The sequence below is a fragment of the Verrucomicrobiota bacterium genome (assembly GCA_019247695.1).
Lineage (GTDB): Bacteria > Verrucomicrobiota > Verrucomicrobiia > Chthoniobacterales > JAFAMB01 > JAFBAP01.
Window position 1 is genome coordinate 1 of sequence record JAFBAP010000086.1, and the last position, 46,894, is coordinate 46,894.

44 protein-coding genes, 1 tRNA gene and 1 pseudogene are annotated in these 46,894 nt (G+C 60.2%); 23 read left to right on the plus strand and 23 right to left on the minus strand.

All coding sequences use genetic code 11. From position 1 onward, the window contains the following. Window positions 1-142: 142 nt before the first annotated feature. From nadC to JO015_09450, 3 genes are all read left to right on the plus strand, one after another. Window positions 143-970 carry a carboxylating nicotinate-nucleotide diphosphorylase gene (gene nadC / locus JO015_09440; protein MBV9999322.1) on the plus strand — a complete coding sequence of 276 codons (828 nt, stop codon included), beginning with the start codon at window positions 143-145 and terminating at the stop codon, window positions 968-970. Further along, window positions 967-1,827: a biotin--[acetyl-CoA-carboxylase] ligase gene (locus JO015_09445; GenBank protein ID MBV9999323.1), complete on the plus strand. Its 861-nt coding sequence runs from the start codon at window positions 967-969 to the stop codon at window positions 1,825-1,827. The genes nadC and JO015_09445 overlap by 4 nt, the downstream gene beginning before the upstream one ends. A gap of 89 nt (window positions 1,828-1,916) precedes the next feature. Further along, window positions 1,917-2,666: a HAMP domain-containing histidine kinase gene (locus JO015_09450; GenBank protein ID MBV9999324.1), complete on the plus strand. Its 750-nt coding sequence runs from the start codon at window positions 1,917-1,919 to the stop codon at window positions 2,664-2,666. A gap of 1 nt (window position 2,667) precedes the next feature. On the opposite strand, the gene polX is transcribed toward JO015_09450, so the two are convergent. From polX to JO015_09465, 3 genes are read right to left on the minus strand one after another with little or no spacing between them, the layout of a single operon-like run. Then, window positions 2,668-4,437, minus strand: a complete 1,770-nt coding sequence (gene polX, locus JO015_09455; GenBank protein MBV9999325.1) for a DNA polymerase/3'-5' exonuclease PolX — start codon at window positions 4,435-4,437, stop codon at window positions 2,668-2,670. A gap of 15 nt (window positions 4,438-4,452) precedes the next feature. Further along, on the minus strand, window positions 4,453-4,923 hold the full coding sequence (locus tag JO015_09460; protein MBV9999326.1) for a DUF192 domain-containing protein: 471 nt from the start codon (window positions 4,921-4,923) through the stop codon (window positions 4,453-4,455). Continuing rightward, window positions 4,889-6,043, minus strand: coding sequence for a 5-(carboxyamino)imidazole ribonucleotide synthase (locus tag JO015_09465; GenBank protein ID MBV9999327.1), 1,155 nt, complete (start codon window positions 6,041-6,043; stop codon window positions 4,889-4,891). The genes JO015_09460 and JO015_09465 overlap by 35 nt, the downstream gene beginning before the upstream one ends. A 31-nt stretch (window positions 6,044-6,074) precedes the next feature. Between JO015_09465 and JO015_09470 the strand changes: the two genes are divergently transcribed. Beyond that, entirely contained in the window at window positions 6,075-6,707 is a 633-nt protein-coding gene (locus tag JO015_09470) for a hypothetical protein (protein ID MBV9999328.1), read from the plus strand. A 26-nt stretch (window positions 6,708-6,733) separates the two neighbouring features. Continuing rightward, window positions 6,734-7,735 (plus strand): tRNA dihydrouridine synthase DusB, encoded by a 1,002-nt coding sequence (dusB, locus tag JO015_09475; protein MBV9999329.1) that lies wholly within the window; start codon window positions 6,734-6,736, stop codon window positions 7,733-7,735. A gap of 59 nt (window positions 7,736-7,794) precedes the next feature. Here dusB and JO015_09480 read toward each other — a convergent pair whose 3' ends face one another. Beyond that, window positions 7,795-9,204, minus strand: coding sequence for an MATE family efflux transporter (locus JO015_09480; protein MBV9999330.1), 1,410 nt, complete (start codon window positions 9,202-9,204; stop codon window positions 7,795-7,797). A gap of 124 nt (window positions 9,205-9,328) precedes the next feature. On the opposite strand from JO015_09480, the gene JO015_09485 reads away from it, so the two are divergent. The 3 genes from JO015_09485 to JO015_09495 are packed head-to-tail and all read left to right on the plus strand — an operon-like array spanning window position 9,329 to window position 12,119. After that, a complete protein-coding gene (locus JO015_09485) occupies window positions 9,329-9,694 on the plus strand; it encodes an iron-sulfur cluster assembly accessory protein (GenBank protein MBV9999331.1) in 366 nt (121 codons plus the stop codon). Continuing rightward, window positions 9,691-10,257, plus strand: coding sequence for a hypothetical protein (locus tag JO015_09490; GenBank protein ID MBV9999332.1), 567 nt, complete (start codon window positions 9,691-9,693; stop codon window positions 10,255-10,257). The genes JO015_09485 and JO015_09490 overlap by 4 nt, the downstream gene beginning before the upstream one ends. Window positions 10,258-10,307: 50 nt before the next feature. After that, window positions 10,308-12,119, plus strand: a complete 1,812-nt coding sequence (locus tag JO015_09495) for an Hsp70 family protein (protein ID MBV9999333.1) — start codon at window positions 10,308-10,310, stop codon at window positions 12,117-12,119. On the opposite strand, the gene JO015_09500 is transcribed toward JO015_09495, so the two are convergent. The 6 genes from JO015_09500 to JO015_09525 all read right to left on the minus strand — a co-directional run bounded on the left by JO015_09500 (window position 12,116) and on the right by JO015_09525 (window position 19,027). Further along, entirely contained in the window at window positions 12,116-13,369 is a 1,254-nt protein-coding gene (locus JO015_09500; GenBank protein ID MBV9999334.1) for a PAS domain-containing protein, read from the minus strand. The two genes, JO015_09495 and JO015_09500, sit on opposite strands and share 4 nt — an antisense overlap. Window positions 13,370-13,383: 14 nt before the next feature. After that, window positions 13,384-14,073 carry a response regulator transcription factor gene (locus tag JO015_09505; protein ID MBV9999335.1) on the minus strand — a complete coding sequence of 230 codons (690 nt, stop codon included), beginning with the start codon at window positions 14,071-14,073 and terminating at the stop codon, window positions 13,384-13,386. Between the two features lie 531 nt (window positions 14,074-14,604). Beyond that, on the minus strand, window positions 14,605-15,051 hold the full coding sequence (locus tag JO015_09510) for a chemotaxis protein CheX (protein ID MBV9999336.1): 447 nt from the start codon (window positions 15,049-15,051) through the stop codon (window positions 14,605-14,607). A gap of 4 nt (window positions 15,052-15,055) precedes the next feature. Then, a complete protein-coding gene (locus JO015_09515) occupies window positions 15,056-15,415 on the minus strand; it encodes a response regulator (GenBank protein MBV9999337.1) in 360 nt (119 codons plus the stop codon). Beyond that, window positions 15,415-18,456, minus strand: coding sequence for a HAMP domain-containing protein (locus JO015_09520; protein MBV9999338.1), 3,042 nt, complete (start codon window positions 18,454-18,456; stop codon window positions 15,415-15,417). Before JO015_09520 ends, JO015_09515 begins: the two co-directional genes overlap by 1 nt. 16 nt (window positions 18,457-18,472) lie before the next feature. Beyond that, complete coding sequence (locus JO015_09525; protein MBV9999339.1) at window positions 18,473-19,027, minus strand: ABC transporter substrate-binding protein; 555 nt, start codon at window positions 19,025-19,027, stop codon at window positions 18,473-18,475. 429 nt (window positions 19,028-19,456) lie between these two features. Here JO015_09525 and JO015_09530 point away from each other — a divergent pair. After that, window positions 19,457-19,531, plus strand: a tRNA-His gene (locus tag JO015_09530). A 330-nt stretch (window positions 19,532-19,861) separates the two neighbouring features. Here the strand turns inward: JO015_09530 and JO015_09535 are convergent. The 4 genes from JO015_09535 to JO015_09550 form a co-directional block, all read right to left on the minus strand. Continuing rightward, window positions 19,862-20,065: a hypothetical protein gene (locus tag JO015_09535; protein MBV9999340.1), complete on the minus strand. Its 204-nt coding sequence runs from the start codon at window positions 20,063-20,065 to the stop codon at window positions 19,862-19,864. Between the two features lie 175 nt (window positions 20,066-20,240). Then, entirely contained in the window at window positions 20,241-20,540 is a 300-nt protein-coding gene (locus JO015_09540) for a hypothetical protein (GenBank protein ID MBV9999341.1), read from the minus strand. A 396-nt stretch (window positions 20,541-20,936) separates the two neighbouring features. Further along, window positions 20,937-21,473 (minus strand): hypothetical protein, encoded by a 537-nt coding sequence (locus JO015_09545; protein MBV9999342.1) that lies wholly within the window; start codon window positions 21,471-21,473, stop codon window positions 20,937-20,939. Window positions 21,474-21,652: 179 nt separating this feature from the next. Beyond that, window positions 21,653-22,456: a nucleotidyltransferase gene (locus tag JO015_09550; protein MBV9999343.1), complete on the minus strand. Its 804-nt coding sequence runs from the start codon at window positions 22,454-22,456 to the stop codon at window positions 21,653-21,655. Window positions 22,457-22,494: 38 nt separating this feature from the next. Between JO015_09550 and JO015_09555 the strand changes: the two genes are divergently transcribed. Together JO015_09555 and JO015_09560 are read left to right on the plus strand one after the other, a co-directional pair. After that, the gene (locus JO015_09555; protein MBV9999344.1) at window positions 22,495-23,253 is read left to right on the plus strand and encodes a metallophosphoesterase; all 759 of its coding nucleotides are present in this window, start codon (window positions 22,495-22,497) and stop codon (window positions 23,251-23,253) included. 168 nt (window positions 23,254-23,421) lie between these two features. Next, window positions 23,422-23,667, plus strand: a complete 246-nt coding sequence (locus JO015_09560) for a GlsB/YeaQ/YmgE family stress response membrane protein (GenBank protein MBV9999345.1) — start codon at window positions 23,422-23,424, stop codon at window positions 23,665-23,667. Window positions 23,668-23,939: 272 nt separating this feature from the next. Here the strand turns inward: JO015_09560 and JO015_09565 are convergent, their stop codons facing one another. Next, window positions 23,940-24,242: a hypothetical protein gene (locus JO015_09565; GenBank protein ID MBV9999346.1), complete on the minus strand. Its 303-nt coding sequence runs from the start codon at window positions 24,240-24,242 to the stop codon at window positions 23,940-23,942. A gap of 187 nt (window positions 24,243-24,429) precedes the next feature. On the opposite strand from JO015_09565, the gene JO015_09570 reads away from it, so the two are divergent. Together JO015_09570 and JO015_09575 are read left to right on the plus strand one after the other, a co-directional pair. Beyond that, complete coding sequence (locus tag JO015_09570; protein MBV9999347.1) at window positions 24,430-24,693, plus strand: 50S ribosomal protein L28; 264 nt, start codon at window positions 24,430-24,432, stop codon at window positions 24,691-24,693. A gap of 5 nt (window positions 24,694-24,698) precedes the next feature. Then, window positions 24,699-25,655 (plus strand): GTP-binding protein, encoded by a 957-nt coding sequence (locus JO015_09575; GenBank protein MBV9999348.1) that lies wholly within the window; start codon window positions 24,699-24,701, stop codon window positions 25,653-25,655. Window positions 25,656-25,698: 43 nt separating this feature from the next. On the opposite strand, the gene rph is transcribed toward JO015_09575, so the two are convergent. Continuing rightward, window positions 25,699-26,496 (minus strand): ribonuclease PH, encoded by a 798-nt coding sequence (gene rph / locus JO015_09580; GenBank protein ID MBV9999349.1) that lies wholly within the window; start codon window positions 26,494-26,496, stop codon window positions 25,699-25,701. A 592-nt stretch (window positions 26,497-27,088) separates the two neighbouring features. Here rph and thrB point away from each other — a divergent pair. The 3 genes from thrB (at window position 27,089) to JO015_09595 (ending at window position 30,277) form a co-directional block, all read left to right on the plus strand. Further along, on the plus strand, window positions 27,089-27,940 hold the full coding sequence (thrB, locus tag JO015_09585; GenBank protein MBV9999350.1) for a homoserine kinase: 852 nt from the start codon (window positions 27,089-27,091) through the stop codon (window positions 27,938-27,940). Beyond that, window positions 27,941-29,173, plus strand: a complete 1,233-nt coding sequence (lpxK, locus tag JO015_09590; GenBank protein MBV9999351.1) for a tetraacyldisaccharide 4'-kinase — start codon at window positions 27,941-27,943, stop codon at window positions 29,171-29,173. Between the two features lie 69 nt (window positions 29,174-29,242). After that, window positions 29,243-30,277: a Gfo/Idh/MocA family oxidoreductase gene (locus JO015_09595; GenBank protein MBV9999352.1), complete on the plus strand. Its 1,035-nt coding sequence runs from the start codon at window positions 29,243-29,245 to the stop codon at window positions 30,275-30,277. Here the strand turns inward: JO015_09595 and JO015_09600 are convergent. Beyond that, window positions 30,270-31,580: a hypothetical protein gene (locus JO015_09600; protein MBV9999353.1), complete on the minus strand. Its 1,311-nt coding sequence runs from the start codon at window positions 31,578-31,580 to the stop codon at window positions 30,270-30,272. The two genes, JO015_09595 and JO015_09600, sit on opposite strands and share 8 nt — an antisense overlap. 41 nt (window positions 31,581-31,621) lie before the next feature. Further along, window positions 31,622-32,212 (minus strand): Holliday junction branch migration protein RuvA, encoded by a 591-nt coding sequence (ruvA, locus tag JO015_09605; protein ID MBV9999354.1) that lies wholly within the window; start codon window positions 32,210-32,212, stop codon window positions 31,622-31,624. A 19-nt stretch (window positions 32,213-32,231) separates the two neighbouring features. Between ruvA and JO015_09610 the strand changes: the two genes are divergently transcribed. From JO015_09610 to JO015_09625, 4 genes are all read left to right on the plus strand, one after another. Continuing rightward, entirely contained in the window at window positions 32,232-32,861 is a 630-nt protein-coding gene (locus JO015_09610) for a hypothetical protein (GenBank protein ID MBV9999355.1), read from the plus strand. 221 nt (window positions 32,862-33,082) lie between these two features. Then, window positions 33,083-34,306, plus strand: coding sequence for an outer membrane beta-barrel protein (locus JO015_09615; GenBank protein ID MBV9999356.1), 1,224 nt, complete (start codon window positions 33,083-33,085; stop codon window positions 34,304-34,306). A gap of 58 nt (window positions 34,307-34,364) precedes the next feature. Then, window positions 34,365-36,500 carry a polysaccharide biosynthesis tyrosine autokinase gene (locus JO015_09620; protein ID MBV9999357.1) on the plus strand — a complete coding sequence of 712 codons (2,136 nt, stop codon included), beginning with the start codon at window positions 34,365-34,367 and terminating at the stop codon, window positions 36,498-36,500. Between the two features lie 15 nt (window positions 36,501-36,515). Continuing rightward, window positions 36,516-37,091, plus strand: a complete 576-nt coding sequence (locus JO015_09625; GenBank protein MBV9999358.1) for a polysaccharide export protein — start codon at window positions 36,516-36,518, stop codon at window positions 37,089-37,091. 285 nt (window positions 37,092-37,376) lie between these two features. On the opposite strand, the gene pgsA is transcribed toward JO015_09625, so the two are convergent. After that, window positions 37,377-37,949, minus strand: a complete 573-nt coding sequence (gene pgsA / locus JO015_09630; protein ID MBV9999359.1) for a CDP-diacylglycerol--glycerol-3-phosphate 3-phosphatidyltransferase — start codon at window positions 37,947-37,949, stop codon at window positions 37,377-37,379. Further along, window positions 37,946-38,347, minus strand: coding sequence for a molybdenum cofactor biosynthesis protein MoaE (locus JO015_09635; GenBank protein MBV9999360.1), 402 nt, complete (start codon window positions 38,345-38,347; stop codon window positions 37,946-37,948). Before JO015_09635 ends, pgsA begins: the two co-directional genes overlap by 4 nt. A 180-nt stretch (window positions 38,348-38,527) precedes the next feature. Here JO015_09635 and gnd point away from each other — a divergent pair, with 180 nt between their 5' ends. From gnd to lysA, 3 genes are all read left to right on the plus strand, one after another. Beyond that, window positions 38,528-39,940, plus strand: coding sequence for a decarboxylating NADP(+)-dependent phosphogluconate dehydrogenase (gene gnd, locus JO015_09640; GenBank protein MBV9999361.1), 1,413 nt, complete (start codon window positions 38,528-38,530; stop codon window positions 39,938-39,940). A 76-nt stretch (window positions 39,941-40,016) separates the two neighbouring features. After that, complete coding sequence (locus JO015_09645) at window positions 40,017-40,913, plus strand: bifunctional 5,10-methylene-tetrahydrofolate dehydrogenase/5,10-methylene-tetrahydrofolate cyclohydrolase (GenBank protein ID MBV9999362.1); 897 nt, start codon at window positions 40,017-40,019, stop codon at window positions 40,911-40,913. A gap of 45 nt (window positions 40,914-40,958) precedes the next feature. After that, window positions 40,959-42,263 (plus strand): diaminopimelate decarboxylase, encoded by a 1,305-nt coding sequence (gene lysA, locus JO015_09650; GenBank protein MBV9999363.1) that lies wholly within the window; start codon window positions 40,959-40,961, stop codon window positions 42,261-42,263. A gap of 58 nt (window positions 42,264-42,321) precedes the next feature. On the opposite strand, the pseudogene JO015_09655 reads toward lysA, so the two are convergent. From JO015_09655 to metH, 3 genes and pseudogenes are all read right to left on the minus strand, one after another. Then, window positions 42,322-42,658: pseudogene (locus JO015_09655) on the minus strand (type II toxin-antitoxin system PemK/MazF family toxin). Further along, complete coding sequence (locus tag JO015_09660; GenBank protein MBV9999364.1) at window positions 42,643-42,885, minus strand: ribbon-helix-helix protein, CopG family; 243 nt, start codon at window positions 42,883-42,885, stop codon at window positions 42,643-42,645. Before JO015_09660 ends, JO015_09655 begins: the two are co-directional and overlap by 16 nt. Before the next feature lie 78 nt (window positions 42,886-42,963). Beyond that, on the minus strand, window positions 42,964-46,695 hold the full coding sequence (gene metH, locus JO015_09665) for a methionine synthase (protein ID MBV9999365.1): 3,732 nt from the start codon (window positions 46,693-46,695) through the stop codon (window positions 42,964-42,966). Window positions 46,696-46,894: the final 199 nt, after the last annotated feature.

Genomic DNA, 46,894 nt, shown 5'->3' on the forward strand with positions numbered 1-46,894 from the left:
TGCCGCTCCGAACTCCGACCTCCGACCTCCGAACTCCGAACTCCGAACTCCGAACTCCGAACTCCGAACTCCGAACTCCGAACTCCGAACTCCGAACTCCGAACTCGTTCGACACCCGGCGCCCGGCACTTTAGATTTTGGCGTGCAATCCGTGATCGAGTTGATCGATTTAGCCTTGACGGAAGATGTCGGGACCGGCGACCTGACCAGCCAGTACTTCATCCCGGCCGAACAGCGTTCCCGGGCCCGTATTTTCGCCAAAGAACCGTTGGTGGTGGCGGGGACGGAGGCGGCGCGCGCCGTTTTCGGCCGGCTGAGTGCCGAACTGCGCATTGATGTGATTCGGGCTGACGGGACGGCGGCCGAGGCAGGCGACACCATTTTGGAACTGGCGGGTTCGACCAGGGCAATTCTTACGGGTGAACGGCTCGCGCTGAACTTTCTCCAGAGACTTTCAGGGATCGCCACGCTGACAAGGACGTTCGTGCGCGCCGTGGAAGGTACCGGCGCCACGGTCCTGGATACCCGCAAGACGACTCCGGGATTGCGCGCGCTGGAAAAGGCGGCCGTGCGAGCCGGCGGGGGCAGGAATCACCGGATGGGCCTTTATGACGGGGTGATGGTTAAGGACAACCATCTCCTGGCCCATCCTGACCTGCCGGGCGTGCTGCGGGAGCTGCGGGAACAGCACCCGAAATTGCTGGTGGAGCTTGAGGCCGACACCGTCGAACAAGTCCGCCGGTTCGTAATCTGGCCCGAAGTTGACGTCATTTTACTGGACAACATGACCCCCGACCAGTTGCGAGCCTGCGTCGCCCTGAGACGTCCCGGGGTGAAATTTGAGGCGAGCGGCGGGATCAACCTGAACTGCGTCCGGGCCATTGCCGAAACCGGGGTAGACTACATCTCCGTTGGCCAGCTCACGCATTCGGCTCGGGCGGTTGACTTATCGCTGGAACTGGTGACGTGACGGAGTCGCTGCGGCTACGGATGTTGCGCTTGCTGGCTTCGCCTTTCGGAAAAGCCTGGGCACCCGCCGAACTGGCCGGCAAGGCAGAAGGTTCAGAAGCTGAGGCGGCAGCCGCGCTGGAGGCGTTGCGGGAAGACGGGTGGCTTATCAAATTCAGCGGTGACGGCGTGAGTTGCGCAGGGGAGCCGCCCTGGCTGAACCCGGAGGCCGTTGAACTGCATTTACAAACCAAATGCCTGGGACGGCCGCTCGTCGTCTATCACGAAACCAGTTCGACCAACGACCGGGCGCGCCAAGCCGCCCAGGGCGGAGCGGCCGAAGGGCTGACCATCTTTGCGGAAAGCCAGACGTCCGGACGGGGACAGCACGGCCGCCGCTGGCTGTCTCCGCCGGGAACGGGGCTCTGGTTTACGGTCCTGTTGCGTTCAACGCTGCCCGTAGAGAATTATCCGCAACTGGTGCAGGCGGCCGCCCTCTCGACGGCGGAAGTCCTGGACCGGTACCTGGCCGTTCCTGTCCTGATCAAGCGGCCGAATGACCTGTACGTCGGGCCTTCCAAACTGGCGGGTTTTCTCCTGGAAAGCGCTTCGGACGCCACCTGGCAGGTGCTCGGCTTCGGAATAAACGTTCACGCCGCGCCCGATCTGCCCGGTGCACAGATCACTTGCGTGGATAAACACGCCAACTCTCCCCCGGTAGCGCGGGCCAGGCTGGCGGCCGAGATACTTTACCGCTTCGAAACCTGGTATCGAAGGGGGAACGCGCACCGGCTTGAAGACTGCGTCCGCGCCCGGCAATGGGAGCGGACGGGAATGAGCCGCCCGGATTTGGAGCCACCGGCCGGCAGCATGAGTTGATGAGCCGTTATCGTTCAATTTATGCGAAAACCTTTTGACCGTCTAACTCTTATAATGTTTAAGAGCAGAAGATGGAGTTTTCCGGAAGTATGTCTGATTATCCAAACGTCGTGGATTCCAGAAATGCATTCCCAAAGGCTTTGCCGGAAACGAAATTGCCGGGCAAGGTCGCCCCGGTCGCCCCGGTTTACTTCCCGCCGCAGCAATACACCCGGCTTTTGGCGGGTCTCATCCACAAACTGAACAACGTCATCACCGTTCTGTCAGGACATACCGGCCTGCTTCTGCTCCAGCCGAAGCTGAGTCGCGCCGTGCGCGAACCGGTTGAACAAATGCTGGAGGCGACGCAACTGCTCTCGCGTTACCTCGACGAAGCCGTCCTGCTGGCAAGGGCGCCACGGTTAGAACTCGGAGCGGTAGACGTTGCGCCGCTGTTGGCCGAACTGCCTGAGCGTACCGGTTTTCCGGTGACCTTTGCGGCATTGCCGTCAACCGCCACCGCCTGGGGCGACGCGCAGCAACTCCGGGCCTGTTTCGAACAGGTGGTACAAAATGCCCGCGAAGCGCACGCCAAGAACGTCACCTGCCGCGCTGAGGATGGCAGTGAATGGCTGCAAATCAGTTTTCGCGACGACGGCAAAGGGATCAGCAGCGACGTAATCAACCGGATCTTCGAGCCGTTTTTCACGACGAAAAAGAACGGGAACATCGGCCTCGGCCTTTTCCGGATCCAAGGTTACCTGGCCCTGACCGGCGGCGGCCTGAAGGTGTCAAGCGATAACAAGACGTACACCGAAGCCTCGTTTTTTCTCGCGAAAACCTCACCGGCGGCAGCCTGAGCTAAGCATTTGCCCCGGCGGCAGGCGGTGTTTTTTTTGCGTTAAGAACCGGAACGATGCTCGAAAGCGACAGGCAGTTCACCACGTCTTCGCGAGTCAGCCAGCCTTTGCGAGCGCTTAGCACGCCGAACCAGAGATCGTGGAGACCCTGCGTGGAGTGCGCGTCAGGGTTGATGGCGCATTTAACGCCTTGCTCTTTCGCCAGCTTCCAGAACCGCCAGTCCATGTCCAAACGTCGCGGATTGGCGTTAAGCTCGATGATGGTGCGCGTCTCTGCCGCGGCCCGGATGACCTCCACCAGATCGACCTGGTAAGGTTCGCGGGCCAACAGCAAACGCCCGGTCGGATGGCCCAGAATGGTCACATACGGGCTTTCCAGGGCGCGAATGATGCGTCTGGTCATTTCCGCTTCGGGCTGGGTGAAGGACGCGTGGACGCTGGCCACCACGTAGTCCAATTGTGCGAGGACCTCATTTGAGAAATCAAGCCGGCCGTCGCGGAGGATGTCGCATTCCAGGCCGGCAAAGAGGCGGAATTCCCTGCCGTATTGCCGGTTTAGTTCCCGGATGGCTTCGACCTGGGCCAGCAGGCGCTTTTCATCGAGGCCGTTGGCCTGAAAAGAGCTTTTGCTGTGGTCGGCGATCCCCAGGTACCGCAAACCGAGTTCCCGGGCGGCTGCCGCCATCTCCTCGAGGCTGTTCCGTCCGTCGCTGGCGTGGGTATGACAATGGAATGCCCCGCGAAGGTTGTTCCACTCCACCAGCGCAGGAAGCTGATGGGACGCAGCCGCTTCGATTTCCCCCAGGTTCTCGCGCAGCTCGGGGGGGACGTAGTCCAGTTCGAGCGCGTGGTACAGGTCCTCCTCGGTGTTGATCGCCGGAATCGGCTTGACGCCTTTACGCGCGCCCGGATCCGGGGCGATACGGTATTCATTAAGCGTCCATCCGAAGCCCAAGGCGCGCCCGCGCAGGGCCACATTGTGCTCTTTGCTGCCGATGAAATAGTTCTGTGCAAATGGGAATTCGTGGTTGGCGACCACGCGCAGGTCCGCCTGAATGCCGCCTTGCAACAGCACGCTGGCTTTCGTGTCCCCCTTCGCCAGAACGCGCTCAATTAACCCGTAGCTGACGAAGTGATCGATGACGCCCGAGGGATTTTTTGTAGCGATCAGAAAATCCAGGTCGCCGATTGTCTCCCTGCCGCGCTGCAGGCTTCCGGCGACGCTGATCTGGGAGATATCCGGGTGCGCTTTCAAATGGGCCAGGATTTGCTCGGACCAAAGCGTGGCGTCGGAAAGCAGGTAACGGCCGGCGTGCTTTCGGCGCTGTTCGATGGCCTGCAGGATATTCTGAGCGGTTTTAGAGCCGAACCCGGGCAGTTCGGCTACGCGCCCGTCGCGGCAGGCGGCCTCCAGTTCCGCGATGGTCTTGATGCCGAGGCGGTCATACAACGCCTTCACCTTCTTGGCGCCGAGCCCCTGGAGTTCAAACAATTCAAACAGCGTGTCCGGAAAGCCCGCCCGGAGTTGCTCGTAATATTCCAGTCTGCCGGTCTGATAAAACTCGGTGATCTTCCCGGCGATAGCCTCGCCTATACCGCCCAACTCGTCGAGTCTGCCGTTTTCAACGATTTCGCTGAAGTTGGCTGAGGACGCCTCGAGGTTCCGGGCGGCGTTGACGTACGCCCGAACTTTAAAAGGATTTTCACCTTTCAGCTCCAGGAGGCGGGCGATCGTTTCCAACATGGCTACCGTTTGATCTTTGCTGACCATAAACCGCGGGTGCGCTTATCGTTTATTCAACCCTTCCACCTTGCTTCCGGCCGGAACGTGGTTTCGCTCGAACCAGCCCTGGTTAACCTCCAGAGCGTACGCAATGCGCTCCGACCGGCTCAGGATGGGCGTCTCGTCAAAAGGTTGCATATCCCGAACTTCCAACAAGGTGCCTGCACTGTCGATAAAGCCTACCGACAGCGGAATCCTGGTATTTTTCATCCAGAAGCTCGCGCGTTGGGGAGTTTCAAAGACAAAGAGCATACCGCGATCCGGCGCCAAGGAATCGCGGAACATCAACCCGGTTTCGCGGCTCTGGGGGGTATCGGCCACCTCGGCCATGACGTGAGCCGGTCCCGGGCGCAACTCGATCGTCCGGAGCCCGAACGCGTTGCTGCCGGGGGGCGTGCGGTCCTGGCACGCAACCTGGCCGGCACCAAAAACCAAAAAGCTACACAGGAGCAGGAGCCATCGCTGAATGAGCATCGTGCAGTTCCTTTTTTATACGCAGGGCGGTCGCCACGGCAGTCTCGATGTTCTCGTCCAAAACGCAAAAATGCCCCATCTTGCGCCCCGGCCGGCCTTCACTCTTGCCGTAGAGGTGGAATTTGGCGTTGGGCTCGCTGAGAATCGGGTGCCAATCGGGCATCTGCCCTCCGATCCAGAGGTCGCCAAGAAGGTTGACCATCACCGCGGGAGAACGCAGGGCTGGAGAACCGAAAGGCAGACCGCAGACCGCCCGGAGCTGTTGCTCGAACTGGCTGGTGACGCAGGCGTCGAAGGTGAAGTGCCCCGAATTGTGCGGCCGGGGCGCAAGCTCATTGACGAGTAAGCGCCCGTCCTTCGCGAGAAAATATTCCACCGCCAGCAGGCCGACCACCTCGAGATCGTGAGTGATCGCCTCAGCTATCTCCAAAGCTTGGGAAACCACCTGCGGGGCAAAGCGCCCGGGGGCGATGGTATGGTCAAGAATGTGGCGGGCATGGTGGTTCTCCGCTACCGGAAACGGCAAGGCGCGCCCGCGTTGATCGCGCGCGCACACGACCGATAATTCCCGGTCGAAATCGATCCAGGCTTCTAGGATCGCCGGGCCGCGAAACGCCTGCAGCACCTCGGACCGGTTCTCAGCGGTGACTTTCACCTGGCCTTTACCGTCATACCCGAAATCAGCCGTCTTCAGAACCGCCGGCAGGCCGATCCGCTCAAAGGCGAGGTCCAACTCGGCCGGCGTCTCAATCAGCGCAAAGGGGACATGGGGGTAACCGCCGGCCTGGAGAAAGCCCTTTTCCCGGGCACGATTTTGACAGACGTGGAGAACTTCGGCGCGCGGGAAAACCGGGCGCCGGAGGGCCAGTTCTTCGACCACGCCGGCCGGGATGTTTTCGAACTCGAAGGTGATGACGTCGACGGAAGCGACAAATTGCCCCAGCAGGTCCCTGTCCTGGTAAGACCCGGTGAATTCACGGTCGGAGATCTGGCCTGCCGGGCTGTCCGGCGCCGGTTCGTACGTGTGGACGCGATACCCCATCCGGCGAGCCGCGATTCCGAACATCCTGCCCAATTGGCCGCCGCCGAGCAGGCCGACCGTCGAACCAGGTGGTGTGATGGCAAACATAGCGTGCGCGTTGAAGTGATCCTTGAACCTGAACGAAGCAAGCAATTTCCGGCCTGACCATCCACGAAAAATCCAGGCGCCGGTTGCCCGAACCCTTTGCCTGAGGCATGATCCGGGTCGCATGCTTTCAGATTGGGAAATCAAGGCCCGGGCCCACCGGTGTTCGCGAACGGACGAACCTTTCGAGGATGGGGCCCCGATCTATACCCTCCTTTTCCGAGACAAGACCCGTTTTGTACGCGAGGACATTTCCGAAGCCGCCTGGCGCCGGTTGAAAGACACCATCAAACCTTTTTCGTTTTGGAAAAGCCAATACCAGGCGCCTGCCGCCAAACCGCCGGAGGCCGTTCCACGCGAGTCGGCAGAGAGTCTGCTGCGCCGTTTACCGGATGAAGACAACACCGGCACCGTAAACGCGCGTTACGTTCTGGCCATCATGCTCGAACGGAAACGGATTTTGCGGCAGGTTGACGTGCGGGAGTCTGCAGACGAGCGGATCCTGGTTTACGAGCACGTCAAGACCGGTGAAGTGTTCCTGATTCTGGATCCCCGGCTTAACCTCGCCGACGTCGAACCCGTCCAGCAGGAGGTTTACCGGCTCTTGAATGCCACAAATGGAGAGCGTGTCGAGTGTCGAGTGCCGGGTGTCGAGTGAGCCCCTGAATTTGCGTTAATCTGTGGATGGATTTCTTTCCTGCGTTGTCTGAACCGTTGCTTTACCTGGCGCCGATGGCGGGGGTGACTGATTCCGTGTTCCGCCGTCTCTGCAAGGAATTCGGCGCGGACGTGATGGTAACGGAATTCGTTTCAGCCGAAGGCATTCTGCACCGCAACCAGCGTACGCGCGAAATGGTCGCTTTTGCGGCTTCCGAACGGCCCTTGGGGGTGCAACTTTTTGGGGCGGACCCTGACCGGTTGGCGGCAGCGGCGGCGGCAGTCGTCGACTGGGTGACGCCCGATTTTATCGACCTGAACTTTGGTTGTCCGGTAAACAAGGTGGTTTGCCGGCACGGCGGCTCGGCCCTGCTCCGCGATTGCCCGCTCCTGGAGAAGGTGGCCGGAACCGTGGTCCGCGAAGTCGCCCCGGTGCCGGTTACGGCCAAGATCCGGCTGGGTTGGGATGCGGCGACCATCAACGCGACGGTAACGGCGCGGCTCCTGGAAGCGGCCGGGGTTCGTGTTGTGGCGGTGCACGGGCGAACCAAAGAACAAGGCTACTCGGGCGAGGCGGACTGGGACGAGATCGCCCGTGTGGCTGAAGCCGTGCGTATCCCGGTGATCGGCAACGGCGACATACGAACGGCGCACGACGTCCGGCACCGGTTGCAAACGACCCCGGTACGCGGGGTGATGATCGGTCGCGGCGCGATGACCGCCCCCTGGATCTTCCGGCAGGCGAAAGCGTTGCTGCGGGGCTTGCCCGATTTTCCCGAACCGACGCTGGAGGAGCAATGGAACCACATCATCCGGCACTGCGAGATGGCGGTGGCCGAAGGTGACGCCGAGCCTCACACCCTGGCATCGCTCCGAGGGCAATTGATGGCCTACTCGCGCGGGATGCCGGGGGGCCGCCAACTCCGGTCCCGTCTGCAGCAGGTCACCCGCTTGGAGCAAGTGCGGGACTTGGCGGCCGAACACGTGGCCCAGGCTCCAAACCTGGAAGTTGCGGGGATGGCGGCCTGAACGCTTCCGGAGCCGGCTTCAAATGCACTCGCGGCGGTGGCGCCGTCCATCGCCCCGGGTCAAACCGGCGCCGAGTTCCGGGCCCGGTCCTCGGGGCCGGCTGTACCCGCCTGGTACGCCCTTACCGAAAGCGAGCCGGGCCGAGTCAACGCAAACGCCCGCCCGGTGAGCGTCACGGCGGCCAGGAGCAGACCGGTGGCCAGCCCGATCCAAATGCCCGAGGCGCCTTGCCCGAAGTGGAAGGCGATGAGAGACGCCAAGGGAATGGCGACGACCCAATAAAACAGGTATCCCAGCAGCATGGGCGCGCGGACGTCCGCTAATCCCCGCAGCACACCCGCCGCCGTCACCTGCACGCCATCGGCGAGTTGGAATAGGGCGGCAATCAGAAGCAGGCGGCCGGCCAGCGAGACGACCGCCGGGTCAGCGTTGAACGCCAGAGCGATGGCGTGCCGGCCGAATCCCAGGATCCCCGCGAAGGCGAGCATGAGCGCAGCGGACAAACCGATACCGGTAAAGCCGATCACGGGCACCCGCCGGAGCGCGCGCCCGCCGACCGCATGCCCGATTCGCACGGCGACGGCCTGGGAAACGCCAAGCGGGAACATAAATGTTAGTGCGGCGCACGAGATGGCGATCTGGTGGGCCGCCAGGGCGATCGTGCCGATCCACCCCATCATGACGGCGCCAAAATTAAACGCGGCAACCTCACCCAGATACTGGAACGCCACCGGCGCCCCCAGGCGGAGCAACCGGCCGAGCAAACCTTGATCCAGTCCTGCCGGCAACAGCGTTCGTCGCCAGCTTTCACCCGTCAATGAACACGCGTACCACGTTGTCGCCGCAAACGTGAACCAGCGCGAAATCGCCGTTGCCCACCCCGAACCAACGAGCCCCAGCGCCGGAAACCCGAACCACCCAAACACCAGGGCCGATGCAAGGATCAGATTCAGCATCACCCCCCCGAACAGGAACCACATCGGAGCCAGAGGACAGTTCAGCGATTCGCAGAAAATTTTAGCTCCAAAATACCCGATAGCCGGCAGTAACGACCATCCCGTCACGGACAGGTAGGGTTGAGCGGCTTCGAACACGTCTGCAGGCGGGTGAAACCAATCGCCGAGGCATCCCTGCAATGCATTGATTGCAATCGCAAGGCATGTCCCGAGCGACACCGAAAGCCAGAACGCGGCCCGGAGGATACGCGCCCGCCCGTTGAGGTTGCCGGCCCCGTGCTCGCGGGATCCGACCACGCCGATCGAAGTGAGCAGGCCGATGCCGAAAACCATCAACGTCGTCAAAGCGGTATTGGCAAAAGCCACGGCCGCCAACGGGACCGGGCCCAGGCGCCCGACGATCACGCTGTCGGTCAACCCCATCAGCATCTGGCCGGCCTGACCGAAAACGATCGGCAGCGCCAGCAGCACCGTAGCCCTGAGCTCGGCCCGCCAATGGGCGTGGAAATTCATGCGCCACACCAAACAATAATGCCTGCAAACGGCAACCCCGGGAATGCGGTTAAGCGTGGCCGGGCTCCGCCGCGAGGACCACTGAAGTTGATTTCTCGAGGAGCGATTCGATATTCCGGACGTGATGGCTGCAGCTGAAGTCCAATTTAAACGCGGGAATGAACGCCTCGTGAAAGTAACGGAGCGGGCAGCGGCCAAGCTCACGCAGCTCTTGACCCGGCAGGGCAGGCCTCAAGGCGCTTTGCGGGTGGCCGTGATCGGAGGCGGCTGCTCGGGACTCCAATATAAAATGGATTTGGTCGACGGGCCTGCCAACCGGGACATCCTGGTGGAGTCGAACCAGGTGCGCGTGGTGATTGACCCCAAAAGCGCCCTCTTTGTGAGTGGATCGCTGCTCGATTACAGCGACGATCTGCAACACGGAGGTTTCAAGGTAACTAATCCTAATGCGGTGGCCCATTGCTCCTGCGGCGAGAGCTTTTCGGCATGACGGATTTTTTTGCCGGGCTGCGGATGCCGGCCCGTCCCTGGCTGGATCCGGACGCCGTTAAAGACATTTACGTCCGCTTAAGCGAAGCGCTGCACCGGCAGGCCGGCTCGCAGGATGAACTGGCGGTGCTGAACCGTGCGTACCAGGTGTTAAGCAATCCCGCCACCCGCGTGGAGCACCTGCTCAGCCTGACCGGTGCGGCATCAGGCACACGCCGGATTGATCCCGTGATGGGCGAGGTTTTTGGCCGGGTCGCCAATTGCCTCCGGGAAGCCGACCTTCTGCTTGGGGAAATTTCGGTGCAAAACTCGGCTCTGGCGCGCGCACTCCAGCTCCAGCGAGTCCATGGATTGCAAGGGGACCTTGATAACCTCGTGCGTGAGCTCGCCGCACAGGAGGCTCAACGCCTGGAAGCATTACGGGAACTGGATCAGGTGTGGCAGCACCAACCTGCAGATGCCCGTGAAGCCTTGGCCCAGGTTGCGCTGGACTTGACCTTTCTCCAAAAGTGGCAGGGACAAATTCGCGAACGTCTGTTACGCATGGATGAAATGATGGGCTAGCCTGACGCCCTCATCCCTCATCCCTAATCCCCCCAGCCTGCTTGCTTGTTATGGAAGACATCGTCGGAATTGACCTCGGAACCACGAACTCGCTCATCGGCGTCATGGACTCCGGCTTCCCCATCCTCATCGCGGATTCCGAAGGCCATCGCCTTACCCCTTCGGTGGTTTACTTTCCCAAGAACGGCGAGCCGGTGGTCGGCTGGGCCGCCGAGCGGATGCGTGCGGTGGCTCCGGAACAAACCGTCTATTCCGTGAAACGGTTGATGGGACGGCGGCCGGGAGAGTCCGAGAAACCTGATTTCCCTTACCCGGTTAAGCAAACCGGCGGACAAATCGCCCTGGAGATGAACGGGCAATCGCTCCGGCCGGAGGAAGTTTCGGCGCTGATCCTTCGTAAGCTCAGCGCCAATGCCATGGCGGCGCTTGGGCGCGAGGTTAAGCGGGCGGTGATCACGGTCCCGGCTTATTTCAATGACCTGCAGAGGCAGGCAACCAAGCAGGCGGGCGAACTGGCTGGTTTGACGGTGGAAAGGATCATCAACGAGCCCACTGCCGCCGCGCTCGCTTACGGGCTCGATCGCCTGAGCGACAAAGCCAAAATCGCGGTGTACGACTTTGGGGGCGGCACGTTCGACATTTCGATCCTGGAACTGCATAACGGCGTTTTTCGGGTGCTGGCGACCAACGGCAACACCCGCCTGGGCGGAGACGACATCGATCGGGAACTGGTGCGTCTGTTGAAAGACCGCCTTACCAGCCGGTACCCGGAGTTGCGCGCAGACCTGGAGGATCCCGTCTTCACGGCCCGGTTGCGCCAGATCGCCCATGACGCCAAAATCAGGCTATCTGAGGAAACGGCGGTTCAGATCGAGATTCCTTTTATCTCCAAGGCCCAAAGCTTTTCGTACCTGCTCAGCCGCCAGGAACTGGAGGCCGCCGCGCGTCCGATCGTACGGCGCACCCGGGCCCACTGTCTGCGTTCACTGGATGACGCCAAGCTCGACGCGCACCAACTCGATGAAGTGATTCTGGCCGGGGGAGTCACCCGGATGCCGGTTGTCCGGCAGTTTGTGGCCGAACTGTTCCAGCGCCTCCCTAACATCACCCAGAATCCTGATGAAGCCGTTGCGGTCGGCGCTACGATCCAGGCGGGGATGCTTTCGGGCCACATCCAAAATGTGGTTCTGCTTGACGTTACCCCCCTGTCGCTGGGGATCGAGACGTTTGGCGGCTTGATGAATGTGATCATCCCGCGCAATTCAACGATCCCCTGCAAGGCGGGTGAAATGTTCACCAATGCCGTCGCTAACCAGCGTTCCATGCAGATCAAGGTTCTCCAAGGGGAACGCGAGTTGGCCAGGGACAATTGGCAACTTGGTTCCTTCGAAATCGAATTTGATCCGGTGCCGAAGGGGACAGCCCGCGTCGGTGTGCAGTTCGAGATTGACGTCAACGGCATCCTGCACGTGCTGGCGCGGGATACCAAGAGCGGTCGACAGAAAGAGGTCGACCTCAGCAGCGCGGTCGACGTTTCCGACGAGGCCGTGGAAAAGATGATTGCCGAGTCGCTCGACCAGGCGTTTGCGGATATGGCCGAACGCGTCTGGACGGAAACCGTGCTGAAGAGCAACGAACTTTTACCCGCCGTCCGGAGCGCATTGATGCTGGTGGGCCAACAATTGACGGCGGAGGAACGCGACCGTATCGCGGGCCTGGTGCGCGAGGTTGAATCGGCTTTGACCACGCACCACGTCCAGCGGCTTAAAGCCGCCAATGAAGCGCTGGACAAGGGCACGCAGCACCTGGCCACGTTGCTGATCGACCGCGCGATGGCTGAAGCGGCCAAGCGGAAACGTTAAGAAACTCTCGGGAACCGCAGGATAAACGTGGCCCCCTGGCCGGGACTGCTTTCGACGCTGACCGTGCCCCCGAGCAGCTGCATGGTGTGTTTGACGATGGACAGCCCGAGGCCGGTGCCTCCGGCGTCTCGCGAGCGGTCCTTATGGACACGATAAAACCGCTCGAAGATGTGCGGCTGATCGCGTAGCGGGATACCCGGTCCGTTATCCGAAACCCGAAGGACGATGTCCTGGCCGTCGAGTTCAGCTGCAAGACTAAGGCGGAGCCCGGGTTGGCGGCCGTATTTGAGCGCGTTATCAATCAAGTTGGAAAGTGCCTGCTCGAGCCGCAAAGTGTCAGTGGTAAAGGTTAGCCCTTCCGGGGCCGAGACCGTAACCGAGATGCCGGCGCCGGCCATCACGGGCTCGAATCGCTCCAGCGCTCGTTGGCAGAAGTCTCCGGCCGCCACCGTGCTGAGGTGCAGCGGCAAACGCCCCGATTCAAGCTGTGACAGGAGCAACAGGTTTTCCAATAACGCGTTCAGGCGCCTGGCGTGGCGGTACATCGTTTCCAGGAAGCGGCGCGTGCTTTCGGGGTCGACGTCGGTCTCAAGCAGCGTTTCCAGGTAGCCGGACAGGATCGATAACGGAGTCCGCAGTTCATGGGAAACGTTGGCCACGAATTCCTTGCGGACCGCCTCGAGCGAACGGATTTGCGAGATGTCATGGAAAACCAGGAGAACGCCGTCGAACCCGCCCTGCTCGCCTGGCCGCAGACCCACCGAGGTAACTTGAAAATGCCGGGTGATGAACCCCTCCGCCTCGCGAAGTTCGATCTGCAGCTCCGCGGACTGCGCCGAGTCACTCTGCAACGTCCGTTCGATGACCTGATGCAGGAAATGGTTACGAAATGCCTCCATGACGGTGCGCCCCAACGGCGGCCGTGGAAGCAGAAACATCTCCTGGAGCCGCTGGTTGAGAAGACGAATCCGGAGCTGCCGGTCCAGGATCATGACGCCTTCAACCATGCTCGACAGGATTGCTCGCAGGCTGAAATCCTCCTCGGTAACCTGCCGGCCGATTTCGCGCAGCCGGGTTTCGAGTTGGTGGAGGTCTTGCAAAGTTGCCCGAACAACGGGCAACCCGCTGGAAAATTGATCCACTTCCCCTTGCCGGACCAGCTGCCGGACGTTATGCCTGATGCGCAACAGTTGGCGCCAGAGCCAAACAACAAGCCCGGCCGTCACCAGTTCCAGCCACAGCCACGGCATCCACCCGGGCAGAGTCACGGGTTCACGGCGGGTAGAAACCGGTACCCCTCGCCGCGCACCGTCACGATACGGTTCGCCGCAGGCCCGAGCTTCTCCCGCAGCCTGCGCACGTGCGTATCGACGGTGCGGGTATCAATGACGTTCTCGTAACGCCAGACGTCGTGGAGCAACGTCTCGCGGCTAAGTGTCCGTCCGCGGCATTCGACCAGGGCGGCAAGGAGCTTGAATTCGGTCGTCGTCAGGTCCAAGCGTCTCCCGGAGACGGTGATCTCGAAATTGCTTTTATCGAGGCGAAACTCATCAACGACGATCAAACCGGAATGCTGCGCAGCCTTGAGACGGCGAAGCAGGTTCTGAGTTCGCAACACAATTTCCCGTGGGCTGAAGGGTTTGGTGATGTAATCATCCACACCGAGTTCCAAACCGGCGATGCGATCCGCAGGCTCGGCTTTGGCCGTCAGCATGAGCACGGGAATAGCGGCGGTTTCTGCCTGGCGTCGCAGCATCCGCAGGACCTCAGTACCGCTCATCTGTGGCAGCATGACGTCCAGGATGATCGCATCAGGAAGATGAAGGCGTGCCAGCTCCAAGGCGGTAGGTCCGTCATCCGCCGCAAGGACCGTGAAATCGGCCCGATGCAGGTGATACCTGACCAGATCGACCACGTCGGGCTCATCATCGACCACCAGAATGCTTTCGCGCATCTGTCCACCACGGTAGGGGGGACGGCTAACGCGATCAAGCAGTACAAAAAAAAGATCCGGGCTGCGCACGCCAAGGAGTAGAAGTCGAGAGAAATCGTGCGCAGACCCGAATCGCCTTAACCATTGATTTCGACAGCGGTCGCCGGAAATTCGTTCAAAGATATATTCACAATTTTGATTGGCCCGGCAGCCGAAACCTGTCCCCCTTTCATTGACCCGTCCCTTTCATGCGCCCCTGCAGAACGTGCGGCCTCGCTGAGCGGCTCAGGCCTGACCCGCCCTTGCGGCCTGTCCCCATTGAAGTGACGTGCCTCGACGCTGGAGGAAATGGGTCAGGGCCCAACGCGGAGCCGGCGGCGAACGCCCTTACCTCAGCGTCATTGCGACCTGTCCCCGTTTTGATGCCCCACCCGGCGCTGGTTGATTCGCTCCAGGCCTTGACGTGCCGATCAACGTTCCGTCCCTCTCTCCCGGACAACAATCGACACCCGCAGCCCGGGCATCGATATCGCCGTGGCGCTCGCTCCGGCCCTACTCCAAACAGACCAGCAGGTAGGCGTGCTGATTGCGCCAGACGAGCGGCACCACGTAGTTGCGTGCATTTTCCGGAAATGGAAAATCAAAGTTCTGGCCGGTCACCACCACGGGTACGGTGATCAGAAAATTCTTGCCGAACTCCTCGCGCGCGTTGCCGCTGAGGGTATTGGCGATTTCACCCGCAAGGTCGCGGATCGCGTTCTCATCCTTGGGCTCATCATGGAGTTCCGCCAGGATTTGCCGGAGAAGGTCGCTGTTGGTTGTGAAACAGACAACGCCTTTGGCTCGACCGGAAATCGAAATGATGCCGGTGTATTCAAGAAAGGGTTCAACGCGGTTCTTGACAAACGGCGGTTCGATGACCAGCGGCGACGAAGGGTCAACGGAGTGGAAGTAACGGCGTGCACAGGTGATAAAGACCTGAATGTCTTCGTCTTTCATGGGGTTAATCCGAAAGCAGGAGATGAAATGCTTCCCGCAATTCATCCGCATTGATCGGCTTGCAGAGAAAACCGCTGGCGCCCCGTTTGATGGCGTCGATGGCCGTGGCGCGATCCCGCAATGCCGAGATGATTAACACGCGTGCGGCGGGATTGATCTGCAGGATTTTGTCAAGACAGGTTAAACCGTCCATCTTGGGCATCGTGATGTCCAGGGTGACCACGTCATGGCCCTTCAGGGAGTAAAGCCGCACTGCTTCCTCCCCGTTCTCCGCCTGATCAACTTCGGTGATCTCACCCGCGCTGAGGTCGCGTTCGATCGCGCGTCGTACTACGCTTGAATCGTCTACGATAAGCAATTTCATTAGACCGGCAGTTCCACCATAAAACGCGTGTATTGCCCTGGTTTGGTCTCGACGTCAATCCTGCCGCCGAGCCAGCAAAGCAAGTCATTAACGGCGTCCAAGCCCACCCCCCTCCCACCGTCGGGTGAAGGCTCCAGCAGCGTCGTAAAGCCGGAAGCGCATAAAATGTCGATGGCCTGTTCTCGATTCAAGGTGTCCGGCGCATCCGGCGGCAGCATTTTGAGCTCAACCGCCCGTTGCCGCAGCGCCGGGAAGTTAAGCCCGGATCCGTCGTCTCGGACAGAGAAAAGCAGCAGCTTCGGGCCTTTACGACGTCCCGTTATTACGATCGAACCGGCAGGCGGCTTGTCGCGGGCCACCCGCTCCGCAGGCAGTTCGATACCATGGATTATCGCGTTGCGCACAAGTTGAGCCAGCACACTCTGAACCGGACGGCGCAGCCGGTCCGGCAAGGTCAGCAAGGCAGGTTCAACATCAAGCTTCACACAAACCTGCTTCCCGTTTCGGGCAGCAACATCAACGGCTAGGTTAGCTAGGGCACCAAAATCGCCGTCTTTGCCCGACCCCTGGTTACGACCGAATACGCCCTGCATGCTGACGAGCCGCTCAATCAAGTCGCGCGTCATCTTCACCTGGTCAAGCAAGGAGGCTAAAGCCGTGGTAATCGGGACAAAGTGCTCCCCAACCAACTGAGGGTTTTGTCTGGCAGCGCCGATCTTGTTTTCGAGTTGGTGCGCAAGCGTTTCAAAATACGAAAGCCGCAACATGGCAGCGTTTCCCTTGATCACGTGAATGGAGCGTCCGATTCGCTGCAGGAGCCGCCCGTAACGCTGTTCCCGCTCGGACAGGGATTCGGCTGAAGGCCGTGCGTGCTGTTCGGCTTCCAGGTTTTGTAATACCTCCCTGATCTCGCGGTCCGTATCTTCCAGGAAATCGGACAGAATGGCCGAATCCACATGCAGGATGCCGAACAGCATTTCAACTTCGAGCCGCGCGTTCACCTGATTTTCGCGGATCTGACGGCCAAGGGAAATCCGTGAGGTCGCGTCGACCACAGTCACCATGATCTGACTGATCTGCCCGGCTTCCAACACCCGGTTAAAGCAGAACTCGAGGAATTTAGTCCGGGGTCGCCCGCCTTTGTCGCAAAAATGAAACTCAACTTCATTCAGCGGGTTAGTCTGCCGGATCAGTTTCTCTTTCACGCGCGGGTTTAACAAAAGTTCAAGGTAACTTTCGGCCGCGGCAAGTTCGTCTGTCGATAAAACCGCCCATGACCACTGTCCGGGAACGGGCCGGATCAGGTCAAGGAAGTTGAGACCTACAATTTTACGATGAAAGATCTCTTCCGTGGCGTGAGAGTAGCCCGGCTGGATGGTAAGTTTTCGATCAAGCAGGAACAATCCCTCATTAACCGTCTCGAAAATCTTCCGCATCTGGCGTCCATGATCTTCGATCTGGTCGATCATGTGGTTGAAACGTTCCGCCAGAAACCCGATCTCGTCCGTGCTTGAGATTGGGGTGCGGGCCGAGAGGTCGCCGGCGCCGATCTTCTCGGCTGTCGCCACCAATTGCGCAATCGGGTGTGACAAGATCTGTGCAAAGACCAGGGTGCTGCCAATCGCCAGAACGAGAATCGCGGCGCCTCCGCAGGCAATCAACCGGGTCAGGCGAGCGGCCGGCGCAAAAGCTTCTCCCGTGTCGATCCGGATCACGAGTCCCCAGTTGAGCTCCGGGATTGGCAAGGGTGCATACACGCCGAGGGATTCATGACCCAGTTCATCATAAAAGGTGACCTCACCCTCATTGTTTGGGTTATTACCGGAAAAGATGTTTTCGACCGCGGCATTGGAAAGCGGGGCCGTCAGGAGCGACGTTTGGAAGCTTCTCAGACCGTCAGGCGTGTAAGTCTCGGCACGATACCGGGCAGGGAGGCGGTCGGCAAAACGGGACTCGGTGCGCAATCGCCGATCCGCCCCGACGATATACGCTTCACCGGAACGCCCCAGCCCGACCTGCTGCCAATGACGATCGAACGTCACCAAGTCAGTGAATGAGACGCTGGAGATTTCGTGCACCAGCACGCCCATGCGGCTGCCTAAACGGTTGGTAATCGGCGCGCCGAAAAACATCATTGCCGCGTTATACGCCGCCGGGTACTTCGCCAGATCACTCACCACCACGTGGTTAGTGCTGCCGCGATTCGCTTCCGTGAGTGGAACGTACCATGCGCCCAGGAAGATGCGCTTGAGGCTGGCCTGATTCTGCCAGCCCTTGAACACGTTGGTGCCGAAGTCCCAACTCTTCTTGAACGAGTAAATAACGTTGCCGAGATCGTCCACAAGGAGCAGGTCGTCGTACCGGTTGCGCTGGACCACGGATTGAAATGACTCGTGATACCGGTCCATGGCGCGTGCGAACATGGTTTTGGCAAAAGCTGAACGGAAAGTGGGTGCGAGCGCAGTGTTGGCCGCAATCTCATCGGACGTGTTGTTGAGGTATTTGTGATCGATCGAGGCAGGATTCTTTAAAAAGTAAACGTACTGCAGCACCAAGCCTTCCCGGCTCACATCCGCAAAGGTTCCATAATCCGGCGCTTCACCGCCGGGAAGGCTCAGGGCCGCAAGGAGATGATTCCGGTAAGCTTCGTTCAACTCCGTTCTGATCTGATCAAAAAACGCCTGATCAACTCTGAAACCGCCGGCCGCCAAATCGTCCAGCAAATGTTCGTAGCCGGCCGCAAGCTCGGAAATGGCATACCGGCAGGTTTGCATTTCGGCTTGCGTCGCGATGCTGCGCCGGGCGGTATCAATGGCGGTATTGATGGTCTCAGCCAGCGACCGCCGCAGCGAGCGGAAGCCCTCCAGACGCGTCGTTCGCAACGACACGGCCGAAAGAAAGAATGCCGTGGTGGTGAGTGCCACCAGGATGAAGCTGCAGATCGCCGCGGTAAAAAACAGCAGCTTGAAGCGGATCGTCAACCCGCGAGAGGGTAAACTCGCAAAGGTTAACTGCTCCTCCCTGGATCTCGCTCCGGCCATCAGCGTGTTGATCGATCTATCGGCTTGGCAGGCCGATCTGTTGAGTCGGAACCAGTCTACCGTGAGAGATTTGCGTGAGAAAAACCGCATAATTCCTCTGCTGGAGGTTCCCGTCGAAGCCAAACATTAATGGGCCACAGGTAAAGATTCCGTTTGCAAGGCCGTTGATCAAGGCCGGACCCGCGTTTTGCAGGGCCGCAACGAAAACGCGCGCACCGGCATAGCCTTCCAAACTCGCGTGCGTGAACTGCCTGTACCCTCGGACGATCATATCCGCCTGGTAATCCCGGACCAGCTCCGAACCTGAGCCCGGAGGAAACGGCATTACCTGCGATCCGATCACGCCCCCGGCGCGAGGCCCCGGCACACGTTGCACGTATTCCAGGTCAACGTTTGATGCACAGCATAAAATCAGGGGGCGGCCGGCTTGCCTCCGGGCATACCGGATCAAATGCGCGCATGCCGCATCCGCGCCGAACAGGATGACGGCCTCAGGGTCTCCGTCCATAACCCGGCTAAACGCTTCCTGTACTTCCACCGTGTTCCGAACGTAATCACCTTCAGACACCATCTGCAACGAATGCGCGGATAAAGCGGCCCGCAGTACACAAATGTTGAGCAACAGCAGCAACCCGCAAAACTGAATTCGGGCGTAAACAGGTCCAATACGGTAAACGCAATTACGCAATCTGATTCCTGTCTTTTTGCCTTCGCCTTCGGATTTTGTCAAAGCTAACGCAATACGGCGCAAAATCTGCTCTCCCGTGAAAGATCTTCCCGGATTTCGACCCTCCGACTCAGCGTGGCGATGCCCGGCGGCAACTGGGCGGCGCGGGTCGAGCCGCGCATGTCATTTCCTGAAATCATCGGTTCGGCGGCCGTGCTCCTCGCCCAGAGCGCGGCCGTGTGTCTAACGTGCATCCGCGGCGTAAACCGGGTTCGCCGTAAAATCCACTTGGCGAAAAACGAACTTAGGCTACTCTAGCCCTCTGCCAGAATGGTGGTCGTAGCTCAACGGTAGAGCCCTGGATTGTGGTTCCAGTTGTTGCGGGTTCGAATCCCGTCGGCCACCCCAGGCAACCCTCAGAATGGCCCGCTAACCGGTGATACCGGAAGCAAATATTGGCCGGGGCGGCTGCTTATTATTTCCGGTTTCAGCGGCCAGGCCGCCCGGGGTAAAGAGTCGAGCAATTCCCACAAACCCCGACGGCCGTACTTGCCGGCGTACGGAAATCGGTAGCGCGGTCGGCCTCAGGCGGCGCTTTTGAGGCGGAGGGGCTCGCCGCGGGGCAGGTGTGGTCCTCGCTCAGGTCAGAAACCGCCGTCGGGGTCTGTCCCTGTTTGCGGACCGGACCTGGCATTGTGGCCTGTCCCCGTTGGGATTGTCGGCAAGAGTCCCACCCCGTTAGGCCGGGGTTTTGAGCTGGAATGGCTCTCCGACTGTGGACGCGTATCGGTCCGGGTTGGTCACCATGTCCTGCGCCAACGCCCCCTGTGCTTGGGCATTGGCGCCGTTCATGAAAATGGCCCCTTGCATCCGTTCGGCGCCGCCGCCAGTGGCAGCGGCCCTGGCCAGCAGGTTCCAAACCCCGGCCAGGAGATTGCCCACGTCCTTCAAGAAGCCGACCGAGGCTTCGCCCGGAGATTAGCCAGCCGCGGCCACGCTCGCTAAACCAGTTGCCCGCCGCTTGCAGAAAGGCCTGTTCCTGCGGTGTCTAGCGCTTGCACGGGGGGAGGTTGCCTCGGATGTGGCCGGAAAGCGGACCGGCGCCTATTTTGGATCCCTACGTCAACTGAGAATGGCCAGACTCGAGGCTAGTCGTCGATGGGACGAGCATGATCTCCTTTCCTTTCATCTTGGGCGGTTCGATCCCGTAAGTCATATGGGCCCATACTGACCGTTGCGGCCGGTTGTCAAGGACTTCGCCACCCACCAGTATCTTACTTCGCTGTATTCCGTCGACCATGATGTCGGCCCAGCCTTTTGCTTCCGCACCGTCGAAGTGAATCAATTCTCCCGTGAAAACCAGCTTGTCTCCGATGACGAACACGTCGTCAACGTGCATTTCGAAATTTGCACTCACAGACCCATGTCCTTTAGGGGCCATTGAACCAAAGCGACGCGCGGCCACGCTCAGCTTTCGATTTCGACTCCCGGCCACTTATTGGTTCCGAACGGACCTTTTGAGCTTAGTCAAGACCCAAAAACGCTCTCGGGAGAAAGGCTAAAACGGCCATTTATTGGTTCCGGCAGGCGGCCAATTCAAAGTTCCGGTCTCAACCGGTGATACCGGAAGCAGTTAATGGCCGGGGCGGCTGCTTATTATTTCCGGTTTCAGCGGCCAGGCCGCCCGGGGTAAAGGGTCGAGCAATTCCCACAAACCCGGACGGCCGTACTTGCCGGCGTACGGAAATCGGTAGCGCGATCGCCCTCAGGCAGCGCCTTTGAGGCGGAGAGGTTTGCCGAGTGGATGGCGGGTTCATTTTTCCCCGACAAAGACTTCTCGCGCCGTTTCCAACCGGAGATCTTCCACACGCTCGCGCTGTTGCTGGGCCCGCCGCTTCAGCAGGTCGAGGTCCACCCCTTGCAACGGTGGCACGCCCGGGGCCACCGCCGCCAAGGCATTCCAGAGGGTCCGTTTGCCCTCAATGCCCAAAGAAAGCGCCTCGAGGGCTTCAAAGCGGCCCATCGCGCCGCCGCCCGCACCTTCCAAGAGTAGTTTGATCCGGGCAAGCTTTTCGCCCAACCATACTCCCGTGTTGCGGATCGGGCTTTCCGGGGAGCCAAACCGGCGAATGATGCCCTCCAGGGCCTGGCGGTCTTCAACGATTTCCTCACGCAATTTTCTAAACACTGGCTCAAGGGGCGTTCCGGCATGGGTGGAAATAAGGTGCTCGAGCAGTTCCAGGGCACCGGTCGAGGCCGCCAGGTGATCCTTCAAGTAGGTCAGCAAATGCTTCGGGTTCACATTCAGAAGTTCGCACTTACCGGCGGTGAGGTCAGAAGGTGGTGACACCTTTTTGAGGGCGATCTCTGCCAGACCAGTCGCGCGGCGCGCTACTGCCCTTGGATCCGTTTGGCGCGTTGTTCCTCACGCCGGGGGCCTGCGAGCTACATTCCCGGCAGGCGGCCGGTCCAAAGATTCCGGTTTCTCGCAGGCGTATGACCGGTTCCAAGCCGTGCTGCACGCCCGGTCTAATCGGCATCATACGACGACCACCTTCTGATCTCCTGTTCGGTGATCTGGCACCGGCCGGTGGTGCGGGCATCAACCAATCCCCAGGCAGAAATGTCCGTTTCGTATTGCCGCTTGGACAGGAGCGTTCCGTTGCAGAGCGGCTCCGAGGCTTGTGGCGGGCGCAACCAGGTTTCCGCCAATGCGGCCCGGATCCCGGCTGGAATCGACCCGGCACGAAACGGGTAAGCGTATTGAAACATCGCGAGTAACGAAAGAAGCAGCCCCTTGTCGTCGCTGAACCAGTCAAGGAGGCGATCCCAGTCAAGGTAATCGACTTGCCGGAACAGCAGGTGCAGGATGTCATGCCCGTCAAAACGTTCCCGTTCCATCACGAAGGCTTTCATGCGGATGAGGTCTTCGGACCGTACAATGTTTACGGAGCAGCCAAATATCTGCACCGTGGCTACCCCCTCGAACCAACTGGAATCGATCGAGCATACCCCGTTGGAACCGCGGAAGATAAAATCTACCAGTGCATCATCCGATTTAACCTTGGCTAACCAGTGTGGAAAGGTAAGCTCGGTGGCAAATCCCCGTTCGCGAAGGTGATCCAGAATGGGCTGAATCGTTTCAGGCTGCAGGAAGATGTCGAGATCTTTTGTATCCCGCCAGATATCGGTATAAAACCCGAACGCCAATGCACCGCCGATAAGAAAAGGGAGGTCGGTCTCCGCCACGGCACCGACCACCGCTTCGTAAAATGCCCGGCGCTTGGGTGACAGCTGCAACTTGCCAAATTCGGGGTAGGCGCCAGCCTCCATATACGCACATATTCGAAGGTGGGCACGAACACGGATTGATGGAGCCTGGAAACGGACAGCATTTGAGGGTGGCTGCGTTGGCGGACCTGCATTACACGAAGGATGCCAAGGGTACGGCGGCGGAGCTTTTTCACGAAATTGCGGAGAAAGCCGACGTCTGCGTCTTATGCGGCGACCTGACCGACTACGGCTTGCCGGAAGAAGGGGAAGTGCTGCTTGCAGATTTGAAGCCGGTGCTGGCCAAGCCCTGCCTGGCGGTTCTGGGAAACCACGATTTCGAATCCGACGCCGCGGATAAGCTCACCGAGCTTTTTCTCCGGAGCGGAATTCACCTTCTTAATGGAGAAGCGATCGAGATTAACGGGGTCGGCTTCGCCGGGGTTCCCGGATTTGGCGGTGGGTTTGGGAAAAGCACGTTGAATGCCTGGGGGGAAAAGGTCATCAAGGAATTCGTGCGCGAGGCGGTCGACCAATCGCTCCGGCTCGAACGGGCGCTCGCCCGGCTTAAGACACCGAATAAAATCGCGGTTCTGCACTACGCACCGATTCGCGCGACCGTCATGGGTGAGAACCCGGAGATTTTTCCGTTTCTCGGCACGACCCGTTTGGAAGAGGCGATTGACCGGTATGACGCTTGCATTGCACTGCATGGGCATGCACACAACGGCCAACTACACGGCAAAACCATGAGAGGCGCAGACGTCTACAATGTCGCCATACCCGTGTTGCGGCGTGAGAACACGAACGCACGGCCGTACCGGTTGCTGGAGATTCCCGTGACTCAGCCCCTGCGCTGACCGGGGCTATGCTCCCGCCGGAGGCGCGCCGCGGCGACCCATGATGGAAACATGGAAGCAAGGTGCAGGCGACAAAAGCCACAGGCCGATGAATCTTGACAAGAGATCCGCGGCGATATTGAAGGAGGCATACAAAAGCCGCCTAAACCTTAAATCGGACATTACCAAATGCTACACATTATCTGGTCCATCATCGTGGGGTTCATCGTCGGAGCGATCGCGAGTGCAATCATGCATACCCACTTCGGCTTTATCGGCACCACCATTTTGGGTATCGTGGGCTCAGTGGTCGGAGGGCTGATTGCCCGACTCTTCTCCAGGCCGGCGGAAGGAGAAGCGTTTCATCCGGCCGGATTCATCATGTCGATCATCGGCGCGATTGTCGTGGTCTTCATCGTCTCCCGATTCGCGTAACGAGGGAACCCGTCCAGGTTTTCTGCCGGCGGCGCGGCCTTCTGTCTGCTGCAACCTTCTTAAGTCGCCCCTTACCCGGGCGGCTGCGGGATGTACAGCGTGGCTTTGGCCCCCGAGAAACCGAGGCACAAAGAAGCGGAGCAAATCCGGGCACTTCAACCATCCCGTCTTTGCTCCGCAGGCCAACTTGACTCTAGCGGGCGTGCTCTGCTTTCAGGTCCACCCGGCGCCCACGTAAGCAGGCAGTTCCAAACCAATTCGCTTTGGCCGGGCTAATGGCGGTAGAAGCCGTGCCCGTAGTAACCGCGCCCATAAAATCCCCGGCCGTAAAAACCTCGGCCGTAGTAGCCGTGGTGCCAATACGGGCGATAGTAACCGTAGTAACCGCCGTAAAACGGGTAAGAGTAGCCGTACCAGTAGGGGTACGGTCCATAGGGATAAGGTCCATAGGGATAAGGTCCGTAGTAGGCCGGCAGCCCAACCCCAAATACCACGTGCACTCCCGCACGAGCCGGCGCCAGCCCCGCGAACAAAAGCACGCACGCAATCAGCGCAGGAACGATAAACTTTTTCATATACAAAACGACGGCTTAACCTTGACAGGCAATCATACCATATCACCGGGTTGCCTTCATCTTGTTGACGAGGTTTTTCCTTAAATAATTTGAGAAAATCCGTGAGCCACGCGCGAGGTATGAGACTTCACCCTTGACGGAACCTGCTCCCGGACGCATTTTTCCCGCTCTTTTTAAAGGAGCCGCTATGTCCAGAGTTTGCAGCATTACCGGAGCCAAGCCTTCAAGAGGCCACGTCATTCATCGCCGCGGTCTCGCGAAGAAAAAAGGGGGGGTCGGCCAGCACGTCACGGCGAATACCCCGCGGATGTTTATCCCGAACCTGAAGGTGCGCCGCCTCTGGGTACCGGAGCTCAACCGGTTTGTCACCGTTAAACTCAGCACCCGCGCCCTCAAGACGATTGCGAAGAACGGGGCGTACCGGACCCTAAAAAAGGCCGGTGTAATCTAAGCGGCATGGCGCAACACAAAATCATTCCGGTAAGCGTATTGACCGGCTTTCTGGGGGCGGGAAAAACCACGCTCCTTAATCACATCCTCAAAGGGCAATCGCAGTACCGTTTCGGCGTCCTCATCAACGAAGTCGGCGCGATCGGCATTGACGGGCAACTGGTCGAGACTCAGACCGAGGACGTGGTTGAAATGAGCAACGGTTGCATCTGCTGCACCGTTCGCAAGGATCTGGTTAAAGGCGTGCAGAAGCTGCTTAAACGCGAAAACCTCGACTACATCCTCATTGAGACGACCGGCGTGGCCGATCCAGGTCCGGTTGCGCAGACTTTCCTGAACATCCCTCAGCTTCAACAATACGCGCGTCTGGATGCGATCATCACGCTGGTTGATGCCGAGAACATCCTGTCGCAACTGCGTGAGACCAAGGTAGCGCACGAACAAATTGCGCTGGCCGATTTCGTATTGCTGAACAAGGTGGATCTTGTCAGCCCCGAACGGCTCGAAGCAGTCGAAGCGGCCATCACCGAACTGAATCCGCAAGCACGGATCTTCCGCACGGAACAGTCCAAAGTGAACCTGAATGAGCTTCTGGACATCAACGCTTTCGACCTGGACCGTAAACTGGCCGTCGCACCGGAACTGCTGAACGAGTACCGTGCAAGCACCCATGCCGATATTCAGTCCACGGCTTACCAGTTTGACCAACCCTTTGACCTCTCGCGCCTGGAAGAGGTCTTGAACGCCATCTCGGAGAAAAGCCGCGTGTTCCGGTCCAAAGGCATTCTATGGATTGAGGGGACGCCCCGCCGGGCGGTTTTTCACGGCGTAAACAACCGGTTCACCATCTATTGGGACCGGCTTTGGGAAAAGCAGGAGACGCGGTCGAGCCAACTGGTATTTATTGGCAAGGACCTCGAGGTCGACGGCATCCGGCAGGATCTGGCGCGTTGTCTGGCCTGATCCGGCCTGATAAACGGCCGGCGGGGCGCCCGGAAAGAGGGGGTCAGCCGGTCTGGTGAGGCGATTCCAACAGGTCTGCCACGTCCGGAGCATGTAAACGCAGGAAAGCGCGTTGCCGTTCGATAAGCCCCTGAATCGCCTTTCCTCCGGCGGCGAGCATGGCAAGGAGTTGCTCGTGGCTGAAACTGCTTTCCTCGCCGGCCCCTTGCACTTCGACGAACTCGCTGCGACTCGTCATCACAAGGTTCAGGTCCACGCTCGCGGCTCGATCCTCCTCATAATCGAGGTCGACCAGCGCCCTACCCTGAATAATCCCCACGCTGATAGCTGCAACCAAGCATCGCACCGGCCAGGCCGGCAGGGACTGAGTCCCACGAAGCCGGGCGCACGCAAGGGTTACGGCCAGCGAAGCGCCGGTAATGGCGGCCGTGCGGGTTCCGCCGTCAGCCTGGAGCACGTCGCAGTCGATCCAGAGTGTGCGCTCGCCCAAGGCATCCAGGTCAACCGCCGTCCGTAAGGCGCGCCCGATCAGCCGCTGGATTTCCGTGCTGCGTCCATCGAGCTTGCCTCTGGCAATATCGCGCGGGCGCCGCGCCAATGTCGAGTAGGGCAGCATCGAATATTCCGCCGTGATCCATCCGCCGGCAACGCGCTGGTCCTTCATCCATCGGGGGACGCTTTCCTCAAAAGTAGCGGCGCAGATCACCTGCGTCCGGCCGGTGCCGATCAGCACCGAACCGTGCGCGTGCGGAGCGATGCCGGCCTGCAGCCGTAATTCGCGCGACTCGTCCGCTGGCCGTCCATCGCGACGCGACAAGGGTTGTTCTGCGGAATCGGACATGGAGTGATGGAGTGTCGGGTGTCGGGTGTCGGGTGTCGGGTGAAGTTCGGGGTTCGGTCACACGGCGGCCGCAGCGGGTTTGGCGGTCACGGCGTAAGAGGTTCACACGGCGAACACGGCGGGAAGAAGGGGGAAAGAGTTCGGAGTTCGGAGCGGCATGATGGGTGCGGAATGCAGGTGTCAAACGCCGGATGGGTGGATCTTTTTCTGCGTACTTCTGCGTGTTCTGCGGATGATTTAATCTTCTCGCCGTGTAAGCTTGACCCTCGGGGGAGATCGGACCCGGTTCTACGACGCCTTTGCACTCCGAGCGCCAAACCCCGAGCTCCGAACTCTTCCTCTTTTCGCCGTGGTCGCCGTGACCCGCCGTGTGAACCTCTTTCGCTGTGACCGCCGAACCCGCTGCGGCCGCCGTGTGACCTTAATCTGTGTCAATCTGTGTAATCTGTGGATGCTTTCTCTTTTCTGCGTACTTCTGCGTGTTCTGCGGATGATTTAATCCTCTCGCCGTGGGCGCCGTGCCCGCCGTGTGACGGTGGGCCGTTGACGTCCGCGGCGGACCGGTTGATGATCGCCGTTGCCGTTTATGCCAATGGTGAGAGTCCGAGTGCCCGCTTCCACGTCGAACCTGGGTCCAGGCTTTGATTGCCTGGGGCTTGCGCTGGAACTTTACAATGAGGTAAGCGTCGAGCCCGCGGCGGAAACGCTGGCCTCGCCCTTTATGGAGGCGGCGGCCCAGGCCTTTTTCGCCGCGAGCGGCGCGATGCCGTTTCCGTTTCGGGTCGAAGTTCGAGGCGACGTACCTTCGGCGCGCGGTCTGGGCAGCAGCGTGACGGTGCGTCTGGGGGTATTGATGGCGTTGAATCGCCTTTGCGGCGAAACGCTGGACCAGCAGCGCCTCTTTGAGCTTGGCGCCCGGCTCGAGGGCCACCCGGACAACGCGGCGGCGGCGTGCTTCGGCGGATTCACGGTGGTACAGAAGCGCGGGGGCCACCTCAGCCAGGTGCTCCGGTATGACGTCGATCCCGCACTGAAAGTGGTCTTGTGCGTGCCGGATTTTGAAATCCAGACGGCCGAAGCCCGCAAGGTTCTGCCTTCGACCTACCGGCGCGAAGAGGTGATCGACAACCTGGCGGGCATCGCCGCCGTGGTGGCGGCGTTTGTCTCGCGCAACTACCGGATCCTGCGTGGAGCTTTTACAGATCAGCTGCATCAGCCATACCGCCAGACGCTCATTCCTTTTCTGCCGGAGGTGATTGCCGCCGGGGTCAAGGCGGGTGCGCTCGGCGGGTTCCTGAGCGGTTCCGGTTCGACCATTGCGTGCCTGACGCTGACCCGCGAACGGGAGGTCGCCGAGGCCATGCTGGCCGCAACACCGGGCCGTGCGGCTTTTACCTGTACCGTGGGCGTCGATAACGCCGGCGCGAAGTTAACCAATGGTTAGATGAGGCGCTGGCTGGACGAATTAGAGCAATACGCCATCGACGTCATCCTGGAGCGGCGTCATGGGGTGCGCGCGTCTTTACTCCGGGCAACGCTGCATGCGTTATCCTTCCTGTACCTGACGATCGTGCAGTTGCGGCTGTTCCTGTACCGCAAACGGATCCTGCGTGAACGCCAACTCGGGTGCCTGGTCATCAGCATCGGCAACCTCACCGTGGGCGGAACAGGAAAAACGCCGGTCGTTGAGAAGTTCGCCCGAGCCCTGCAGAAGGGAGGGCGCCGCGTTGCCATCCTGAGTCGCGGCTACAAAAGCGTGGACAACCGCAAGAAGCGGAAGTGGTGGCACAAGCTGCTTCGCAAGGGTACCGACCAACCGCCCCGGATGGTTTCTGATGGCGAGAAAGTGCTGCTCGACGCGACCAGTTCCGGTGACGAACCGTACATGCTGGCGACCAACCTGGCCGGCGTGGCCGTCGTGGTGGATAAAGACCGGGTGAAGGCGGGGCTCCACGCCATCAGGGCGCTCGACGTCGACACGCTTCTTCTCGATGACGGTCTGCAGTACCTGGACCTGAAGCATCGTCTCGATATCGTGCTGATCGACCGGCAGGCGCCTTTCGGCAACGAGTTCCTGCTGCCGCGTGGAACCTTACGTGAGCCGCCACAAAACCTTCGCCGTGCGAGTTATATCTTCATTACCAAGTGCGACGGCCGCTCTAATGCCGACCTGATCCAGCGGATACGCCGGTACAATCGCACCGCTGAAATCATCGAGTGTACCCACCAACCGCTCTACCTCCGGCACGTCTACAAGGATGAACGCCTGCCGCTGGATTACCTTAGAGGCTTGTACATCGGGGCTTTATCCGGCATTGCGGCGCCCGAGAGCTTTGAGAACGGTTTGCGCAGCCTGGGCGCCAACATCGAACTGTCCCGACACTTTGCCGACCACCACCGGTACACGGAAAAGGAACTTGGCGCCTTTTTTCAGCGGTGCGTGCGCCGCGACGTAAACGCAGTCATCACCACCGAGAAAGATGCCGTCCGGTTTCCGATGATCGAGCCCGTTCCCCTACCGGTTTATTACCTGCGCGTGGAGATCGAAATCCTCGGCGGACACGAGACCTGGGAACAGTGCGTGCAACGGATCTGCCAGCCATTCGGTACGGGCCATGCAGGGCTTGCCCCCTGGGCGGGTCGCGTCCCCGAACGGGAAGGCATCGTCACCGAATGATCAATTCCCGCCAAAATCGTTGAGCATTAAACGAGCGAGGGTAGCCGTTGTCTGACCTAAATACCTTTCATGTCTACACGGCCCAGCAAATTACGAATCGGCGTGATAGGCGCCGGCAACATCGTCAAGTCCCGGCACCTGCCCGCGCTCAAACAGATCCCGGACGTATCGGTGGTGGCGGTCTGCAACTCAACCTACGAGAGCGCGGAGGCGTTCTGCCGGGAGTTCGCGCCCGAGGCCGTCCCTTACGGCAACTGGGCCGAACTTCTGGCCGATTCGGATGCGGACGTTGTGTGGATCGGGACGCCGCCCTACCTTCATGCCACGATCGCGATCTCAGCGCTTGAGGCCGGCAAGCACGTGTTCTGCCAGGCGCGGATGGCGATGAACCTGAGTGAAGCTGAAGAGATGTACGTGGCCGCCCAACGCCACCCGCACCTGGTGACCATGGTGTGCCCTCCCCGGCGCGGGCTGCGGGGGTCGCTTTTCATGCAGAAACTGCTCGCCGAGGAGTACCCGGGACGCACGCACCATCTTCGGTTGCAAAGCCTCGCGGACACTTTCATCGACCCGGATGCGCCTCCCCATTGGCGGCAGCGTGACGAGTTGTCCGGCCTCAACGTGCTGACCCTGGGCATTTACGCCGAGGTCGTCCAACGCTGGTTCGGTCCCATCACCCGGGTCTTTGCGCATGCCAAGACGATCAACCCGATTCGTCAGGGCTATGAAATCCGGGTCCCGGACATGGTCACGGTACTTTGCCGTTTTTCCAACGGAATGGAGGGGGTGATGGAATTCAGCGGGATCGCTCCTTTTGCCGGTCCTGACCGCCTGGAGGTGTACGGCCACGAAGGCATGCTGGCTTATGATTTCGCTCACGACGAAATCTACGGGGGCCGCCTCGGTGACGGCTCCGCCAAGCGGATTCCGATCCCACCGGAACTCGAGCGGTCCTGGAGCGTTGAAGAAAATTTCATCGCGGCCGTGAGGGCGCCCGGTCACATCCTCCCTCAGCCCGGCTTCGGCGAGGGCGTTCAATACATGCAGGTGGTGCAGGCCGTCGCCGACTCGATCGAGCAAGGCAGAGAAATCGAGATCAGGTAGCTGGCCTGACCGCGACCGGCACCATGACGGCGTCGCGCATCCCGTGCACGATCTTTTTGTCTGCGGGAACAACCGTCGCCAGAATGCCGCCGAGGCGGATATCGTCCTCCGACGCCACAAAGTAATAAGGACAGAGCCGAACCCGGCCCCGGAAGGTGCTGAAAGTCCCGGTGGCAGCCTGATACATCGATTGCTCAAAAAGCCGTCCCCGGTGAAACCGTTGCAGGATGAACGGCTGAATCGGAAAGGATGCCTTGGCTTCATCGATCAGCCGGGCCCATTCGGCCTGGGGCAAATCAGTCCCTACGTAAACGCCGCGGCTTCCCCAGGCGCGTTCGGAAAAGCCGCTGACTTTCAGCACGAAGTCGCGCTGCTTGTGGCTGAAATGCTTTAACTCGTCCCATTGCTGAATGCATAACCAGGGAATCACCGCGTGGTGCGGAATCGGCGCCGGGTCCACCACCCAGGTTTTGGGGATCATGGACTGCAGCTTGCGAAAATGCCGCTCACTCAGTTCCCGGATCCAGAACTCCTGTAGCGGGTGCGACCAGAAGAGCGCGAACCAGAGTTTCTCCTCCAGGTAAGGTTTAAGCGGCGGCGTGATCTGCAGGCTTCCCGCGCGCGCCGCGTCCAAAAGGGTCGTCGTGGACGGCAGGTTCGGTAAATCGAACAGTTCGAAAAACCGGTATACCGGCGTCCCTGAACGAAAATCCCACGTCTCCGCCGCCTGCACGTCCCAATGGGGACCAAACCGGGCATTCAGCTCCCGCTGCAGCCACCGCATTTCGGGCCGGTAAGTGGCTGCCTCTTCCGAGACGACGACGGTTCCCCCATGCGGCAGGATCGAATGGAAGCCCTCCACCATGCCGTCGCGGCCGCCGACGACGTCAAAGCCAAGGTCGGCGTACACCTGGTTAAGCCAGCCGGTCAGCCCGATACCTCCCGGTACCGAATCCAGCTCCGAAATAATCACCCCTTCCTGGGTCAGGATGATGTCCGGCCGGATAACGCGCGGCAGATCCCCCCGTGCGGTCGTCCACAAATCGCGCAAAACCTCCGGCTTGCCCGCATCCAGGTACTCGGCGATCCAGGCCGGCTTTTTTCCCCGGCGGGACTGCTGGTACAGGAGATTGGCCGCGCGGACGAATTTGAAAAGCCAATGCCCCAGCCGTTCAAGGTAATCGGCCAAAGCGGGCTCGATAAAAAAAGGGTCCGGCCCGATGTTCCATTCCTTGTCGGCAAAGAGGCCCTCTTTAGGAAACCTTTGCTGAATCGCCGTGACTCGCTCCTGGGCGGTATTCATTGCTTCTGTTTATCTTCGATTCGGGATGCGCCGGCCGGCTGTCAGGACAAGATCTTAAGCGCCTGCCGGATAAGCGTTTCGGTGTCCGCGTCCGCAGCGGCGGCCTGCGCCTGGCGCAACGCCTTTTGCACTTCCACCTGTTTAAAGCCTAACGAGAGCAGGGCCATGAGCGCGTCATCCACTCGCTGGTCGGTTTTTCCTTCCGCAGCGGCCTCCCAGGCGGCAGCGACGCCGACCTTATCCTTCAGCTCCAGCACGATGCGTTCGGCCGTCTTTTTGCCGACACCCTTGACCCGGGCCAGGAGGTTCACCTCGCCCCGGGCGACCGCGCTTTTGAAACTGCTGACCGACATGCCGCTCAACACGGCCAGTGCCATCTTGGGCCCGACGCCACTCACGTGCTGGAGCAACAGCAGAAACAAATCGCGCTCCTGAGCCGTCAGAAAGCCATACAACTGGTGCGCATCCTCCCTGACGACCAGGTGCGTCAGGAGACGCACCCGGTGATTCACCGGCGGAAGCTGGTTGAAACTTGAGAGTGGAACCTGCACCGAATACCCTAGGCCATTAACGGAAATCACAACCCGAGTAGGCAGAGCTTCAACGAGATCGCCCTCGACAAACGCTATCATGTCCGGCATTAGAAGTAACTTGGCTCCGCGAAACTGCAAACCGGGACCATTCTACCGCCGGCGTTTTCTCCTGAGCCTCCTGGTCGCGGGCAGCTTTTTTTGGGCGCCCGAAGCGCTGTGGGCTGACCTTATAGCCATCATTCAACCCGCCTTTTACCACCAGCCAGGCCAGCAGCCCATTCGCGGCTCGACCAGGACGGTGGTGGCCTATTACGACCTCGACCCGGACAAGGGACTCACGCCCTGCCCTGCCACCGACGAAGCAGGCGCACAAGCCCGGGCCGCCGCGGCGCAGGAGGCGGCTCGACGGCTGGCCGCAACCCTCCGGCCGGAAGTGGTCCGGGACGCCAAAGGGGTGCTCAGCGCGCTCGAGTTCCACAGCCCCAACGCGGCCCTGAGCTCCGTCCTGCTCCTGCCGGAAACCTGGAACCGTTACTCCCAGGCGCTCGGCCCGGATTGCCTGGCAGCCGTTCCGAACCGTGAAACCTTGCTGCTCTTTCCCCGGCTCGGGGGCAACCTGCGCAGTTTCTCGGTAGAAGTACTTGGCCGTTACCGGAATCATCCGTACCCGGGCTCGACCGAGGTGCTCGAGTGCAGCAACGGCGTTTTAAGGGCAGTGCACGATTTTGCGGCTGATTTCGTCGATTGAGACCTGCTTTATAAAAATATCATAGTTGCAGATCAATTTTGCAAGAATATGCGCGTTTGGACGGCGGAAGACGGCACAAGATCCTTCCAAATTCTTCAAAAAATCAGTTTTAATGCTCGTCGGCGCAACAGGGACGTCATACAAAGAGGTTTTATACCCGTATTTTGACGTATCGCCTCAACCCTGAATCTGCCTGTCGCACGCCCTCACCGACCTTTCACATGAGGATCTTTGACCGTATCCTGGTTTTTGCTGCCGCTTCCCTGCTGAGCTTCCCGGCGGTCGGCCACACGCAAAACCTGGCCGTCAGTTTACCCGGGAGCGCAACGCTGTTCCGTCCGCAAACTGATGTCCTCCAGGAGGGCAATTTTACGAGTTTGCCTTTTCGGGCGTCAATTTACGGCAATGTCGGCTACGATGACAACATCTACGATACCCACTCCGACCGGAAGGGAAGCGGCTTCAACTCTGTAGGCGTAAACCTCGGCACCCAGATCGCCAATCCGAGGACCCGGCTGGACGCGCTTCTGTCCGCCGGCATTGTGGCATACTGGGACCGCCCGGGGCATACTATCTCGCCGGACATCACCTTAAACCTTGATTTCACCCACCAGTTCAGCCCCCGGGCCATGATCGGGGTTTCGTCGTTCATGACGTACCAGAACCAACCCGACGTGGTCCTGGGCCTCAATCAAGCCAATAACGTCAGCAATTACTTTTTCAGCGCGAACACGGTCGCCTTCGGCTATCAGTGGACGCGCCGCTTCTCCACGGTGACCAGCTACACCCTGGAGACGCTGTTCTATGACAACGGCGTCGCGGCCCATGACGATGACTGGCTTCAGCACATCTTTGCGCAGCAGTTCCGTTTTCTGGTGCTGCCGATGATTAACGCCGTGGCGGAATACCGGTTCGGGTACGTCGATTACCTCTATCTCGACAACAACTCCTATTCGCATTACCTCCTCGGCGGAATAGACGCCACGCTGAGCCCGCGGCTTGAATTCGGGTTTCGCGCGGGGGCCGAATTCCGGCACCTTGAAGGGCCGGAAGGGGGCGACGTAAGTTACCCGTACTTTGAGTCGACCCTTGCGTACAGGTACCAGCCGGGGTCAACCGTCCAATGGTACAATCGTTTCGGCCTTGAACAGCCTGACCTGGCTGGTCCCGGCTATCGTAAGACGTTCCGGACCGGCGTCAGGGTAATCCATCAGTTCGGCGAAAAATTGCGGGGCATTGCCGCGGGCTATTATTCCTGGAACGAGTACCACGTGGGTCCCACCTTCACGGAAGACGTCGTCGACCTGACCTTGCAGACTTCCTACCAGTTTACACGCGCCTTTTCGCTGGATGCCGGCTACACGTTCACCCGTGATTTCTCGGACATCGTCACGCGCGATTATTACCGTAACCGGGTCTTTGTCGGTGGCACCTTCAGTTTTTAGCCGAGAAGCCCAGTCTTAGATAAAGTTCAGTCGTAACGCTCGGTAGTTCGGTCTGTTCATGAATTATCCTAACGAAGCTAAGCTTCACTTCCTTGATTATTGGCGGGTCGTTCGCGTCCGGCTCGGGCTGGTGGTCCTGATCTTTCTGCTGGTGGTGCTGACGGCGGGCATCATCAGCTTTATCTCGCCCAAGCAGTACCGGTCGTTTGCGACCATTGAGGTGCAGCCAGACATGACGCCGGTTCGCATTTTCGAGAACCAGCCGACCAGCGCCAGCCTGGATCCGAAATTTACGCAGACGCAGTTCCAGATCATCACGCGTAAAGGGGTGCTTTACCCTGTGATCGATCGGCTTGATCTCTGCCGCCGCTGGGGCACGCCGGGATTGCCGCTGCCGGAGGAACTGGCGTACGGCCGGCTGCAGCACATGATGTCGCTGCAGGAAGTCAGAAACACGAATCTCATCCAAATCACCGTCTTCAGCACCGACCCGAAAGAAGCGGCGGAACTGGCCAACACCATCGCGCAAGTCTACATGGACCAGCGCGTCCAGGAACAGCAGAACGTCGTCTCGAAGAGCCTCGAACAACTCCAGCAAGAGGTTCACCAGCAGGAAGAGGCGGTGGCCAAAGCCTATACCGACGCCTCCCGCCTCCGGACAGAAACCGGCATCATCGACCCGAACCCGGACAGCCTGGATAATTCCTCACGGGTCGAGGATTCGAGCGTTCTCTCCAACCAGGAGAAAGTTAACGACAGCCAATCCGAGGTTGCAACGTTGCGCAGCCGGGTGGCGCAACTGGACCGGCTCAAGAATGAGGATCTCATGCGCACTGCGAGCATTCTTAACCTGAATGACCCGGTGCTGGAGCAGAAACTACCGCTTTACCAGACCGCACAGGCCGAGAAGGCGCGGCTGCTGAATTCCGGTCTCGGCCGTAATCACCCGGACGTGAAGGCAGCCCAGGCGCAGATCGACACGCTCGAACAGCAGTTACGACAGCAGATCGACAGCTTGCGCCGGGGAATGGCGGCACAGTTGGCCATCGCGGAAAATTCCCTGAAGGCGAGGGAGGAAAACCTGAACTCAAGCCAGACGGTGCAGCAGCAGAAGAAAACCGCGAGTGCGGCCTACCTGGACGCCAAGTACCGCTACATCCAGGAGCGTAAACTGCTCGAGTTAGCAAAAACGAGGCTGAATTCGCAGAGCATGGAGCGGACCATGCCCCAGCGCCCGGCGTATTTCCGGGATCGCGCCGAACCTGCGCTCTTTCCGAGCCGCCCGAGCATTCCGCTCAACATGGCGCTCGGCGTCGTGGCGGGACTGGTGTTCGGCATCGGCATCGCCTTCCTGCTCGAATACCTCGATACCAGCATCAAGACGATGGAAGACGTCGAGCGGGCTTTCAACAGCCCGGTCCTGGCGGTGATCCCGAAAAATATCCACGTCTTGAAGGCCCCGTATGAAGACACCCCTGACGCGGAGGCTTACCGGATCCTCAAGACCAATGCCGATATCAGCCGCAAGAAGATCAACGCTTCGATCCTCAGCGTCGTCAGTGGCGGCCCCGGCGAAGGCAAATCAACGACCGTCTGCAATCTCGCGCAAATCTACGCGGCCTGCGGCGCTCAGGTGCTGGTGATCGACGCCGACCTGCGGCGCCCGGCGCAGCACCGCTTGTTCGAACTGGAAAACCGGCTCGGCCTCGGCAACTACCTCAAAGACGACCTCACCTTTGATGATGCCGTCCAGAACACGGGCTACCCCTCACTCCAGGTGCTCACCAGCGGAGCGTCGTCCACGGACGCCGTCGGGCTGCTGAATTCCCCGCGCATGCAAGCCCTGATGGAACTGGTTCGCGACCGTTACGAAGTCGTCATCTGCGATTGCCCCCCAATCCTCGGGGTAAGCGATGCCTCGGTGATTTCGACGCTGGTGGACGCTTCTATCGTCGTCGTGCAGCACCGGCGCTTTCCCCGCTCGATGTTATTGCGGGTTAGAAAAGCCCTAGACGGCGTCGATGCCAGCCTCCTGGGCATCGTGCTTAACAACGTCGATATCCGCCACGACGAAAATTACCAGTATTACACGAGTTACAGCCACTACTACACCAAGTCAGGCAAGGACAAGTCGAGTCGGAAAGGGGCGGCACGGATTGCGCCCGCAAATTCCATCACGGAAGACGACTATTGATTTCGCCTTGCCGCCATGCATAGACGTCTGTTTTCCGTTCTTTATGGCCTGCTCGCCTGCGCCCTGTTCGTTGCCTGGGGTGTTCCGGACGCCCGGGCGCAAGCGACTCTGAGGAATGGTGATGTCCTCGAGATCAAGATCTCCGGGATCCCGTCCACCGACATAGCGTCCGTCAGTGGGCAGTACACGATCGATAACGAAGGCTTTATCAATCTGCCGTACATCGGCAGGGTGCGGGTGGCAGGTCTATCACCCGGGATCGCCCAGAGCACGATCGAGAGCGTTTACCGGAATCGCGACATCTATACCAACCCGACCATCACCATAGGCCAGCAACTGCAGTCGCGGTTTGTGAACGTGGGGGGCGAAGTCAAAACGCCGCAGCGCATTCCTTACACGGCCGACCTTACCGTGCTCAGCAGCATCAATGCGGCCGGGGGATTCTCGCCGTTTGCCGACCAGCGGAAGGTTCGCCTGCTGCGAGGAAGCGAGGTCATGGTGATCGACGTCAAGAAGATCCGCGGCAACCCGTCCCTCGACATCGCGGTGCAGCCAGGCGACCGGATCGAAGTGCCGCAAACGCTATTTTAGTTCGGCGTTCGGCGTTCGGCGTTCGGAGACGTCCTATAACTGGATCCAATCTTTCGGCGGAACACGCAGAAGAACGCAGAAAAGAGAAAACATCCACAGATTACACAGATTACGGGGACCCGGCGACAACTCTAAGCTTGACACTCGCACTGACCCCCCATGCTGCCGCTCCGAACTCCGAACTCCGAACTCCGAACTCCGAACGCCGAACGCCGAACGCCGAACGCCGAACGCCGAACGCCGAACTCCGAACTCCGAACTCCGAACTCCGAACTCCGAACGCCGTCAATTCTCCCGCAGCAGGTCCCAGTGGCGCGCCAGGTACGAGAGGCCCGACCACAGAGTCAACGCCACGGTTACGGCCAGGAACAAAGTCCCGAGCTTCTCCAGGCCGGCCAGGGTTGAACCGGTCAGGCTGCGCGGCGCCGAATCCCTGACCGACACCAAGAGCAGGTAGTAGACAATGGTCACCATCTGCCACACGGTCTTGTGTTTCCCGAGCTTTTCCGCCGGCAAGACCAGACCCCGCGAAGCCGCTACCAGCCGCAGGCCGGTGATGAGGAATTCCCGGCTGACGATTGCGATGACGGCCCAGGCCGGGATCAGGCCCAGCGCCACCAGGCAAATGAACGCGGCCACGGTCATGATCTTGTCTACCAGCGGATCCATCAGCCGCCCGAAATCCGTGATCAGGTGAAATTTCCGGGCGATCACACCGTCCGCATAATCGGTGGCGCTGCCGGCCAGAAAAATGAGGAGCGCAAAAATTTTGCCGCCGGTGAAGTCCAGGCTGAGAGCCGCGACAAACGGTAGAATAAGCACCAGGCGGAGCAAGGTCAGACGGTTCGGGAGATTCATGTGACCTGCGCGGCAGCGTAGACCGGATGTTTCCAGATCGGTACGAGCGCTTTTAATTTTTCGACGATTTCGGTACTGGCACGGAAAGCCGCCGCTCTGCGCTCAGCGCAAACCCGCAGGAACAGGGACGGTTCGCCCGCAGGGACAAACCCGATGCGGTGATGCAAAATCACCCGGCTAAGCCCGTGCTGCTCACCGGCTGCCTGGGCAATCTCGGCCAGCAACCGTTCGGCCATTGGTTCGAAGGCTTCGTATTCGATCCCTTCGATCCGACGATCACCCTCGAGCTCGCGCACAATCCCGTAAAAATCCACCATCGCGCCTTCGGTGCGGCGGTAATCAGCTCCGCCGGACGCCAACGGTTCCCGGGTGAGCTTCGCCTCCCAAAAGAATAGCATTTTTACTTATATGCCCGTCTCGGCGGCTTGCGCCACTACAACCCGCCAGGCGTCACGCGCCGCAAATAAACACTTGTGCAACCAACACAGCGTATGCAGCTTCGTCAGGGGCAGGTGACGTGACATCAGGGAGGTCACCGACTCCATACCGGCCTGTTCAATGTTTCACCCTTGCAGCACATGAACCAATCAGACATCGGCTTAGTCGGTCTCGCCGTCATGGGCGAGAACCTGGTGCTTAACATGGAAAGTAAAGGTTTCCCGGTCTCGGTGTTCAACCGCACCACCGGCGTAACCGAAAAGTTTGCGGCCGGCCGCGCCAAGGGCAAGCGGATCAGCGCCACCCGCTCGATCGAAGAGTTCGTGCAGAGCCTGGCCAGCCCGCGGAAGATCATGATCATGGTTAAAGCCGGCTCGGCGGTCGATGCGGTGATCGACCAGTTGTTACCGCACCTGGACAAGGGTGACGTCATTATCGATGGCGGCAACTCGCTTTATACCGACACGCAGCGCCGGGACAAAAAGTTGACCGAGCTCGGGTTTCACTTTCTCGGCATGGGCGTTTCCGGCGGAGAGGAAGGCGCACTGAAAGGGCCTTCGCTGATGCCCGGCGGGGCGCATCAGGCCTGGGAAATCGTCGCACCGATCTTCCAGAAAATCGCCGCGCAGGTCGATGGCGAACCCTGTTGTCGCTACATGGGCCCGGACGGCGCCGGTCACTACGTGAAGATGGTTCACAACGGGATCGAATACGGCGACATGCAACTCATCTGCGAAGCTTACGCCATCCTCAAGGACATCCTCGGGATGCAGACCGATGAATTACACGAAGTCTTTGCCGGGTGGAACCGGGGCGACCTGGACAGCTTCCTGATCGAAATTACCACGAACATTTTCACCAAAAAGGATCCCGACACCGGCAAGCCGCTCGTCGACGTGATTCTCGATAAAGCCGGCCAGAAAGGAACCGGCAGATGGACGCTGATCTCCGCGATCGACCAGGGTATCGTCGTCTCGACGATCAACGCGGCCGTCGAAGCCCGCGTATTGTCCTCGATGAAAGAGCAGCGGGTGCGTGCATCGAAGCAACTGACGGGCCCCGCCCGGAAGCCGTTCGAGGGCGATCGCCAGGAGTTCATCGACGCCGTCCGCGATGCCCTTTATGCTTCCAAAATCATTTCTTACGCCCAGGGTTTCACCCTGCTGGCGGCGGCCAGCAAGCAGTTTAACTGGAACCTGCACTACGGCGATATTGCGACGATCTGGCGAGGCGGGTGCATCATCCGGGCCAAGTTTTTGAACCGGATCAAAGAAGCGTTCGATCGCAATCCGCAGCTTGAGAACCTGATGCTGGATCCGTTCTTCAGCGACGTCCTGAAACAGACTCAGGACCATTGGCGGCAGGCGGTGACGGCCGCCGTACGGCACGGGGTCGCCGTCCCGGCGTTCAGCGCCTCGCTGGGCTACTATGATTCTTACCGCCAGGAACGGTTACCGGCAAACCTGCTCCAGGCGCAACGGGATTATTTCGGGGCGCACACGTACGAACGGGTGGACCGGTCCGGCAGCTTCCACACCGAATGGCTGCAATAGAAACCAGAGGGTAACCTGCCCAACGCAACCCGGCTGCCCGAGCCCGGGGCGAGAGGACGCGACCGCCACCGACCGAATGCCTATGAACTTGATCGACGGTAAGGTCATCGCCGCGAGGATCAACCAGGAGACGCGTGAACGCGTGCTGCAACTGAACCGGCATGGGGTCACGCCCGGCCTGGCGGTGGTGCTCGTCGGCGATCACCCGGCGTCGATGGTTTACGTCCGCAACAAGGACCGGACCTCGAAGGAGCTCGGACTTTACTCGCGCAAAGTCGAGCTGCCCGGCGCCACCTCGCAGGCGGACCTGTTGCGGCTGATCGACGAGCTCAACCGCGACCCGCAGGTGCACGGCATCCTGGTTCAATCCCCTCTGCCTCCCCAGATCGATGAACCCACCGCCGTTCGCAACATCGACCCGCTGAAAGACGTTGACGGGTTTCACCCGCTGAACGTCGGCAAACTCGCCATGGGCGACCCCACTGCGCTGGTACCGTGTACGCCGCGCGGCTGCCAGCGCCTTCTCCTGGAAAGCAACATCCCGACCTCCGGCGCCCACGTCGTGGTGGTCGGCCGGAGCATGATCGTCGGTAAGCCGGTTGCCCTTTTGCTCATGCAAAAAGGACCGGGCGGCGACGCCACCGTGACGGTGGCGCACTCCCGCTCGCGCCACCTGCCGGAAATCACCCGGCAAGCCGACATTTTGATCGCCGCCATCGGCCAGGCGCAGTTCATCCGGGCGGAACACGTTCGCGAAGGCGCCACCGTCATCGATGTCGGCATCAACCGCATCAATGCCCCGTCCAAACCGGCAGGGTATCGCCTCGTCGGCGACGTCGCCTTTGACGAAGTGGCGGAAAAAGCGGGAGCCATCACCCCGGTGCCCGGCGGCGTCGGACCGATGACCATCGCCATGTTGATGGCAAATACCCTGCAGGCTTGCCGGTTGCAGACCGGCTTGGACCGCTTATAAGCGGCGAGTGCCGGATTGCGACACGCCGCCGGTACCGGTTTTTCCATGCATTCCTTTCACTACCAAAATAACGAGCTCGCGTGCGAATCGGTTCGATTGCAGGACCTTGCCGAATCGTACGGCACTCCCCTTTACGTCTATAGCAGCCAAACCGTCACGGATCATTTCCGGCGATTGGACCATGCCCTCGGCGATCTCGATCACGAGATCTGCTACGCCGTGAAGGCCAATTCCAACCTTGCCATCCTGCGCCTCCTGGCGGCTCAGGGCTCGGGCTTCGACATCGTGTCCGGGGGCGAGCTCTACCGCGTGATTCAGGCCGGCGGCGAGCCCGGCAAATGCACTTTTGCAGGGGTCGGCAAGACCGAGGACGAGATCGCCTACGCTTTGCATTCCGGCATCTACAGCTTCAACGTCGAATCGGAAGCTGAGCTCCGAACGATCAATGACGTCGCACGATCGATGGATCGCCGGGCGCCGATCGCCCTTCGCGTTAATCCCGACGTTGACCCCCACACGCATCACTACATTTCTACCGGGAAGAGCGAAAATAAGTTCGGCATCGCGATCGACCGAATCATGGAGGCTTACGAACTGGCGGCCTCCCTGCCCAACCTGGATATCCGCGGGTTGCAAATGCACATCGGTTCCCAGATCACCGAGCCGGAACCGTTTGCCGAGGCCATTGCCAAAGTGTTGCCGCTGGCGGAGGATTTGAGACGCCGGTTTCGCCTTGAGTTCATGAGCATCGGCGGCGGCATCGGCATCGTTTACCGGGGTTCGCTCGAGAGCGGCGATGCCGTCTGGTGGCAGGAAGACGGAGCCCGGGATGCCCTGACCATCGAGCAATACGTGCAGGCGATCTCGCCATCATTGCGCCGGCTGAAGCTGCGCGTGCTGCTTGAACCCGGGCGCTTCCTCGTCGGCAATGCCGGCGTCCTGCTCACCCGGGTGCTGTACATCAAACGGGCGCAGCAAAAGACTTTCGTCATCGTCGACGCCGGCATGAACGACCTGATCCGGCCCGCACTTTACAGCGGCTATCATGAGATCGTTCCCGTCCGCCGCCGCTCCGATGCCGGCATGGAAGTGGTTGACGTCGTCGGACCGGTCTGCGAAAGCGGCGACTTCTTCGCGCAGGACCGGGAAGTGGCCCGAACGGTTGAAGGCGATCTCCTGGCCTTGATGAGCGCCGGCGCCTACGGGTTTTCCATGGCCTCCACCTACAATTCGCGCCCGCTCCCGGCCGAGGTCCTGGTTGCAGGCGCCGGACACCGATTGATCCGCCGCCGCCAAAACTATGCCGACCTCATCGCGGCGGAACTTGAAGCCGAAGAGGTGGAAGCGTGAATGCCGCTGCCCGGTAGACCCTGAGAGACTTTGTGCTCTCATCCGGAGAATCTGTCAGCTACGCGCCAATAATCTCGTTCAGCCCATCGATCACCTGGTCCAGCGCCTCGACAGAAATGCGTCCAAGCTTCTTGCCCAGCCGCTCGACCGAAAGGGTTCTAACCTGGCTGATGTTAACCCATGAGCGTTTCGGCAGCTTTGTGCCGGTCAATTCCAACGTCAGCGGAAAGCCTGCTCGCGGCTGCTGACTCGTAAGCGCACAGGCGATCACGGTCCCAGAACGCTCGTTGAAGACATCCTGGCTCAGCACCACGATCGGACGGCGGCCCGATTGCTCGTGGCCTTCTCGGGTCGAGATCGGCCCAGACGATGTCGCCCCTCAATATTCTGGCCATTCAGCGGCGTCTTTCGCCATGCCTTCGTCAGCCATCGCTTGCTCTTCAGCCGGTAAGAGCTTGGCGCACTCGCGTGCAAGGCGATTACCCTCCAACCGGGCGAGTTTCTCGGCAACCGCCTTCCGGATCGCTTCGCTACGGCTGCGAAAGACCTTCCGTTCGACGAGCGCATCCAACCGCCGAAGCAACTCGGCATTCATGGAAACGGCGACTTTTGCAACGCCCACGGATTGGTCATACCACTGGTATGAATGGCCGTCAATACCACGCCGACGCCCGCTGGCTGCTTCGTACAGGCCCGGCCATCACCCGCCCACCCCGGCCTGTACCGGCACGATCTGCGGACGGTAATTGAGGTAAGGTCCCAGCCACCGCTCGATCTCAGCCAGCGGCAGTCCCTTACGGGCTTGGTAATCGAGCACCTGGTCACGCCCAAGTTTGCCCACCCCAAAGTATTTGGATTCCGGGTGCGCAAAATAGAGGCCGCTGACCGAAGCTCCCGGCCACATGGCGAAGTTTTCCGTCAACCAGATGCCCGTATTTGCCTCCGCCTTAAGCAGGCCAAATAACGCCCGCTTCTCGGTGTGGTCCGGACAGGCCGGGTAACCCGCAGCCGGACGGATGCCGCGGTAAGCCTCCCGGATCAGATCCTCTTTGGTCAGATGCTCGTTCCGGCCGTAGCCCCAGTCGCCCCGGGTCCGTTCGTGCAGGTATTCGGCAAATGCCTCCGCCAGGCGATCCGCCAGGGCCTTGGCCATGATGGCATTGTAATCGTCGTGATCCGCTTCAAACTGTTTGGCCAGTTCATCTGCACCCAGGCCCGCCGTCACGGCAAAAGCACCCAGGTAATCGCAACGGCCGCTGTCCACCGGCGCAATGTAGTCGGCCAGACAATGGTTGAACTGATTTGCCGGTTTCCGCATCTGCTGCCGCAGAAAATGGAACGTCGCCAGCCGGTCACGCCGGGACTCATCGGCATAAAGGTCGACGTCATCCCCGCGGCTGTTGGCCGGCCAGAACCCGTAGACGCCCCGCGCCTGGTACAGTTTCCCATTCACAATGTCCTGCAGCAGCTTCTGGGCGTCCTCATACAGGTGCCGGGCCTGTTCGCCCACCGCCGGATCGTCGAGGATCGCCGGGAAACGGCCTCGCAATTCCCACGTATGAAAGAACGGTGACCAATCGATGAACGGCACCAACTCGTCCAGCGGCAGGTTAGTCACGGCGCGCAAGCCGGTGAAAGCCGGGACATCAATGACGGTTTGCGCCCAGTCAAAGCGCGGCCGGCGTTCCCTGGCCTCCTGGATCGTCAGCAGCTCTTTAACGTTATTGCGCGCCTCAAACTCCTGGCGCAATCGCTTCTGGTCAGCCTCGTTCTGCCGGAGGTACGCAGCCTTTTGATCCGCGCTCAGCAATGAGCTCACCACCCCGACCGCCCGCGAGGCATCCACCACGTGGACCGTCGGCCCCTGGTAATGAGGTGCGATTTTTACCGCGGTGTGCGCCCGGCTGGTGGTCGCACCGCCGATCAGCAGCGGCAGCCGAATCTCCAGCCGTTCCATTTCCTGCGCCACGTGCGCCATCTCGTCGAGCGAAGGCGTAATAAGGCCGCTGAGGCCGATCACATCCACCTTCTCCCGGCCGGCCGTTTCCAGGATTTTTTCGGCCGGCACCATCACACCGAGATCGATCACCTCGAAGTTGTTACAGCCCAACACCACCGAAACGATGTTTTTGCCGATGTCATGGACGTCGCCTTTGACCGTCGCCATCAGCACTTTGCCCTGCGAACGCGAACCGGGCGTCGCTGCCTTCTCCGCTTCCAGAAAAGGCGTCAGGTACGCAACGCTCTTCTTCATGACCCGCGCGCTCTTGACCACTTGCGGCAGAAACATTTTGCCGGCCCCGAACAAGTCGCCGACCACGCTCATACCCGCCATCAACGGGCCTTCGATCACCGCCAGAGGCCGGCCGTATTTCCGGCGCGCCTCTTCGGTGTCCTGATCGATAAAATCGACGATGCCTTTGACGAGGGCATGCGCGAGGCGTTCCTCCACCGTGCCCTGCCGCCACGCGTCATCTTTGGCCTGGACCTTGCCTGCTCCCTTCACTTTGTCGGCAAACTCGATCAGCCGCTCGGTCGCGTCCGGCCGCCGGTTCAGCAGCACGTCTTCCACCAGGTCCCGCAGGTCGCGCGGGATCTCTTCGTAAACCGCCAACTGGCCGGCGTTCACGATCCCCATATCCAGGCCGGCCTGAATGGCATGATAAAGGAACGCCGCGTGCATCGCTTCCCGGACGACGTTATTTCCCCGGAATGAAAACGAGATGTTCGACACGCCGCCGCTCACCCGGCAGTGCGGCAGGTTTTGCTTGATCCAGCGCGTCGCCTCGATAAACGCGATGGCGTAACCGTTGTGTTCCTCGATACCCGTCGCCACCGTGAGGATGTTCGGGTCAAAAACGATGTCCTGCGGCGGGAAACCGACCTCTTCGGTAAGGATCCGGTAAGCCCGGGCGCATATCTCGGTCTTACGCTCGTACGTGTCGGCCTGGCCGGCTTCATCAAACGCCATCACGACCACCGCCGCCCCGTAACGGCGAACCAGGCTCGCTTGTTCCTTGAACTTCGCCTCGCCCTCCTTGAGGCTGATCGAATTAACGATGCCTTTGCCCTGAATGCATTGCAGCCCGGCTTCCAGCACGTTCCAGCGCGAGCTGTCGACCATGATCGGAATCCGGGCGATGTCGGGCTCGGACGCGATCAGGTTAAGAAATTTAACCATGGCCGCCCGGGAATCGATCATCCCCTCGTCCATGTTGACGTCCAGAATGTTCGCACCGCCTTCCACCTGCTGGCGCGCTACGGCGAGCGCCCCGTCGAAATCCCCGGCCAGGATCAATTTCGAAAACCTGGGCGACCCGGTGATGTTGGTCCGTTCGCCGATCACCGTAAAACTGTCAGTGACCGTGTAAGGCTCCAAGCCGCTGAGTTGAGTTCTGACCGGCAGGCCAGGTAAGGGCCGCGGCGGTATTCCCTTCACCGCCTCAGCCAGCGCCGCAATGTGGTCCGGCGTCGTGCCGCAGCATCCCCCGACGATGTTTAACCAGCCGCGCTCCGCCCAGTCCCGCAGTTGCGGCGCCAGCGATTCGGGCGTTTCAGGGAAACCGGTGGGTGACAAGGGATCCGGCAACCCGGCATTCGGGTAACAGGAAACATAAATCGGAGCGATGCGCGCAAGTTCTTCAACGTACGGGCGAAGTTCCTTGGGTCCTAACGCGCAGTTGAGACCAACGCTCAGGAGCGGAGCGTGCGAGATTGAAATCCAGAACGCCTCGGTGGTTTGTCCGGTCAAAGTGCGGCCGCTCGCGTCGGTGATCGTTCCAGACGCCATGACCGGTACCCGCCACCCCAGCGCTTCGAAGACCTCTTCCACGGCAAACAAGGCCGCTTTCAGGTTCAGCGTGTCGAAGGTGGTCTCCAGCAGGAGCAGGTCTGCCCCCCCTTCCAGGAGAGATTGCACCTGCTGGCGGTACGCTTCCCTGACCTGCTGCCACGTGACATCGCGCTTGCCCGGATCATTCACGTCCCGCGAAATCGAAAGGGTGCGGTTCAACGGCCCGACCGATCCCGCCACGTACCGGCGCCGGCCCGGGTCGGCCGCCATTGCCGCCGTTACCGCTTCCCTGGCGATCTGCGCGGCTGCACGATTGATCTCCGGTACCAGGGACTCGAGCCCGAAATCCGCCTGCGAAACGACCGTGGCATTAAACGTGTTTGTCTCGATGATGTCCGCACCGGCGGCCAGGTAGGCGTCGTGCACCTGACGGATGAGCTCCGGCCGGGTAAGGCAGAGCACATCGTTATTGTTCTTCAACGGGTAGGGGTGCGCCGCCAACCGGGTCCCGCGATAATCCTCCTCACCCAGCTTGAAACGCTGCAGCATCGTGCCCATGGCACCGTCCAGGATAAGAATGCGTTGTCGCAGCGCGTGTTCGATATCGAAAGAATCCGCTCGTTTCAGATGAACAGCCATGATGACGGCGAGAGACTACCACCCGGCTCGAGCGAGTGCAACGCCTGAAAACATCAAAGCATCAGGATGGGTTGATGTGATGGGTAACGGGTAACGGGTAACGGGTAACGGGTAACGGGTAACGGGTAACGGGTAACGGGTAACGGGTAACGGGTAACGGGTAACGGGTAACGGGGAACGGGTACGACGGTGGGGGTGA

Bases quoted from the DNA above. Each gene is read 5' to 3' on its own strand.
- lpxK (MBV9999351.1), top strand. From the start codon at position 27,941: ATGAGGCGCTGGCTGGACGAATTAGAGCAATACGCCATCGACGTCATC.
- polX (MBV9999325.1), bottom strand. From the start codon at position 4,437: ATGGTCAGCAAAGATCAAACGGTAGCCATGTTGGAAACGATCGCCCGC.
- JO015_09565 (MBV9999346.1), bottom strand. From the start codon at position 24,242: ATGAAAAAGTTTATCGTTCCTGCGCTGATTGCGTGCGTGCTTTTGTTC.
- JO015_09515 (MBV9999337.1), bottom strand. From the start codon at position 15,415: ATGAAATTGCTTATCGTAGACGATTCAAGCGTAGTACGACGCGCGATC.
- rph (MBV9999349.1), bottom strand. From the start codon at position 26,496: ATGTCCGATTCCGCAGAACAACCCTTGTCGCGTCGCGATGGACGGCCA.
- JO015_09555 (MBV9999344.1), top strand. From the start codon at position 22,495: ATGGAGCCTGGAAACGGACAGCATTTGAGGGTGGCTGCGTTGGCGGAC.
- ruvA (MBV9999354.1), bottom strand. From the start codon at position 32,212: ATGATAGCGTTTGTCGAGGGCGATCTCGTTGAAGCTCTGCCTACTCGG.
- JO015_09495 (MBV9999333.1), top strand. From the start codon at position 10,308: ATGGAAGACATCGTCGGAATTGACCTCGGAACCACGAACTCGCTCATC.
- JO015_09570 (MBV9999347.1), top strand. From the start codon at position 24,430: ATGTCCAGAGTTTGCAGCATTACCGGAGCCAAGCCTTCAAGAGGCCAC.
- JO015_09505 (MBV9999335.1), bottom strand. From the start codon at position 14,073: ATGCGCGAAAGCATTCTGGTGGTCGATGATGAGCCCGACGTGGTCGAT.
- JO015_09595 (MBV9999352.1), top strand. From the start codon at position 29,243: ATGTCTACACGGCCCAGCAAATTACGAATCGGCGTGATAGGCGCCGGC.
- JO015_09560 (MBV9999345.1), top strand. From the start codon at position 23,422: ATGCTACACATTATCTGGTCCATCATCGTGGGGTTCATCGTCGGAGCG.
- JO015_09500 (MBV9999334.1), bottom strand. From the start codon at position 13,369: ATGCCGTGGCTGTGGCTGGAACTGGTGACGGCCGGGCTTGTTGTTTGG.
- JO015_09480 (MBV9999330.1), bottom strand. From the start codon at position 9,204: ATGAATTTCCACGCCCATTGGCGGGCCGAGCTCAGGGCTACGGTGCTG.
- JO015_09485 (MBV9999331.1), top strand. From the start codon at position 9,329: ATGGCTGCAGCTGAAGTCCAATTTAAACGCGGGAATGAACGCCTCGTG.
- gnd (MBV9999361.1), top strand. From the start codon at position 38,528: ATGAACCAATCAGACATCGGCTTAGTCGGTCTCGCCGTCATGGGCGAG.
- JO015_09625 (MBV9999358.1), top strand. From the start codon at position 36,516: ATGCATAGACGTCTGTTTTCCGTTCTTTATGGCCTGCTCGCCTGCGCC.
- dusB (MBV9999329.1), top strand. From the start codon at position 6,734: ATGGATTTCTTTCCTGCGTTGTCTGAACCGTTGCTTTACCTGGCGCCG.
- lysA (MBV9999363.1), top strand. From the start codon at position 40,959: ATGCATTCCTTTCACTACCAAAATAACGAGCTCGCGTGCGAATCGGTT.
- JO015_09510 (MBV9999336.1), bottom strand. From the start codon at position 15,051: ATGAAAGACGAAGACATTCAGGTCTTTATCACCTGTGCACGCCGTTAC.
- JO015_09520 (MBV9999338.1), bottom strand. From the start codon at position 18,456: ATGGCCGGAGCGAGATCCAGGGAGGAGCAGTTAACCTTTGCGAGTTTA.
- JO015_09460 (MBV9999326.1), bottom strand. From the start codon at position 4,923: ATGCTCATTCAGCGATGGCTCCTGCTCCTGTGTAGCTTTTTGGTTTTT.
- JO015_09620 (MBV9999357.1), top strand. From the start codon at position 34,365: ATGAATTATCCTAACGAAGCTAAGCTTCACTTCCTTGATTATTGGCGG.
- JO015_09600 (MBV9999353.1), bottom strand. From the start codon at position 31,580: ATGAATACCGCCCAGGAGCGAGTCACGGCGATTCAGCAAAGGTTTCCT.
- JO015_09525 (MBV9999339.1), bottom strand. From the start codon at position 19,027: ATGGTGTCTGAAGGTGATTACGTTCGGAACACGGTGGAAGTACAGGAA.
- JO015_09490 (MBV9999332.1), top strand. From the start codon at position 9,691: ATGACGGATTTTTTTGCCGGGCTGCGGATGCCGGCCCGTCCCTGGCTG.
- thrB (MBV9999350.1), top strand. From the start codon at position 27,089: ATGGTGAGAGTCCGAGTGCCCGCTTCCACGTCGAACCTGGGTCCAGGC.
- JO015_09550 (MBV9999343.1), bottom strand. From the start codon at position 22,456: ATGGAGGCTGGCGCCTACCCCGAATTTGGCAAGTTGCAGCTGTCACCC.
- pgsA (MBV9999359.1), bottom strand. From the start codon at position 37,949: ATGAATCTCCCGAACCGTCTGACCTTGCTCCGCCTGGTGCTTATTCTA.
- JO015_09615 (MBV9999356.1), top strand. From the start codon at position 33,083: ATGAGGATCTTTGACCGTATCCTGGTTTTTGCTGCCGCTTCCCTGCTG.
- JO015_09450 (MBV9999324.1), top strand. From the start codon at position 1,917: ATGTCTGATTATCCAAACGTCGTGGATTCCAGAAATGCATTCCCAAAG.
- JO015_09575 (MBV9999348.1), top strand. From the start codon at position 24,699: ATGGCGCAACACAAAATCATTCCGGTAAGCGTATTGACCGGCTTTCTG.
- JO015_09635 (MBV9999360.1), bottom strand. From the start codon at position 38,347: ATGCTATTCTTTTGGGAGGCGAAGCTCACCCGGGAACCGTTGGCGTCC.
- metH (MBV9999365.1), bottom strand. From the start codon at position 46,695: ATGGCTGTTCATCTGAAACGAGCGGATTCTTTCGATATCGAACACGCG.
- JO015_09645 (MBV9999362.1), top strand. From the start codon at position 40,017: ATGCCTATGAACTTGATCGACGGTAAGGTCATCGCCGCGAGGATCAAC.